The 54,053-nt window shown below is 64.8% G+C and carries 58 protein-coding genes and 1 tRNA gene (2 of these 59 cut by a window edge); 33 read left to right on the forward strand and 26 right to left on the reverse strand.

Annotation, left to right across the window (positions count from 1 at the left end):
• The 5 genes from I6F16_RS15540 to I6F16_RS15560 form a co-directional block, all read left to right on the forward strand.
• Positions 1-539 carry the 3' portion of a crotonase/enoyl-CoA hydratase family protein gene (locus I6F16_RS15540; protein ID WP_109142312.1) on the forward strand. It extends 271 nt beyond the left edge of the window, so only the last 539 of its 810 coding nucleotides appear in the window; its start codon lies off the left edge, out of view; it ends in the stop codon at positions 537-539.
• Positions 540-549: 10 nt separating this feature from the next.
• Positions 550-2,433 carry a feruloyl-CoA synthase gene (locus I6F16_RS15545; protein ID WP_225173840.1) on the forward strand — a complete coding sequence of 628 codons (1,884 nt, stop codon included), beginning with the start codon at positions 550-552 and terminating at the stop codon, positions 2,431-2,433.
• 25 nt (positions 2,434-2,458) lie between these two features.
• Positions 2,459-3,220 (forward strand): SDR family NAD(P)-dependent oxidoreductase, encoded by a 762-nt coding sequence (locus I6F16_RS15550; protein WP_036021029.1) that lies wholly within the window; start codon positions 2,459-2,461, stop codon positions 3,218-3,220.
• Between the two features lie 23 nt (positions 3,221-3,243).
• A complete protein-coding gene (locus I6F16_RS15555) occupies positions 3,244-3,663 on the forward strand; it encodes a thioesterase family protein (RefSeq protein WP_225173841.1) in 420 nt (139 codons plus the stop codon).
• Positions 3,664-3,753: 90 nt separating this feature from the next.
• Complete coding sequence (locus I6F16_RS15560; RefSeq protein ID WP_225173842.1) at positions 3,754-4,905, forward strand: ABC transporter substrate-binding protein; 1,152 nt, start codon at positions 3,754-3,756, stop codon at positions 4,903-4,905.
• A gap of 261 nt (positions 4,906-5,166) precedes the next feature.
• Here the strand turns inward: I6F16_RS15560 and I6F16_RS15565 are convergent, their stop codons facing one another.
• Positions 5,167-5,895, reverse strand: a complete 729-nt coding sequence (locus I6F16_RS15565) for a glutathione S-transferase family protein (RefSeq protein WP_036021027.1) — start codon at positions 5,893-5,895, stop codon at positions 5,167-5,169.
• Between the two features lie 38 nt (positions 5,896-5,933).
• Complete coding sequence (locus I6F16_RS15570) at positions 5,934-6,209, reverse strand: hypothetical protein (protein WP_225126601.1); 276 nt, start codon at positions 6,207-6,209, stop codon at positions 5,934-5,936.
• Positions 6,210-6,322: 113 nt separating this feature from the next.
• Between I6F16_RS15570 and I6F16_RS15575 the strand changes: the two genes are divergently transcribed.
• Both I6F16_RS15575 and I6F16_RS15580 read left to right on the forward strand, forming a co-directional pair.
• Complete coding sequence (locus I6F16_RS15575; protein WP_025033709.1) at positions 6,323-7,021, forward strand: YafY family protein; 699 nt, start codon at positions 6,323-6,325, stop codon at positions 7,019-7,021.
• A gap of 5 nt (positions 7,022-7,026) precedes the next feature.
• Complete coding sequence (locus I6F16_RS15580; RefSeq protein WP_225146281.1) at positions 7,027-7,341, forward strand: YkgJ family cysteine cluster protein; 315 nt, start codon at positions 7,027-7,029, stop codon at positions 7,339-7,341.
• Here I6F16_RS15580 and I6F16_RS15585 read toward each other — a convergent pair.
• Together I6F16_RS15585 and I6F16_RS15590 are read right to left on the reverse strand one after the other, a co-directional pair.
• Positions 7,338-7,736, reverse strand: coding sequence for a hypothetical protein (locus I6F16_RS15585; protein ID WP_035997226.1), 399 nt, complete (start codon positions 7,734-7,736; stop codon positions 7,338-7,340). The two genes, I6F16_RS15580 and I6F16_RS15585, sit on opposite strands and share 4 nt — an antisense overlap.
• Before the next feature lie 281 nt (positions 7,737-8,017).
• A complete protein-coding gene (locus tag I6F16_RS15590; protein ID WP_050995827.1) occupies positions 8,018-8,365 on the reverse strand; it encodes a DUF3307 domain-containing protein in 348 nt (115 codons plus the stop codon).
• Between the two features lie 403 nt (positions 8,366-8,768).
• On the opposite strand from I6F16_RS15590, the gene I6F16_RS15595 reads away from it, so the two are divergent.
• The 3 genes from I6F16_RS15595 (at position 8,769) to I6F16_RS15605 (ending at position 11,585) form a co-directional block, all read left to right on the forward strand.
• Positions 8,769-10,214 carry a TAXI family TRAP transporter solute-binding subunit gene (locus I6F16_RS15595; RefSeq protein WP_225173843.1) on the forward strand — a complete coding sequence of 482 codons (1,446 nt, stop codon included), beginning with the start codon at positions 8,769-8,771 and terminating at the stop codon, positions 10,212-10,214.
• Positions 10,215-10,457: 243 nt separating this feature from the next.
• Entirely contained in the window at positions 10,458-10,676 is a 219-nt protein-coding gene (locus I6F16_RS15600; protein WP_035997220.1) for a hypothetical protein, read from the forward strand.
• A gap of 123 nt (positions 10,677-10,799) precedes the next feature.
• On the forward strand, positions 10,800-11,585 hold the full coding sequence (locus I6F16_RS15605; RefSeq protein WP_036036286.1) for an enoyl-CoA hydratase/isomerase family protein: 786 nt from the start codon (positions 10,800-10,802) through the stop codon (positions 11,583-11,585).
• A gap of 7 nt (positions 11,586-11,592) precedes the next feature.
• Here I6F16_RS15605 and I6F16_RS15610 read toward each other — a convergent pair whose 3' ends face one another.
• Entirely contained in the window at positions 11,593-12,237 is a 645-nt protein-coding gene (locus tag I6F16_RS15610; protein WP_225146277.1) for a glutathione S-transferase family protein, read from the reverse strand.
• Positions 12,238-12,323: 86 nt separating this feature from the next.
• Here I6F16_RS15610 and I6F16_RS15615 point away from each other — a divergent pair, with 86 nt between their 5' ends.
• Together I6F16_RS15615 and I6F16_RS15620 are read left to right on the forward strand one after the other, a co-directional pair.
• Complete coding sequence (locus I6F16_RS15615; RefSeq protein WP_225173844.1) at positions 12,324-13,304, forward strand: YafY family protein; 981 nt, start codon at positions 12,324-12,326, stop codon at positions 13,302-13,304.
• Positions 13,305-13,441: 137 nt separating this feature from the next.
• Positions 13,442-13,690: a hypothetical protein gene (locus tag I6F16_RS15620; RefSeq protein ID WP_035997328.1), complete on the forward strand. Its 249-nt coding sequence runs from the start codon at positions 13,442-13,444 to the stop codon at positions 13,688-13,690.
• 56 nt (positions 13,691-13,746) lie between these two features.
• On the opposite strand, the gene I6F16_RS15625 is transcribed toward I6F16_RS15620, so the two are convergent.
• From I6F16_RS15625 to I6F16_RS15635, 3 genes are all read right to left on the reverse strand, one after another.
• Positions 13,747-14,694, reverse strand: a complete 948-nt coding sequence (locus tag I6F16_RS15625) for a fatty acid desaturase (protein WP_225173845.1) — start codon at positions 14,692-14,694, stop codon at positions 13,747-13,749.
• Between the two features lie 15 nt (positions 14,695-14,709).
• Positions 14,710-15,726, reverse strand: coding sequence for an alpha/beta fold hydrolase (locus I6F16_RS15630; protein ID WP_225173846.1), 1,017 nt, complete (start codon positions 15,724-15,726; stop codon positions 14,710-14,712).
• Between the two features lie 160 nt (positions 15,727-15,886).
• Positions 15,887-16,690, reverse strand: a complete 804-nt coding sequence (locus tag I6F16_RS15635) for an MBL fold metallo-hydrolase (protein WP_225173847.1) — start codon at positions 16,688-16,690, stop codon at positions 15,887-15,889.
• A gap of 186 nt (positions 16,691-16,876) precedes the next feature.
• Here I6F16_RS15635 and I6F16_RS15640 point away from each other — a divergent pair, with 186 nt between their 5' ends.
• On the forward strand, positions 16,877-18,076 hold the full coding sequence (locus I6F16_RS15640; RefSeq protein ID WP_225173848.1) for an MFS transporter: 1,200 nt from the start codon (positions 16,877-16,879) through the stop codon (positions 18,074-18,076).
• A 197-nt stretch (positions 18,077-18,273) separates the two neighbouring features.
• The gene (locus I6F16_RS15645; protein ID WP_225111537.1) at positions 18,274-19,224 is read left to right on the forward strand and encodes an AraC family transcriptional regulator; all 951 of its coding nucleotides are present in this window, start codon (positions 18,274-18,276) and stop codon (positions 19,222-19,224) included.
• 35 nt (positions 19,225-19,259) lie between these two features.
• Here I6F16_RS15645 and I6F16_RS15650 read toward each other — a convergent pair whose 3' ends face one another.
• The 3 genes from I6F16_RS15650 to I6F16_RS15660 all read right to left on the reverse strand — a co-directional run bounded on the left by I6F16_RS15650 (position 19,260) and on the right by I6F16_RS15660 (position 23,412).
• A complete protein-coding gene (locus I6F16_RS15650) occupies positions 19,260-20,873 on the reverse strand; it encodes an acyl-CoA synthetase (protein ID WP_225111536.1) in 1,614 nt (537 codons plus the stop codon).
• A gap of 553 nt (positions 20,874-21,426) precedes the next feature.
• Positions 21,427-22,653, reverse strand: coding sequence for an ABC transporter substrate-binding protein (locus I6F16_RS15655; protein WP_225173849.1), 1,227 nt, complete (start codon positions 22,651-22,653; stop codon positions 21,427-21,429).
• Positions 22,654-22,707: 54 nt separating this feature from the next.
• Entirely contained in the window at positions 22,708-23,412 is a 705-nt protein-coding gene (locus tag I6F16_RS15660; RefSeq protein ID WP_225111534.1) for a DJ-1/PfpI family protein, read from the reverse strand.
• A gap of 107 nt (positions 23,413-23,519) precedes the next feature.
• On the opposite strand from I6F16_RS15660, the gene I6F16_RS15665 reads away from it, so the two are divergent.
• Entirely contained in the window at positions 23,520-24,497 is a 978-nt protein-coding gene (locus tag I6F16_RS15665; RefSeq protein ID WP_225111533.1) for a GlxA family transcriptional regulator, read from the forward strand.
• Positions 24,498-24,563: 66 nt separating this feature from the next.
• Here the strand turns inward: I6F16_RS15665 and I6F16_RS15670 are convergent, their stop codons facing one another.
• Positions 24,564-25,340: a cyclase family protein gene (locus tag I6F16_RS15670; RefSeq protein WP_225111532.1), complete on the reverse strand. Its 777-nt coding sequence runs from the start codon at positions 25,338-25,340 to the stop codon at positions 24,564-24,566.
• A gap of 72 nt (positions 25,341-25,412) precedes the next feature.
• Positions 25,413-26,402, reverse strand: coding sequence for a fumarylacetoacetate hydrolase family protein (locus tag I6F16_RS15675; protein ID WP_225111705.1), 990 nt, complete (start codon positions 26,400-26,402; stop codon positions 25,413-25,415).
• 109 nt (positions 26,403-26,511) lie between these two features.
• Between I6F16_RS15675 and I6F16_RS15680 the strand changes: the two genes are divergently transcribed.
• From I6F16_RS15680 to I6F16_RS15700, 5 genes are read left to right on the forward strand one after another with little or no spacing between them, the layout of a single operon-like run.
• Positions 26,512-27,432, forward strand: a complete 921-nt coding sequence (locus tag I6F16_RS15680; protein WP_225111531.1) for an ABC transporter substrate-binding protein — start codon at positions 26,512-26,514, stop codon at positions 27,430-27,432.
• A 12-nt stretch (positions 27,433-27,444) separates the two neighbouring features.
• Complete coding sequence (locus I6F16_RS15685) at positions 27,445-28,149, forward strand: FCD domain-containing protein (RefSeq protein WP_225111530.1); 705 nt, start codon at positions 27,445-27,447, stop codon at positions 28,147-28,149.
• Entirely contained in the window at positions 28,146-28,952 is an 807-nt protein-coding gene (locus tag I6F16_RS15690; protein WP_225111529.1) for an ABC transporter ATP-binding protein, read from the forward strand. Before I6F16_RS15685 ends, I6F16_RS15690 begins: the two co-directional genes overlap by 4 nt.
• Positions 28,949-29,713: an ABC transporter permease subunit gene (locus I6F16_RS15695; protein ID WP_225140835.1), complete on the forward strand. Its 765-nt coding sequence runs from the start codon at positions 28,949-28,951 to the stop codon at positions 29,711-29,713. The genes I6F16_RS15690 and I6F16_RS15695 overlap by 4 nt, the downstream gene beginning before the upstream one ends.
• Positions 29,710-30,477 (forward strand): ABC transporter permease, encoded by a 768-nt coding sequence (locus I6F16_RS15700; protein ID WP_225111527.1) that lies wholly within the window; start codon positions 29,710-29,712, stop codon positions 30,475-30,477. The genes I6F16_RS15695 and I6F16_RS15700 overlap by 4 nt, the downstream gene beginning before the upstream one ends.
• A gap of 77 nt (positions 30,478-30,554) precedes the next feature.
• On the opposite strand, the gene I6F16_RS15705 is transcribed toward I6F16_RS15700, so the two are convergent.
• A tRNA-Met gene (locus I6F16_RS15705) sits at positions 30,555-30,631 on the reverse strand.
• Between the two features lie 388 nt (positions 30,632-31,019).
• Between I6F16_RS15705 and I6F16_RS15710 the strand changes: the two genes are divergently transcribed.
• A complete protein-coding gene (locus tag I6F16_RS15710; protein WP_225111526.1) occupies positions 31,020-32,612 on the forward strand; it encodes a choline dehydrogenase in 1,593 nt (530 codons plus the stop codon).
• A 205-nt stretch (positions 32,613-32,817) separates the two neighbouring features.
• Here I6F16_RS15710 and I6F16_RS15715 read toward each other — a convergent pair whose 3' ends face one another.
• Positions 32,818-33,579: an SDR family oxidoreductase gene (locus I6F16_RS15715; protein ID WP_036020969.1), complete on the reverse strand. Its 762-nt coding sequence runs from the start codon at positions 33,577-33,579 to the stop codon at positions 32,818-32,820.
• 121 nt (positions 33,580-33,700) lie between these two features.
• On the opposite strand from I6F16_RS15715, the gene I6F16_RS15720 reads away from it, so the two are divergent.
• Entirely contained in the window at positions 33,701-34,213 is a 513-nt protein-coding gene (locus tag I6F16_RS15720; protein ID WP_035997319.1) for a CvpA family protein, read from the forward strand.
• 139 nt (positions 34,214-34,352) lie between these two features.
• Entirely contained in the window at positions 34,353-35,135 is a 783-nt protein-coding gene (locus I6F16_RS15725) for an SDR family oxidoreductase (protein WP_035997153.1), read from the forward strand.
• A gap of 160 nt (positions 35,136-35,295) precedes the next feature.
• Here I6F16_RS15725 and I6F16_RS15730 read toward each other — a convergent pair whose 3' ends face one another.
• The gene (locus I6F16_RS15730; RefSeq protein ID WP_035997316.1) at positions 35,296-35,772 is read right to left on the reverse strand and encodes a DUF3775 domain-containing protein; all 477 of its coding nucleotides are present in this window, start codon (positions 35,770-35,772) and stop codon (positions 35,296-35,298) included.
• Positions 35,773-35,897: 125 nt separating this feature from the next.
• Between I6F16_RS15730 and I6F16_RS15735 the strand changes: the two genes are divergently transcribed.
• The 6 genes from I6F16_RS15735 to I6F16_RS15760 all read left to right on the forward strand — a co-directional run bounded on the left by I6F16_RS15735 (position 35,898) and on the right by I6F16_RS15760 (position 42,233).
• Positions 35,898-36,746 (forward strand): MBL fold metallo-hydrolase, encoded by an 849-nt coding sequence (locus tag I6F16_RS15735; protein WP_225111525.1) that lies wholly within the window; start codon positions 35,898-35,900, stop codon positions 36,744-36,746.
• 84 nt (positions 36,747-36,830) lie between these two features.
• Positions 36,831-37,673, forward strand: coding sequence for a fumarylacetoacetate hydrolase family protein (locus I6F16_RS15740; protein ID WP_225111524.1), 843 nt, complete (start codon positions 36,831-36,833; stop codon positions 37,671-37,673).
• A gap of 133 nt (positions 37,674-37,806) precedes the next feature.
• Entirely contained in the window at positions 37,807-38,418 is a 612-nt protein-coding gene (locus I6F16_RS15745; protein WP_225111523.1) for a glutathione S-transferase family protein, read from the forward strand.
• A 15-nt stretch (positions 38,419-38,433) separates the two neighbouring features.
• The gene (locus I6F16_RS15750; protein ID WP_225111522.1) at positions 38,434-39,300 is read left to right on the forward strand and encodes an MBL fold metallo-hydrolase; all 867 of its coding nucleotides are present in this window, start codon (positions 38,434-38,436) and stop codon (positions 39,298-39,300) included.
• A 167-nt stretch (positions 39,301-39,467) separates the two neighbouring features.
• A complete protein-coding gene (locus I6F16_RS15755) occupies positions 39,468-40,616 on the forward strand; it encodes an alpha/beta hydrolase (RefSeq protein ID WP_276573557.1) in 1,149 nt (382 codons plus the stop codon).
• Positions 40,617-40,760: 144 nt separating this feature from the next.
• The gene (locus I6F16_RS15760; RefSeq protein ID WP_225111521.1) at positions 40,761-42,233 is read left to right on the forward strand and encodes an amidase; all 1,473 of its coding nucleotides are present in this window, start codon (positions 40,761-40,763) and stop codon (positions 42,231-42,233) included.
• A gap of 144 nt (positions 42,234-42,377) precedes the next feature.
• Here I6F16_RS15760 and I6F16_RS15765 read toward each other — a convergent pair whose 3' ends face one another.
• The 3 genes from I6F16_RS15765 to I6F16_RS15775 are packed head-to-tail and all read right to left on the reverse strand — an operon-like array spanning position 42,378 to position 45,482.
• Entirely contained in the window at positions 42,378-43,466 is a 1,089-nt protein-coding gene (locus tag I6F16_RS15765) for a Zn-dependent alcohol dehydrogenase (RefSeq protein WP_035997137.1), read from the reverse strand.
• A 44-nt stretch (positions 43,467-43,510) separates the two neighbouring features.
• Positions 43,511-45,295 carry an acyl-CoA dehydrogenase family protein gene (locus tag I6F16_RS15770; protein WP_225173850.1) on the reverse strand — a complete coding sequence of 595 codons (1,785 nt, stop codon included), beginning with the start codon at positions 45,293-45,295 and terminating at the stop codon, positions 43,511-43,513.
• Positions 45,279-45,482, reverse strand: a complete 204-nt coding sequence (locus tag I6F16_RS15775) for a hypothetical protein (RefSeq protein WP_035997131.1) — start codon at positions 45,480-45,482, stop codon at positions 45,279-45,281. Before I6F16_RS15775 ends, I6F16_RS15770 begins: the two co-directional genes overlap by 17 nt.
• A gap of 34 nt (positions 45,483-45,516) precedes the next feature.
• Between I6F16_RS15775 and I6F16_RS15780 the strand changes: the two genes are divergently transcribed.
• Positions 45,517-46,218 carry an SDR family NAD(P)-dependent oxidoreductase gene (locus tag I6F16_RS15780; protein ID WP_057028331.1) on the forward strand — a complete coding sequence of 234 codons (702 nt, stop codon included), beginning with the start codon at positions 45,517-45,519 and terminating at the stop codon, positions 46,216-46,218.
• Between the two features lie 122 nt (positions 46,219-46,340).
• Positions 46,341-47,171 (forward strand): enoyl-CoA hydratase, encoded by an 831-nt coding sequence (locus I6F16_RS15785; protein ID WP_225173851.1) that lies wholly within the window; start codon positions 46,341-46,343, stop codon positions 47,169-47,171.
• A gap of 182 nt (positions 47,172-47,353) precedes the next feature.
• On the opposite strand, the gene I6F16_RS15790 is transcribed toward I6F16_RS15785, so the two are convergent.
• Positions 47,354-47,977: a GNAT family N-acetyltransferase gene (locus tag I6F16_RS15790; RefSeq protein ID WP_225173852.1), complete on the reverse strand. Its 624-nt coding sequence runs from the start codon at positions 47,975-47,977 to the stop codon at positions 47,354-47,356.
• Positions 47,978-48,045: 68 nt separating this feature from the next.
• Entirely contained in the window at positions 48,046-48,249 is a 204-nt protein-coding gene (locus I6F16_RS15795) for a DUF1127 domain-containing protein (RefSeq protein WP_128266734.1), read from the reverse strand.
• Between the two features lie 110 nt (positions 48,250-48,359).
• Here I6F16_RS15795 and I6F16_RS15800 point away from each other — a divergent pair, with 110 nt between their 5' ends.
• Entirely contained in the window at positions 48,360-49,259 is a 900-nt protein-coding gene (locus I6F16_RS15800; RefSeq protein WP_036040512.1) for a transcriptional regulator GcvA, read from the forward strand.
• A 134-nt stretch (positions 49,260-49,393) separates the two neighbouring features.
• Here the strand turns inward: I6F16_RS15800 and I6F16_RS15805 are convergent, their stop codons facing one another.
• Genes I6F16_RS15805 through I6F16_RS15815 form a run of 3 tightly spaced genes read right to left on the reverse strand, consistent with a single transcriptional unit; the run spans position 49,394 to position 52,055 of the window.
• Complete coding sequence (locus I6F16_RS15805; protein ID WP_036040510.1) at positions 49,394-49,807, reverse strand: Rieske (2Fe-2S) protein; 414 nt, start codon at positions 49,805-49,807, stop codon at positions 49,394-49,396.
• 51 nt (positions 49,808-49,858) lie between these two features.
• Positions 49,859-50,971, reverse strand: a complete 1,113-nt coding sequence (locus I6F16_RS15810; protein ID WP_035997110.1) for an amidohydrolase family protein — start codon at positions 50,969-50,971, stop codon at positions 49,859-49,861.
• A 25-nt stretch (positions 50,972-50,996) separates the two neighbouring features.
• Entirely contained in the window at positions 50,997-52,055 is a 1,059-nt protein-coding gene (locus I6F16_RS15815; protein WP_225173853.1) for an amidohydrolase family protein, read from the reverse strand.
• Between the two features lie 145 nt (positions 52,056-52,200).
• On the opposite strand from I6F16_RS15815, the gene I6F16_RS15820 reads away from it, so the two are divergent.
• The gene (locus I6F16_RS15820) at positions 52,201-52,683 is read left to right on the forward strand and encodes a CinA family protein (RefSeq protein ID WP_225173854.1); all 483 of its coding nucleotides are present in this window, start codon (positions 52,201-52,203) and stop codon (positions 52,681-52,683) included.
• Positions 52,684-52,699: 16 nt separating this feature from the next.
• Here the strand turns inward: I6F16_RS15820 and I6F16_RS15825 are convergent, their stop codons facing one another.
• On the reverse strand, positions 52,700-52,975 hold the full coding sequence (locus I6F16_RS15825; RefSeq protein WP_036040528.1) for a DUF1488 family protein: 276 nt from the start codon (positions 52,973-52,975) through the stop codon (positions 52,700-52,702).
• 79 nt (positions 52,976-53,054) lie between these two features.
• Positions 53,055-54,053, reverse strand: partial view of an AMP nucleosidase gene (locus tag I6F16_RS15830; protein WP_225173855.1) — the 3' portion only. It continues 471 nt past the right edge of the window; 999 of the gene's 1,470 nt are visible here — the last part of the coding sequence; the start codon falls outside the window, past its right edge; it ends in the stop codon at positions 53,055-53,057.

The following is a 54,053-nucleotide window of genomic DNA, read 5'->3' on the forward strand; positions in this document are numbered from 1 at the left end:
CCCAGATGTGGCACCGGGTGTTCGACCGCATCCAGTACAGCCGCGTGCCCGTGATCGCAGCGCTCCGGGGCGCCGTGATCGGCGGCGGGCTGGAGCTTGCCTGCGCCGCGCATATTCGGGTCGCCGAGCCCTCGACCTATTTCGCGCTGCCGGAGGGACAGCGCGGCATTTTCGTCGGCGGCGGCGGCTCGGTGCGGCTGCCGCGGCTGATCGGCGTTGCCCGGATGATGGACATGATGCTGACCGGACGCGTCTACAGCGCGACCGAGGGCGCGTCCTACGGCTTCGCGCAATATCTGACGGAGGCCGGCAACGGGCTCGGCAAGGCGCTGGAGCTTGCGACCAAGGTGGCGTCCAACGCCCCGCTGACGAATTTCGCTGTGCTCCAGGCGCTGCCGATGATCGCGGAGGCCAATCCGCAGACCGGCCTGTTGATGGAGTCGCTGATGGCCACCGTCGCGCAGAGCGACAAGGAGGCCAAGCGGCGGATCCGCGAATTCCTCGAGCACAAGACCGCGAAGGTGAAGCCCAAGCCATGAGCGTAAAGTCATGAGCGCGCAGCCGTCCTCTTCCGGCATGGAGCGCGGCGCGAGTAATTTCCCGCTGCGGCCCATCTCGTTCGGCGATCCCGTCGTCAACATCGAGCGGCGCGACGACGGCACGATTTACCTGCGGCCAAAGCAGCCGCTCGGCGACTATCCGGTCCGCATCACCGACCGCCTGCATCATTGGGCAACGACGACGCCGGACCGCCTCTTCATGGCCGAGCGCGAGGGCGGCCGCGGCTGGCGCAAGATCACCTATGCCGAGTTGCTCACCGCGAGCCGTCACATCGCCTCCGCATTGATCCAGCGCGGCCTGTCGGCGGAGCGGCCGGTCGTCATCCTCTCCGGCAATTCGATCGACCACGCGCTGTTGGCGTTTGGCGCGTTCTACGCAGGCGTTCCGTTCTGCCCGGTGTCGCCGGCCTATTCCCTGGTGTCGAAGGATTACGGCAAGCTGTCCTATCTGATGAAGCTGCTGACGCCGGGCCTCGTCTTCGCCGACGATGCCGACAAGTTCGCCGATGCGCTCGCCGCCAACGTCTCGCTCGGCACCGAGATCGCCGCGTCCTATGGCCACGTGCCGGGCCGCGACGTCACCCTGCTGGCCGATCTGATGGCGACGCCGATCCGTGGCGATCTCGACGACGTTCACGGCAGGATCGGCCCCGACACGATCGCAAAATTCCTGCTGACCTCGGGCTCGACCGGCAATCCCAAGGCCGTCATCAACACCCAGCGCATGATCTGCGCCAATCAGGTGATGCTGCGCGAGACGCTCGCCTTCCTGAAGGACGAGCCGCCGGTCATCATCGATTGGCTGCCGTGGAATCACACCTTCGGCGGCAATCACAACATCGGCCTGACGCTCTACAACGGCGGCTCGATGTATCTGGACGCCGGTAAGCCGGTGCCTGGGGGCATCGAGGAGACCGTGCGCAATCTCCGGGAGATTTCACCGACGGTCTATTTCAACGTGCCCAAGGGTTATGAATCGCTGCTGCCCTATCTGCGCGACGACCAGGGCTTGCGCGCCAAGTTCTTCGACCGGCTGCATGCGATGTTCTTCTCCGGCGCGGCGCTGTCGCCGTTCGTCTGGGACAGCCTCGATGAGCTCGCGGCGAAGGAGAAGGGCTATCGCGTGCCGATGCTGACCGGCCTCGGCGCGACCGAGACCGCGCCGTTCTTCATGTCGGTCAATCCGCACACCAGCCGCTCCGGCCATGTCGGCCTGCCCGTCTCCGGCAACGACGCCAAGCTGGTGCCGAACAACGGCAAGCTGGAAGTGCGCGCCAAGGGGCCGAACGTGATGCCCGGCTACTGGCGCCAACCCGACATCACGGCAAAATCCTTCGACGAGGAAGGATTCTACAAGATGGGCGATGCGCTCAAGCCCGCCGATCCCGATGATTTCAACGCCGGCTTCGATTTCGACGGCCGCGTCAGCGAGGACTTCAAGCTCGCGAGCGGCACCTGGGTCAGCGTCGGTCCCCTGCGCGCGCGCCTCACCGCGGCCTGCGCGCCCCTGGTGCGCGACGTCGTCATCGCCGGCATCAACCGCGACGAGATCTCCGCGCTGGTCGTGCTCGATCTCGACGGCTGCCGGCTGATCAACCCGACGCTGCCGCCCGACGATCTCGTCGCCGCGACGCGCGACCGCCTGGTGCGCGAGGCTTTCCGCGAGCGCCTGACCCGTTTCCTCGGCCAGGCCACGGGATCCTCGACACGGATCACGCGCGCGATCCTGATGGACACGCCACTCTCGATCGACAAGGGCGAAGTCACCGACAAGGGCTCGATCAACCAGCGCGCAGTGCTGGAGCATCGCGGCGAGCTGATCGAGGAGCTCTACGCTGCCAATCCGTCGAACCGTGTGATATCGGTCACCTAGAAAAATATCGCCAAAGGAGAACGCCATGTTGTTGAAGGATCAGGCAGCCATCGTCACCGGCGGCGCATCGGGACTGGGCGCGGCCACCGCGCGAAAACTGGCGGCGCAGGGCGCAAAGGTCGCGGTGTGCGACCTCAACACCAAGCTGGCCGAAACGGTCGCGGCGGAGATCAAGGGCATTGCCGTGACCTGCGACGTCTCCGATGCCGCCTCCGCTGAAGCTGCGATCGCGCAGGCCACCAAGGCCCACGGCCCGGCCCGCGTGCTGGTCAATTGCGCCGGCATCGGCGTCGCCAAGCGCGTGGTCGGCCGCGACGGCCCGATGGCGCTCGCCGATTTCGACAAGGTGATCAAGGTCAATTTGATCGGCACCTTCAACATGCTGCGCCTTGCCGCGGCCGAGATGTCCAAGCTCGAGCCGCAGGCGACCGGCGAGCGCGGCGTCATCATCAACACCGCCTCCGTTGCCGCCTATGACGGCCAGATCGGCCAATCCGCCTATTCGGCCTCCAAGGGCGGCATCGTGGGCATGACGCTGCCGATCGCGCGCGAGCTCGCGCAGTTCGGCGTCCGCGTGCTGACGATCGCCCCCGGCCTGTTCCTGACGCCGCTGCTGGCGAACCTGCCGCAGGAGGCCCAAGACTCGCTCGCCGCCGCCATCCCCTTCCCGCGCCGGCTCGGCCAGGCCGACGAGTTCGCCGCGCTCGCGCTGCACATGGTCGAGAATGCCTACCTGAACGGCGAGGTGGTGCGCCTCGACGGCTCGCTGCGCATGGCGCCCAAGTAAATTCGCGAAGTAAGGCATCGCTCATGTTCGTGAACCGGCGCGAGGTCCAGATCCAGTGGGGCGATTGCGACCCCGCGAACATCGTCTACTACCCGCGCTATTTCGCGATGTTCGACGATTCGACCTCGATGCTGTTCGAGGCCGCCGGCTTCTCCAAGCAGGACCTGGTCCGCAAATATGGCCTGGTGGGCATCCCGATGGTCGACACGCGGGCCAAGTTCTACATCCCCTCGGCCTATGGCGACTGGATCACCATCGAGACCAGAATCGAGAGCATCAAGCGCTCGAGCTTCGAGGTGAAGCACAATGTCTACAAGGGCGAGGCGCTCGCGATCGAGGGTTTCGAGACCCGCGTCCTGGTGGGCCGCGACCCTGATAACCACGACAAGCTGAAATCCGCACCATTCCCGGCGGAAATGGTAGCCAAGTTCACGGGGAGTTAAGCGCGGAGCTAAATCGCCGCATCACCAAAAGACGGGGCTGAATTACCCCGCGATTTCTGCTTTCAAATAAACACGTCAAGGGAGGAATAGATGAAACGCTTTTATTTAACCGCTGCCATCACTGCGGCTGCGCTGGCCCTGCCGGCATTGCCCGCGCTAGCCCAGACCAGCGAAGTCACCATCGGCATCACCACGACCACGACCGGCCCCGGTGCGGCCCTCGGCATTCCCGAGCGCAACGCGCTGGAATTCGTGCCGAAGGAGATCGGCGGCGTGCCGTTGAAGGTGATCGTGCTCGACGACGGCGGCGATCCCACCACCGCTACCACCAACGCCCGCCGCTTCGTCACCGAATCCAAGGCCGACATCATCATGGGCTCGGCGCTGACGCCGCCGACCATCGCGGTCTCCAACGTCGCCAACGAGGCCGGTATCCCGCACTTCGGTCTGGCGCCCTTCCCGATCACGCCGGAGCGCATGAAGTGGTCGGTGGCGATGCCGCAGCCGATTCCGATCGTCGGCAAGGTGCTGTACGACCACATGAAGTCCAAAGGCGTGAAGACGCTCGGCTACATCGGCTATTCCGATTCCTACGGCGACCTCTGGTTCAACGACCTGAAGGCGCAGGCCGTGCCGATGGGCATGACCATCGTCGACGAGGAGCGCTTCGCCCGTCCCGACACTTCGGTGACCGGCCAGGTGCTGAAGCTCGTCGCCGCCAATCCCGACGCCATCCTGGTCGGCGCCTCCGGCACCGCGGCGGCGCTGCCGCAGACCGAGCTGCGCGAGCGCGGCTACAAGGGCCTGATCTACCAGACCCACGGCGCGGCCAGCATGGACTTCATCCGCATTGCCGGCAAAGCAGCGGAAGGCGTGCTGATGGCCTCGGGTCCCGTCATGGCCCCCGAGGAACAGCCGGACAGCGCGCTGACCAAGAAGCCGGGCCTCGCGCTGAACTCCGCCTACGAGGCAAAGTACGGCCCCAACAGCCGCAGCCAGTTCGCCGGCCATTCCTTTGATGCGTTCGAGATCCTCAAGCGCGTCATTCCGGCGGCGTTGAAGACGGCCAAGCCCGGCACGCCGGAATTCCGCGAAGCCATCCGCCAGGCGCTGCTGACGGAGAAGGAGCTGGCGGCGAGCCAGGGCGTCTACAACTTCACCGAAAAGGACCGCTACGGCCTCGACGAGCGCTCGCGCATCCTGCTCACGGTGAAGGACGGCAAGTACACGCTGGTGAAGTAGGCGTCGCCAAGATTCGAGACAACGAGAGCCGGCCCGATGGGCCGGCTCTTTTGTTTGGTCAATGGCGTGAGCTGCGGCACCGGCGCAGGTGCGCCCCCTCTCCCGCTTGCGGGAGAGGGTTGGGGAGAGGGTGCCTCCGCGTTGGGACCCTCCGAGACTTACGGAGAAAACCCCCTTGAGGAGAAAACCCTCACCCGGCGCTTCGCGCCGACCTCTCCCGCAAGCGGGAGAGGTTGCACCGAGTCAGCCGATGCACCGCGGCTACGCCGCCTGCCGCAGCGGCGTCCAGGCGAACTCGGGATAATAGTCGTCCATCATGCGGTCGACATAAGCGGTGAGGTTCGGAAATCCCTCGGCCCGCTCGCGCAAAGCGGATTCGAAGAACGGTGAGAGGACGCCGGCGAGCATACCGAACGCAGTGGCATCGACGCCGCAGGGCCTGTTGCCCATCAGGAAGGCTTTGTCGCCGAGCTGCACCGACAGCGCGAACAGCGAACGCACGGCAAGATCGACGTCGTCATCCGGCGCATGGCGGCCGAGGCCAGAGAGCAGATAGTTCTCGGCGACGCGGAATTGAGCGTCCTCGCGCAGCTTCTCGCGATTGTGCTCCGGCGCACCGTCGAAGAAATGCGCGGGCCCCTTGGCGAAATTGACCGGATCGACCCAGCGCGCGCCCACCAGCGCCCAATAGACGTGGTGCTCGATCATGCGCTCGAACGCCCAGGCCTGCGCACGCTCGGCCAAGGTGAGGCCGGCATCGAAATCGAAGCCGTAGCGGCGCTCGATATGGGCCCGGATGAAGGTGGAATCGGCCACCGCCTCGCCGCCATCGTCGATGAAGGGCAGCTGCCCCTTGGGCGAGGCCGGCGGCATCGCCCGCTCTTTCCGATAAGGCAGTCCCGCCATCTTGAGCTGCACCTCGGTCTTGGTGACGAAGGGGCTGATTTCCGGCAGGCCGAAGCCGGCGCCAAAGCCGTAAAGCGTGATCATGCAAGCTCTCCTGAACCTGTCGAACGAGTGGAAGGAACCTAGCGGCCGGCTGCTGCCACCATGGTGGCAGCAGCCGTGATATCTTCTGCGAAGCGGGCCCCGCGCCAGGCGCGGCCCATCAGATGGCGGACCAGCGCATTCGCGGCATGGTTCAGCGAGCGTGTCACCACGCTTGCGAGCGCAAATCGGAGATCAACGGCCATGAGATCGAGCGGAACGAGGCGGCCAAACGCCCAAGCCCGCAACATTTGGCCGTGCCACAGCTGCGCCCGCCACAGTGGACCGGCCTGGCCGAAATGGGTTGGAATGATCATGGACAAATCCTCTTCAGTCGATGTGTTGTCCCGGTATAGAACCCCCCTGCTGCCAACATCCTGTCAGCAGCCGCGCGCCGACTTCTGATCCGTCGTTCGAGAAGAGAACTGTCATGAGACGCGCCGACCGGCTGTTTCAAATCATCCAGGTGCTAAGGCGCACGCGTAAGCCACTGACGGCAGACGCGATCGCGGCCGAGCTCGAGACTTCGAAGCGCACCATCTATCGCGACATCGCAACCCTGATCGGCCAGCGCGTGCCGATCCGCGGCGAAGCCGGCATGGGTTACATCCTGGAAAAGGGTTTCGACCTGCCGCCCCTGATGCTGACGCCGGACGAGATCGAGGCGGCCGTGCTGGGCGCGCAATGGGTCGCAGGCCACGCCGATTCCGCGCTGGCGCGCGCGGCCGAAGACTTGATGGCCAAGATCGCCGATACCGTCCCGGAGCGCCTGCGCCCCTTCGTACTGGAGCCGGCGAGCCGGGCGCGTCCGAGCTGGAACCGGGAACCGGACCGCCTGGACATGGCGCGCACCCGCACCCAAATCCACGAAGGCAAGAAGATCATGCTGCGCTATCGCGACGAACAGGGCCGCCCCAGCGAGCGCATGATCTGGCCGATCTCGGTCGGCTATCTCGAAGCCGTGCGGCTGCTGGCGGCCTGGTGCGAGCTGCGCGGCGACTTCCGCAGCTTCCGCACCGACCGCGTGGTCGAGGCGACCTATCTCGACGAGAAATATCCGGAACGGCGCGACGTGCTGCGCGCGAGATGGCGGCAGAGCCTGGTCTGGGGTCCGCCGAAGGACACGTGAGAACGATGGACGAGACCGAGCTGTCGAGCTGTTGCCAGGGCTGCGGCGCCTGCTGCGGCTATTCGCAAAACTGGCCGCGCTTCTCGATCGAGAGCGACGAGGAGCTTGAGCTGATCCCGGAGGCGCTCGTCAACGACCGGCAATCGGGCATGCGCTGCGAGGGCGATCGCTGCGCGGCATTGCAAGGCGAGATCGGAAGGATGACGGCCTGCGGCATCTATGACGTGCGGCCGGAGGTGTGCCGCACCTGCATGCCTGGTGACGCCGAATGCGCGATGGCGCGGCGGAAGTTCGGCCTGCCCGTTATCGAGGCCGCTTAGGCGGGGACGGCTTCGCCGATCTCGTCGTCGAGCTCGTCATCGAGCGGTGCGAGCACCGAGAGCGGCTTGGTCGACAGCGTGATCGGCTTGCGCCCACCCGTCAGCGACGTCGAAGCTTTCGCGGTGCCTTCGCGCGACAGCGCGAAGAGCGTCGAGCCGACGCGGCCGCCATTCTCGATCAGGTCGCGCTCGCTGCAGCTCGCTGCGATCGCGACCGCCAGCGAGTGCAAATGGCTCCGGCGGTAGCAGAACAGCGCCAGCCTGGCGCGCACGTCAGGGGAAACACTCTCAACCAGCCTCGGCAAGCCACTCTCGCTGGCGCGATACATCTCGCCAAGGAGCTCGTCGCGGACCGGGCAGAAATCGCTTTCAAAGGCGTCGCGGCTTGAAAACATTGCAGTTCTCCCTCGTGTAAGGAAGATGCAGCGCAATTCTCTAACGAAAGGTTAACCACGCTGCCCGGTAGTCACCCGGGGTGGTTGCGCGTCGGCCGCGAATCGGTGGGACGCCTTGGTGGGGTTTTCAAAGTCTTCCGCGGCGTCATGGCCGGGCTTGTCCCGACCCTTCACGGAAAGCCAGGAGGCACGAAGAACGTGGAGGCCCGGGACAAGCCCGGGCATGATGATCCCTCGTGCTGATGGCGATTGCCTCTCCCCGAAAGGCCCAAAGGCGACCTTCAGTTCGCCGCCATGAAGATCGCGAGGCCGAAGCCGGTCAGGTGGTGCAGCGCCTGGTCGACGCCGATCAGGGTCCAGAACCAGGGATGGGCGAGGTCGACGCCGAAATTGGCGGAGACGTATCCCTTGGCGCGGTCGATCGTGATGTGGATCAGGAAGTCGAAGAAGGCCACGAACCAGAATCGCGGCGCCACGATCACAATCAGCGGCAGCGCGACGGCAAGGTGGACCAGGCAGTGCACCAGGAGCGGCAGGGCCCAGCCATGCTTCTGATCCTTGCCGTGCGCCATCCAGGCGGTTTGAAGAACGAAATCGGCGATGACGTGCTTGAAGGTGAGCAGCAACATCCAGCCAATGAGCGCTTCAACCGGAATCGCCGATGACATGGGTGGAAACGACAAAGCTGACGCCCTCATTGACGTGACGAGAAGAATTGGAGCGTTCAGCGCAACTTCTTCTTGGACCGGTCAAATCGCCGGGACGCGCAATTTATGACATCTCCCGCGGCGGAATGCAGCCGGGTGGAACCGGAAAATCGCCAAGTGTGGCTAACCGGTGATAGGATGGCCAATCGCCGCGGACATATCGACTAAGGTTACCTCCGGCTCGAAATTTGCATTCCGCTGCCTCCGCGCTATCATCGGCGATCGGGAATATCGTTCTTTTTTCAGGCGTTTACGAATTACCGGGCCCGCCGCGCTTCCAAGCCACGCGCCGCCGCCAGCCAAACGATAAGGCCAGAGTGCCGCCATGAGTACCGAAGGCCCCATCGCATCGCCGACCATGCCGCCGCCCCGGCGCCCCAAGGTGATCAAGACCAACCAGCAGCAGGTTCTCCTCTACGTCGTGCTGACCCTGCTGCTGTCGTTCGCCACCGTCTGGGCCGGCCGCACGCTGGTGCACAATTCGGAGACGCTGACCTTTGCCGTCGGCGGCCCCAACAGCGATGAGGCGCTGTTCGCGGCCAAGCTCGCCGCCCTCCTGAAGAACAACGCGTCGCGCTTGCGGATCAACATCGTCAACAACGCCGACAATGCCAAGGCGCTCGCGCAGTTCGACCGCAGGCAGGCCGACCTCGCCGTGCTGCGCACCGACGCCAAGGTGCCGCTGCGGGCGCGCACGCTCGCGATCCTCGACCACGACGTCGTGCTCCTGCTCGGTCCCGGCAACAAGAAGATCAAGTCGCTGGCCGAATTGAAGAAGAAGAAGGTCGCGGTCATCGCCGAGAACGAAGCCTCGCTCGCCTTCGTCCGCAACATCCTCGACGTCCCCGATGGCCCTGAGGCTGCGAAGATCCAGATGGCGCCGCAGGGCGCGACGCTCGACAAGCTGTTCGCCCCGGCGAACGGCTTCAGCGCGGTGATCGCGATCGTCCGCGCCTCGAAGGCGATCCGGGACAAATCCTATGAGCAAGCCGCCAAGCGCGGCGGCTTCACGCTGAACACCATCGAAGAAGCCAAGACGCTGGCGCGCAAATTTCCCGGCATTTCCGACGAGACCGTGACAGCCGGCTCGGTGTCGACATCCCCGCAGATTCCCGACGACGATCTCGACACGATCGGTCTCGAATGGCTGCTGGTCGCGCAATCCCGGATGTCCCCAAGCACGGCCGGCGAGCTCGCCCGCATCGTCTACGAGAACAAGTCGGCGCTAGGGCTCGACAACGGCTTTGCCACCAGGATCGAGCCGGCCTCGGTCGAGAAGGACGCCTTCGTGGTCGCGCATCGGGGCGCCGCCGACTACATCAACGACGACACCAAGTCGTTCGTGGATAAGTACAGCGACCTGATGTATCTGGGCGTCGCAGCGCTCAGCGTCATCGGCTCGATCTTCGCCGCGATCTACGCCAAGATCACCCGCATCGCGCCGGAGAAGGCCAGCGAGCTCTCGACCGCCATCCTCGACATCGGCGAGCGGATCGAGCACGCCCATTCGCTGGATCAGCTCGAATGTCTCCAGGATGAGCTCGAGACCATCTTGCGCGGTGCCGTCATCGGCCTCAGGGACGGCACGATCAGTACCGACGGGCTCGACACCTTCAAGCTCGGCTACGAATTCGTCCGTGACGAGATCGGCATGCGCCGCGACTATCTGAAACGTCATGCCGGCGAAGCCGACAAGACGGTACGCGATGCCGGCCCGGCTCCGTCAGACGACAGCAATGTCGTGGTGGTGAAGACCGCCCAGAGCGCCTGACAGCCGCCCCCACCGTTGTCGTGTCCCGGACAAGCTGCAATGCCGAAGGCATCCCAGCGATGAGCCGGACCCAGGAACCGGCACAATATCCGTGACCACATGGACCCCGGTCCTGCGGTGCATCACTTCGTGCTGCGCCGCGTCCGGGGCACGAGACGGAGGCTACCCGTCCGATCGCCAGCCAGTCTGGAACCCCTGCCCACCCGCAACCGTTGGTTTCCGGTTGCAACCGGAGAACGCGGCATGCGTGCACTCCTCATCATCCTCCTTCTGGCAATGCTGGCGGCGGCCGGCTACTTCGCCTATTCCGCAATGGCGGTCGAAGGTGAGCCGATCCCGACGGAAGGCTATGTGGCACTGGCGCTGGGCGCGGGGTTTTCCGTCATCGTCGGCGTCGGGCTGATGGTGCTGCTGTTCTTCAGCAGCCGCCGCGGCTACGACGAGCCGCCACATTTCAGGTAAGGCACCCCGCCAGGGACGGCGGCGTGGACGGCCGGCCCGCTGCAGCGGCGCGGCAAACGACCGGCGCCGTCGTTGACGGCCTCCGCCCGGGCGGGCACTTTGGCGCCGACAACGGAGACGAGAATGTCGGACACAGCCGACGCAGCATCTAGCCCCCTGCTCGAAATCATCGGCGCCCGCGCCACCATCCGCCTCAACCGGCCGAAACATCTCAACCGGCTGCAGGCGGAGGATCTCGACGAGCTGACGAGACTGTTCGACCGGGTCGAGGCCGATCCCGATATTCGCGTGCTGGTGCTGACCGGAACCGGGCGCGCCTTCTCCGCCGGCTACGATCTCAATTCGGTCGCGGAACGCGCGGTCAGCGCGGGCGAGCAGCAGAGCGCGGGCTCGGCCTTCGAGGCCGTCGTCAACCGGCTCGAGGATCTCGGCGTGCCGACCATCTGCCGGCTCAATGGCGGCGTCTATGGCGGCTCGACCGACCTCGCACTCGCCTGCGATTTCCGCGTCGGCGTCGATACCGCGGAAATGTTCATGCCGGCGGCGCGCCTTGGGCTGCATTACTACCCGAGCGGCATCAAGCGCTACGTGACCCGCCTCGGCGTCGACAATGCGAAGAAGCTGTTCCTCACCGCGCAGAAGATCGACGCCCCGGAAATGCTGCGCATCGGCTATCTCACCACGATGGTGCCGGTGGAATTCCTGGACGAGGAGGTCGACACGCTCGCTGCGATCCTCGCCGGCAACGCCCCCCAAGCGATGCGCGGCATGAAGCGCGCGATCAACGAGTTCGCCCGCGGCGAGCTCGATGAAGGCGCCGCCGACCGGCGCCACCGCGACAGCATGCGCGGCGACGAGATCAAGGAAGGCATCAAGGCGTTCGCCGACAAGCGGGCACCGCGATTTTGACGCCCTCTCATCCACCCGCCGCGGCGGCATGCTGCGCCGCCATCTCCGCATCTGCGGCATTGATGCGCTGGAACGCCGGCCGCGCCGTCATGCGCTCCGCATAGCGGACGAAGACATCCTTCTTCGGCACGATGCCGAACATCATGGTCCAGCTGAACGCGACGCCCCACAATACGTCGGCCGCCGTCATGCGCTCGCCGAGCAGATAGGGCCCGTTCGCCAGCTGGGCCTCGAGCGCACCCAGCATCGTATCGTAATCGGCATAGGGCGATTGCGTGATCGGCGCCGGCTCTCGCTGCATGAACTTGTCGATCAAGGCCGGCTCGAACGACGACCCATAATAGGCGATCCAGCGCAGATAAGGCCCGCGCAGCGGATCGTTCAGGGCGGGGGTCAGCCCCGCTTGCGGGAACAGGTCGGCGAGATAGATGGTGATCGCGACCTGCTCGGTCACCAGCGCCTCGCCGTGGCGAATCGCCGGCACCTTGCCGAGCGGGTTGAGGGCGAGATAGGCGGGCTTGCGCTGCTCGCCGGCCTTCATGTTGAGGACATGGAGATCGTAAGGAGCTCGCAGCTCCTCCAGCAGCACCCGCGTGCCGGTGGCCCGCGACTGCGGCGAATAGAACAGGGTGATGCGGTTCGGATCGGTCATGGCAGTCTCCATCTGGCCGGCTGGCGATGGCGCCGCTTGTAGCGGACCATACCTGACATCTTGTGTCAGGTATGGTCTAAGGGATCATGCGCGCGAGCCGGATGCTGTCGATCCTCACCACCCTCCAGGCCAGGGGACACGTCACCGCGCCCGAGCTCGCGGAGGCCTGCGAAGTGTCGGTGCGCACGATCTATCGGGACATCGACGCGCTCGCGGCGTCCGGCGTTCCCGTTTATGCAGACCGCGGCGCAGACGGCGGCTATCGCCTGCTCGACGGCTATCGCGTGCGGCTGAATGGACTGTCGCAGAGCGAGGCGGGCGCGTTGTTCCTGGCGGGATTGCCAGGCCCGGCCGCCGCACTCGGGCTCGATGCTGCGATGATCGCCGCCCAAAACAAGCTGATGGCGGCACTGCCCCCGAATTTGCGTGAGGATGCCGGGCGGATGCAGGAGCGTTTCCACCTGGACGCGCCCGGCTGGTTCGGCGAAGCGGAAGACCCGAAGCACCTGCGCACCATCGCCGGCGCCGTGCTGCGCGGGACGCTGATCAGGATCCGGTACCAGAGCTGGCGATCCGAGAAGCAGCGCCGCGTCGCGCCGCTCGGCCTCGTGCTGAAGGGCGGCAGCTGGTATCTCGCAGGACAAGTCGACGGCAGCGTGCGTACCTATCGCGTCGCACGCGTGCTCGACTGCACAGCCCTCGGCGACCACTTCGATCGTCCCGCCGGCTTCGACCTCGCCGCCCATTGGCGGGCTGCGACGCTGCGGCTCGAAGGCGAGATGCACCCCAATGTTGCGATCGTCCGGCTGTCGCCGTTCGGCGTGAAGCTGCTCGACGCGCTCAGCCAGCCCTATGTCAAGGCACGCACACAGCTCGAGGAGACAACCGATGCAGACGGCTGGCGCATTGCGCGCGTGCCGGTCGGAAAGACATCGTGGCATGCCGCGGCCGAACTGCTGCGGCTCGGCCCGGAAGCCGAAGTCCTTGAACCGGCCGATCTCCGCGACAAGATGGCCGAGCTGACGCAGGCGATGGCCGTGCGCTATCGCGCGGCGCAGAAAGCCTGATTGCGGCGCATTCTGCCGCAGCCGACGAAACATTCCTGAAACACGATTCTTCCCGCTTGCCATGAACGCGATCGCGTCTCGTCTCGACGGAAATGCAGGGACGCAACAATGGCCCTAGCGCCGAATGGAGAATGAAGATGTTTCGTAAGCTTGCACTTGGTCTGATCGCCGCCGGCACGCTCGGCGTTGCCGCTCTCGCCCCCACCGCGGCCTCGGCCGGCGGCTTCCATCACCATCATGGTCATCACCACTGGGGTCCCGGCTGGGGCTTTGGCGGTATCTACCTCAACACCGGCGTCAGCAATTGCTATCAGGAGCGCCTGGTCCGGACCCGTCACGGCCTGCGCGTGCGCGTCGTGAACGTCTGCGCCTACGGGATCTACTGATATCTCGATATCACGACAAAGCTCCGGTCGCATCGCGGCCGGAGTTTTGCGTTGAGCTAGCCGGCCTGCCGCTGCCGGCGAAACCAGGCCCAGGTCTCGCGCGTCGTTCTGATGTAGCCGCGGCCGCGATGGACGATCTCGCCGTCGACGATCGCGTTCAGCTTCGGCAGGGCGTGAAAGGGGATCGAGGGATAAGCGTGGTGCTCGACATGATACGGCATGTTCCACGCGAACCATTTGACGATAGCACCGGTGTAAGTCGTGCGGGTGTTCTGAAAGGCGCTGCGGGTGCGGTCGCAACCGGTATGCTCGGCGTAGAGATAGGGCCGCAGGAAGAACTGCCCGATCACGAGCGGCACGATCCAGACCCAGAGCAGCAGCGCTGAAGGGCACCACAGCGACAGCGCGAGCAGCAGGGCGTAGAGCGCGACATAGGCGCGCGCCTCGGCAACGATGGTGCTGCGCTTGCTCTCGGGAATCCATGGCACGACGACCTTGCCGGTGATCGCGTGGCCGAGCATCAGCCGCAGACGGCCGGCGACCTGGAGCAGGCCGCTATAGGCGAGCGCAAGCTGGGTGTCGGACGTCGGCTTCACGCCCACGATCAGCTCGGGATCCCTTTCCGGGTCCTGCGTGTAGCGATGATGGTCCCAGTGAAACAGACAGTAATATTCGTAAGGCAGCCCGATGATGAACGCCGAGAGATAGCCGACGCCGAGATTGAGGCCCCGGCTCCTGAATGCCGTCTTGTGCGCGGTCTCGTGCACCGCCATGAACAGGAAGGCAACGACATAGCCCTGCACCACCATCAGCGGCAGCGCCCAGAGCGCGCCCCAGCTCGACGAAACCCTCCAGATCAGCACGCCCACCAGCACAATCACGCTGTAATGGCCGAGGCTCTGCACCGCACCTCTGATGTTGGAGCGAACCGACAATTCGCGCAGCGTGGTGGGCGTCAGGGGCTTCAGGCGATGGCCGGCGTCCGGAATGGTTGCGTCGCTCATGGTCGGTTGCGTGCCCTACTTGCGGAGAAGCTCGGCGATCTCGGCCTTGATGAAGGCCTGGTTGCGGGGATTGTTGATGGGATTGCCGGCGCGATGGCCATGCAGCGACGGGATCGGATGCAGCACCGCCGATCTCGCGTTGACGAGCTTGCCGAGCTCGTCCTCGTTGTCGTGCACGTCGAAATAACGGTCGGTCGCGCCCGGCATCAGCAGCATGTGGGCCTTGATCGCGGCCAGCGCGCGATCGAGATCGCCGGCGAATGCTGCACACCGACTGATATCGCCACGCTGCCAGATGCCGATCTGCGCCAGAAGATCGTTGGCATCGCGCCGCGCGAAGGTCGCATCCCAGGCGCGGACGAGATAATCCTCGAGTGAAGTGAAGCCGGCCTCGCGCCAGAGCTCGTCGCGGTAGAAGCCGTGCGACATCGCCCAGCCGGCATAGACGCGTCCCATGGCGCGGTAGCCGGCGACGGGTTTTTCGAGGAAACGACCATCGCGGAAGGCGGGATCGGCCGTGAGCGCGGCCTTCACGCTTTCGAGGAAGACGTAGTTGTACGGTGAGCAGCGGGCGCTGCCGCAGACGATCGCGGCGCGCTCGACCATGTCCGGATGCAGCGCCGACCAGTGATAGGCCTGCATGCCGCCCATCGACCAGCCATAGACCAGCGCAAGCTTCGAGATGCCGAAGCGCTCGGTGAGCAGCCGGTGCTGGACCGCGACGGCATCGTGATAGCTCACTTCCGGGAAAGGCGCGGGCGTGTTCGAGGGCGACGACGACAGGCCGTTGCCGAACAGGTTCGGGATGATGATGAAGTAGTGCGTGGGATCGAGCACGCCGTCGGGCCCGATCAGCCATTCAATGTCGGTGTGCTGGGCGCTGAACGAGGTCGGATAGAGGATGACGTTGTCTTTGGCCGGGCTCAGCGTGCCGTAGGTCTTGTAGGCGAGCTTCAGCGCGGGAAACACGGACCCGGATTGGAGCGTGACGTCGCCAGCCTCGAAGATGTCGTAGTCGCGCTGCGCCGTCATGCACTCAGCTCCCGCTCACGGAGGCCGCTAGACCTCACGGCTTCTTCGATGCATCGATCATGCCGGCTCCCGCCAGATGCGCCGTTTGCGCCCGATCTTATAATGTACTTATAGTACACTAATTAGAGGCCGGCAAGATAAATCCGATCCGCAACCCGGCTCAGGCGATGGCCGCGAGATAGCGCGCGACCGACGCAGCAAACGCCGCCTTGGCACCGCTGGCGATGTTGCGGCCCCACCAGGCGCCATAGATCCGGTCGAAGGCGAACGGCTCGACGGCTGACGCAATCCGCCGCACCGCGGCGGCGTTGAGCGGCATGTAGTTCGGATAGGAATACATGAAGCTGACGAAGCGCCGGTCCATCGTCACCTGCGCGATATCTCCCGTGAGCAGCGCGCCCTTGCCGTCCGCACCACGCGCATAATGCAGCACGGTGGCGCCGGCGAAGTGGCCGCCGGTGCGCAGCAGCAGCACGTCGTCGGAGAGGCGATGGCTTTCGCCGGTCCAGTGCACGATCGCCGGATGAGGCCGCGTGACAAAGGCGCGATCGTCGGCGTGCAGATAGACCGGCACGCCACCGAACCTGTCGCTCCAGGCGGCGACCGCGCCATAGTAATGCGGATGCGAGATCGCAATGGCCTTGAGGCCGCCGAGTGCTGCGACGTGGTGGATGGCCTCGTCGGTCGCGAGCGGAATGCAATCCCACATCACGCAGCCGTCGCCGTCAGGCACCAGCAGCGCTCGCTGCCCGATGGCAAAGCTCGGCTCCATGCCGATCCCGGTCAGGCCGAGATCGTCGCGCCCCACCAGTCGGTGCTTGCGCGCGAGCTCCTCGCGCGTGAGGAAAGCTTGACCATCCCAGCCGACGAACTGGCGCTCGTCCTCGCAGATCGGACAGGCCGCAGGGGGTTTTCCGCTATCCGGGAATTGAGCGCCGCAGGTTGCGCAGGTCCAGAGGGGCATCGCGCTGATCCATCATGATCCAGTCTTGCAAGACATGACGTCGCACTCGCCGGATCGCAAGAGCAACCGGAACCAACGCCATGAGAGCAGGTTAAGGTCTGGTCCGCCCGGGCGCACCCGCAGCGCCCGCCGAGTCCGCCTCATGCGAGATCCGATTCGATCGGCAGCATCAAGTTCAGCGTCTCGATGACATCTCGCCCTTCAACGTCTCGCATCTGGCCCCTGTTCGCGCTCAATTTCTTCATGGCCGACATGCAGTCGGGCATCGGGCCGTTCGTCGGGGTCTTCCTTCAGGAACGCGGCTGGGCGACCGGCCTGATCGGCACGGCAATGACGATCGGCAACGTCGCGGGCATGCTGGTCACGACTCCGATCGGCGGCTTCATCGATTCCAGCCGCAACAAGCGGCTGTGGGTAATCATTCCCGGCATCTGCGTCGTCTCGGCGTCCGCAATCATCCTGATCTCGCAAAACTTCTGGGCGGTGACGTTCTCGCAAGTGGCGCAATCGCTGGCGAGCGCCGCCATCGTGCCGGCCGTCACGGGCATCACGCTCGGCATCGCCAAGCAGAAGGGCTTCAATGCGCTCAATGGCCGCAACCAGGCGTATAACCACGCCGGCAACATGGTGGGCGCGGCGCTGTCGGGCTATCTCGGCTACAAGTTCGGCTATGTCGCCGTGTTCGCGCTGGCCGCCGTATTCGGCGCCATCGCCATCGCCTGCGTCATGATGATTCCAGCCCAAGCGATCGACGACCGCGCCGCGCGCGGCAGCAAGGAGGACGATTCCAAGGCGCCGCCAGATGCGATGACGATGCTGCTGAAGCACAAGGCGCTGCTCGTGCTGGCTCTCGCCCTCGCGCTGTTCCACCTCGGCAATGCCGCGATCGTGCCGCTGTACGGACTTGCCGCGGTCGCCGAGGGACAGGCCAACGGCCCGAGCTTCGTCGCAACCACCGTGGTGATCGCACAGGGCGTGATGATCGTCACGTCGCTGATCGCGATGAAGGCCGCGAGCAAGCGCAATTACTGGCCGGTGATCCTGGTGTCTTTCATGTTCTTGCCGGTCCGCGGCGTGCTCGCCTTCTTCGTCACGGGATGGTGGGGCGTGGTGCCGATGCAGGTGCTTGACGGCATCGGCACCGGGCTTCAGACGGTTGCCGTCCCCGGCATGGTCGCGCGCGCGCTCAACGGCACCGGCCGCATCAATCTCGGCCAAGGCGCCGTGATCACCGTGCAGGGCGTCGGCGCGAGCCTCAGCCCGGCTCTCGGCGGCTGGATCGCGCAATGGATCGGCTATGGGCCGACCTTCCTGCTGCTCGGCGGCTTTGGCCTGGCGTCGATCGCGCTTTGGCTGGCCTTCAGTGCGGCGGTGAAGAAGTATTGAGGTTCTCCGGCGCCTGGCGGTCGCGGCGCAGCGTGCTCGATTTGCCCAATAAGGAGGCTGCGGCACCTCGTCGCTGGCTCAGCGCGTAGGTGCGAGTGGTTTTTCGCGCTATCTGGCGCTTTTCTAGTTGCCGCATCCCCGGCGCGCCGACGAAAGTGCGGATCGCAATGAATCGGCAATAGGCGTTCCGGCGATCGATGACCCAGCCGCAGCTCTCATTCGATGGCGACCCGAACGGTGCGGCCTATGAACAATGGCGCGAGCAGTTTTGCCGTCAGGTAGCGAACGTCGATTTCGTGCCGGTTGGTGAAGGGCGCGTTCACCGAACCATTGCGCCTGCCATTCTTCCCCGCCTCAGACTCTCGGCCTCGTTCGGCACGCCGATGTCCTTCGTGTCATTGGGAACGAACGACGAGTTGGTGATCACGACGTCGCCCAATTCGGCATTGCGTGGGGCCATGGGGAAACGGCCACTGGAGGTCGCCGCCGGCGACATCACGATCGGCGATCCCTCGATCAAGGGGGCCCAAATCACGCAACTGGCGTATGGTAATTTCCAGACCGCGCTGCTGCCGCGAAAGGCCCTGCTGCGCGCCTGCCCGAATGCCGAGGACCTGATCGCGGGGTCGATCTCCGGCGCCAACCCGATCACATCGATGTTCCTGCGATATTACGACCTCGCACACGCGCACGCGGACAAGCTCGCGCCGGCGGAGCTCGATGCGGTCTCGCAGCACCTGTTCGACCTCGCCGTCCTGATGCTCGGCGCACGCGGCGATGCCGCCGAAGAGGCTCAATTGCGCGGCCTTGCGGCGGCGCGCTTCGAAGCGCTCAAGTCCGACATCCTGGCGCAGCTGGACAGCCCCGCATTGTCGCTGTCCGACCTCGCAGCCGCGCACCGCATCAGCCCACGCAGCATCCAATTGCTGTTCGAGCGCGCCGGCATCACCTATAGCGGCTTCGTGCTGGAGCAACGATTGCTGCGCGCCGAACGACTGCTGCGAAATCCTGCGATGCGCAGCCGCAAGATCATCGAGATCGCGCACCTCGCCGGATTTCACGACGTCTCTTACTTCCATCGCGCGTTTCGCCGCCGTTTCGGAGCGACGCCCGACGACGTCAGGAAGCTGGCTGGCGAGGCCGAATAGGCGAGTTCGCCGCGACGGCGCCGGAACGGCGCCTGCTACGTCCCAAAGCTCTTCTGCACCGCCTTGTCGAGCGTCTCGCCGCCGACGAAGCGCTGGCGCAGCTCGCGCTTGAGCAGCTTGCCGCTCGGATTCTTCGGCAGGGCGTCCACGAAGATCACGCGCTTGGGCACCTTGAAGTGGGCCATATGGCCGGCGCAATGTCTGATGACGGTTTCTTCGTCGAGCTTTGCCCCGGTCTTGACCACGACGATGGCGGTCACCGCCTCGATCCAGCGCGGATCGGGCAGGCCGACGACCGCGACTTCGGAGACCTCCGGGATGCGATAGACCATCTCCTCGACCTCGCGGCTCGCGACGTTCTCGCCGCCGGTCTTGATCATATCCTTGACGCGGTCGACCACGGTGATGTGGCCTTCCTCGTCGACCGTGGCGAGATCGCCGGAATGAAACCAGCCGCCGGTGAATGCCGCCGCGGTCTTGACCGGATCGTTGTAATACCCGGAGAGCAGATGCGGCGAGCGATGCACGATCTCGCCGACTTCGCCGACCTTGACATCCTCCATCGCCGTGTTGACGACGCGCGTCTCGACATTGAGCACGGGCTTGCCGGCGGAGCCTGCCTTGCGGAGCTGGTCCTCCGGCCGCAGCACGGTCGCGAGCGGCGCGATCTCGGTCTGGCCGTAGAAATTCCAGAACTTGACGGCCGGCAGCCGGCGCTGCAATTCGAGCAGTACCTCCACCGGCATGATCGAGGCGCCGTAATAGCCCTTCTGCAACGTCGACAGATCGGTCTTGTCGAAGTTCGGCGAGCGCAGCATCGCGATCCAGATCGTCGGCGGCGCGAAGAACGAGGTGATCCTGTGCGCCTGGATCAGCGCCAGGATGTTGTCGGCCGTCGGCTTGCCCGTGATCACGCCGGAGGCGCCGAGATACACCTGCGGGCCCAGGAACACATCCAGCTGCGCGCAATGATAGAGCGGCAAGGCGTGCAGGAACTTGTCGTCCACGCTCATGCCGCCATCGATGATGCAGCTGACATACTGCCACATCACGGCTTCATGGGTCAGCATCGCGCCCTTGGGCAGCGATTCCGTGCCCGAGGTGTAGACGATCTGCGCGAGATCGCGGCTATCGACCGAGGCGTCCAGGAACGACCCGTCGGGATGCAATAGATCATCGAAGGTGGTGAGGTCGGCAGGCGCCGCGGCCGGATCCTCGCCCGGCAGCCAGATCATCTTCTCGACCGCGCAATCCTTCGCGCTCGCCGCGCGTGCCGGCCCGACGAAATCGGGACCGGTCGCGAGCAGCTTGGCGCCGGAGCTCTTCAGGATGAAATTGATCTCGTCCGGATTGAGCATGAAATTGATCGGCACCAGCACCGCGCCGATCCGTGCGGCCGCGAAGCGCAGCGCCGCGAAGGCGTGCGAGTTGCGCGAGAGCACGGCGAGGCGATCGCCCTTCCCGACGCCGAGCCCGAGCAGGCCGCGGCCGAGCCGGTTGCAGATCGCATCCATCTCGGCAAAGCTCCAGCTGACATCGCCGCAGCTCACGGCGAGCTTGCTCGGCTCACGGCCTGCGGAGCGGCGCAGGAGATCGCCGATGGAATGCTCGCGCGCTTTCGAGATGGTGGCTGCGGTGTCGCCGGTCATTTCTTCCCCGTGGAATTTCGCTCGGCTCAACGCTCGCGAGCTTTCGTGTTTCGCGGAACGTAGTCGGCGCTGTCAGCGACGTCAAATTGCACGGGGCACATCAAAACTCGCGAAAACAACCCCATGCACAGTAGACGGGGGCTGCAAGATCAATGGGTTAGGTGTGGAGCCGGATTGGGTGCGGGTCGGGCAGGCTTTCAGGAGCCAAGAGGCCGAGGAATCGTGGTGACTCGCCTGTCCGGCTCGCCCAAGCGAGCCGAGGCGAATTGGCCGCGATCGTTGCCGCCATTCCGAATGGGGTCTCTCGCGATTTGCTTCGTCGGGCAAAACAGGAGCATAGTGGCATCATCGCAGGAGGTCGGGCGGGCCGGGATGTGGCGGCGCCTTTCGGCGAGCGAGTTGCGCGGTTGAGGCTCGTCAGGCCTTTTTGTTTTCTCCAACGTTGGCCGATGCACAGTTGGAGTTGGCGCGGTCCAGCACCGTCACCGTAATGCGCGCCGACCAAGCTCACGATCACGATTATCCATCAGGTCGCGGGATTGGCACTCCAACCTCAATTGCCCCGCTTGACCAGTGGGCATTCACTGTCAGCCAGCGAAGCGTAGACTTCGCCGCTTGGAATTTTCTCGAGCACGTTATAGTACTCCCAGGGTGCCTTGACCTCGGACGGATCCTTCACCTGCACAAGATAGAAGTCGTGCACGAGCTTGCCGTCGTCGCGCAACCTCGCGCCGCGTGCGTAGAAATCGTCGACGGGCGTCGAGCGCATCTTCTCCAGCACTGGATCCGTCGCATCCGTGCCTGCGGCAGCGACTGCTTTCAGATAGTGGCTGACGCCGGAATAGACCGCGGCTTGCGGTGCCGTGGGCATGGCGCTGCGAAGCTTGAAGAAGCGCTGGCCGAACGCCCTGCTCTCGTCATCCAACGCCCAGTACCATGCCGTCAGCGTGGTCAGGCCCTTGGCGGTTTTCGGGCCCATCGCATGAACATCAGTGTCGAACATCAGTTCGGCCACCGGCTTCTGGCTTCCCGTGTTCATGCCGAACTCGTTCCATTGCTTCATCAGGTTGACGAGCTGGTCGCCGGCATTGGCGAAGGCGATCGCCTTGGCGCCGGACGCCTTCGCCTGCAGGATGAAAGAGCTGTAGTCCGCGTTGCCAATCGGGTGATACACCGCGCCGAGCGACTTGCCGCCCGCCGCCGCCAGCACGCGCTGCGATTCCGACACCATGTTCTTGCCGAACGCGTAATCGGCCGCGATGAAGAACCAGGTGTCGTAGCCCTGGCTGACCAGGGTGCGGATCGGTCCCGACACCAGATTGTAGGAATCGTGCAGCCACGCCAGGCCGTTTCGCGAACATTGTTTGCCCGTCAGTTCGGTGGTCGCCACCGCCGAGTAGACCGCAATCTTGTTCTTGTCACGCGCCAGCGACTGGATCGCCAGCCCCACGGCCGAATTGGAGACGTCGGCGACCATGTCGACGCCGTCGACGTCGAACCATTTGCGGACAATGCCGACGCCGATATCGGGCTTGTTCTGGTGATCGGCGGCCAAAATCTCGACATTGATCGACGGCACCAGTTTCTGAAAGTCTTCCGCCGCCATCCTGGCTGCCGCCACGGAGCCCGATGCCGACAGGTCGGACAATGGCCCGGTCTGGTCATTGATGATGCCGATCCGGACCACGCGACCGGAGAGTTCGGCGGCGTGGGTGGGCAGAAAAGATGCGATGAAAGTCCCAACGACGAGAAGCGTAGCGATGCGGCCGTGCCAGTTCATGCGAACACCTTTCCAATAAGGGCGCTTGTACCTTTCCTCCCTGTCTCGAACAGCTTAAGCCGCCGTTGCTCTCGCCTTGAGTTTAGAAACCGCCTTCTGCACCGCGGCTGCGCGCTTTTGCAGCCAAGGTTCGGCCTCGCGGCGCATGCGGGAAATCAGCTCACGCGGCGCATTCTGCACGGTGATGTCGAACGGCGGCTGCGGCTGATATTCCAGCATCAGCTGGAGGTTTTTTGCAACGTCTTCGCCGCAGAGTTCGGCGGCAACCTGAAAACCGAAATCGATACCGGCGGTGACCCCACCGCCGGAAATGCGGTTGCGGTCGACCACGACGCGTTCGTCGACGGCGATGGCGCCAAACGCAGCAAGCTGGTCGCTCATCAGCCAATGGCAGGCTGACCTGTATCCATCGATGAGGCCCGCGGCGCCGAGGATCAGACAGCCGGCGCAAACTGAGGTGATGTAGCGCGCCGATCCACCCTTGTCGCGAACGAAGGCAATCACCTCGTCATCGTCCATGGTGGCGACTTGTCCCGGACCGCCGCCGATGCAGAACACGTCCAGATCCGGGCAGTCGGCAAAGGTCGTGGTTGGCAGCAGCGGCAGACCGACGTCGCTGACGACGGGCTCGATGCGCTTCCACAGCAGGTGCATGCGGACGTTCGGCAGACGGGCAAAAACTTCGAATGGTCCGGTGACGTCCAGTTGCGTCATCCCAGGATAGTACAGAATTCCGATTTCGATCCGCTTGCCGGACATGGAGCCCTCCTAACGTTGGATAACTCATGTTGACAGCGGAGGGCCTTTGCCGAAATGTCATAACACACGCAATTCCTGCCAAGCCTTCCCTGCTCAAGGCGCTGTCAATGGCCCGTTCCGCCCCCCGCCGCGTGGTCTTCGTCCTTTTCGACGACTGTCTGCTGCTCGACTTTGCCGGACCGCTACAGGCCTTCGAACTGGCCTGCGAAACGTCGAAAGCGGGGCGCGCGCCCTATGTCTGGCAGATCTGCTCGTTGAAAGGCGGGTCGGTCAAAACCTCGTCCGGTCTGGAGGTGATGACGACCGCCCTCGCTGACTGCGACCACAAGAACATCGACACCCTCATGGTGGGTGGCGGTCCCGGCGTCCATCGCGCCGCTGCAGAAGCCGCGCTGGTCGATTGGTTTCGCCTGGCAGCGCCGAAGGCAAGGCGCGTCTGCTCGGTCTGCACGGGCACATTCATCCTCGCCGCAGCCGGGCTGCTGCGCGGGCGGCGCGCGGTCACCCATTGGGGTTCCTGTGACCTGCTGCGCGTAAAACATCCCGACGTTTCGGTTCAGGTCGACCCGGTCTTCGTGCATGACGGCGGCATCTGGACATCGGCAGGCGTGACGGCCGGCATCGATCTGGCGCTCACGCTGCTGGAAGATGATCTCGGCCATCGCGAGGCCATGCGCATCGCGCGGCGCCTCGTCGTTTTCCTCAAGCGGCCCGGCGGGCAGGCGCAATTCAGCGTGCCGCTGTCAATGCAGGCCTCGGAAGATCGGGCTCTCGAAAAAATTTCGAGCTGGATGCAAGAAAATCTCGGCCGCGATTTGCGTGTCGAAAGTCTCGCCGAACGAGCGGGCATGAGCCCGCGCACCTTCGCGCGCGTGTTTCGCCAGAAGACCGGCCGCACGCCCGCCAAGGCGGTCGAAGAGCTTCGCGTCGAGGCTGCCCGGCGCGCGCTGGAAGTGTCCGCCTCCCCTATCAAGGAAATCGCCGCGCGCGCAGGCTTTCAGAGCGAGGAGCATCTACGCCGCGCGTTCCGCCGCCGCCTGAACGTGCTGCCGCATGACTACCGGGTTCGATTCCATCAAGGGTAGAGACAACAAGCGACGGGCGGGGTGGCTCGACCTTTTGACGCCATGGGCGCCCAACGGGACAATAAGCTACCCCTCCAAAATCGCGACCGCTCGCGTCCAGCCTGCCGAGGCTCGCTCGATCTTGACGGGGAAGCATGACACCTTGAAGCCGGTTGGCGGCAGCAGTTCGAGATTGTGCAGCTTCTCGAGATGGCAATAGCCGATATGGCGTCCGGCCTTGTGGCCTTCCCAGATCAGGCTGGCGTCTTTCGTCTCGGCATATTTCTTCGCGGTGTGAACGAACGGCGCGTCCCAGCTCCAGCCGTCGGTGCCGGTCAGGCGCACGCCGCGCTCGAGCAGGTACATGGTTGCTTCGTAGCCCATGCCGCAGCCCGAGGTGACGTAGTCCTGCCGGCCATATTTGGCGCCGGCGCTGGTGTTGACCACGACGATCTCGAGCGGCCTCAGCTCGTGGCCGATGCGCTTGAGCTCGGCCTCGACGTCTTTGGCCGTCGCGACATAGCCGTCCGGCAAGTGCCGGAAGTCGAGCTTCACGCCGGGCTGGAAGCACCATTCCAACGGCACCTCGTCGATGGTCCAGGACCGCTCGCCGCGATTCATGGTCGGGTGAAAATGCCAGGGCGCATCGAGATGCGTGCCGTTGTGGGTGGAGAGACTGACCTGCTCCACCGCCCAGCCCTGGCCATCAGGCAGATCCTCGGCCTTCAGTCCATCGAAGAACTGCAGCATGCGCGGCAGGCCCTGCTGATGATTGATGTACTGGATCGTCGGATGATTGCCAGGCGGGTCGGCCGGCACGTCGTTCTGGAGGGGGACAGAGATGTCGATCAGCTTGCTCGTCATGGCGCTTCCTCGTTGATTGTTCTCGTTGGCGGCAGTCAGGCGTCGCTTCAAGCGCGCCTTCAGACGCCCCCTTCAGGTTTCTTGCCGCTCGACGCGATTCTTCAAAATGCCGATCTTCTCGACCTCGAGCTCGATCGTATCGCCATGCTCCAGAAACCAGCCGAGCTCGAGGCCGCAGCCATTGCCGACCGTACCGGAGCCGATGAATTCACCGGGCATCAGCGTCTCGTCCTGGCTGACGTGGGCGATGATCTCCTCGAACGAAAACAGCATGCCCTCGCTCACGCCTTTCGAGCGGGTCTCGCCGTTGACGCGCGCTTCCATCTTCAAATGATAGGGATCGCCGATCTCATCGGGCGTCACGATCCAGGGCCCCATCACGTTGCCGCCGTCGAAGCTCTTGCCCTTGGCAGGGCCGAGCCGTCCCTCCATCTCGATGCGCTGGGCGTCGCGCGCGGAGAAATCATTGAAGATGGTGTAGCCGAAGATGTGATCCTTGGCTTTCGCGGCGGAAATGTTCGCGCCCTTGTTCTTGGTGATGATCCCGAATTCGAGCTCGTAGTCCATCACCTTGCTGTAGCGCGGCCATTTCACTGTGGTGTTGGTGCCGCGGACGCTGAAGCGGTTGGTGATGTAGAAGATCGGCTGCTTGCGATAGACCTCGGGCAATTCGCCGAGCGGCTCGGCGTCGATGCGCGCCAATTCCGCCATGTCGCCCTTGGCACGCGCGGCGAGCTTTTGCTGCCCGCGCGGCGCCTGCAGGATGTGCAGGGGGAACGACATGCCGTCGCGCATTTGCCGGGGCACCGGCACCGGCGCGAGGATGTCGACGGTGGTGACCGCCGCCGACAGCGTCGCGTCCTTTCCGTGCTTGTCGAGCAGCGCCCGGGCCCGATCGAGCGCGCGGGGCCCGGCGTCGATCAGCGCCAGCATCGAGCCGAAGGCCGGATCGGCTCCGCCGTCCCGTGCGGCCGCGGCGGCGAGGTCAAGCACCTGGCTGTCATTGCTATGGACGGCTCCGATCTTCTCCTGGCCGGCCGATCTGAACGTTGCGAGCTTCACCTTGGGCACCCCTTGTCATCGTTTCAAATATATGATCAGATAAAATATCGATAAACAAGACTGAAAAATACAAAACGGGGAGAGCGCAGTGAGGCGAACGAGCAGAACGATGTTGGCGGGCCTCGTGCTCGGGATGTCTGCTGGCCTGACGGCACCCGCGCTGGGCCAAGCTAAGATCCAGATTGGCTGCACCGCGACCTCCGACTGCGCCTCGGCCATGGTCGCGGTCGACGAAGGCATCTTCAAAAAGCACGGGCTGCAAGTCGAGATGACGCCGATCGCGATCAACTCCAACATCCCGGCGGCGATCCTGTCGAATTCGATTCAGGTCGGCGGCCCCACCTCCACCGTCTTCTTGCAAGCCGTGGACGGCGGCCTCGACCTCGTCGCGATCGCCGGCGCCTCGGTCATGAACCCGACCTCCAACACCGCGATCGCGGCCTTCGTCCGCAACGGCATCACCATCAAGGATCCCAAGGATTTCATCGGCAAGAAGGTCGGCGCGCCCGGCCTGAACGCCTTCCTGCACGTGCTCTTCGTGAAATGGCTGGTCGAGAAAGGTGTCGATCCCCGAAGCGTCAATTTCGTCGAAGTCACCTTCCCGACCATGGCCGACATCATCAAATCAGGCGGCGTCGATGCGGTGCTCACGGCCGAACCGTTCGTCACGCGCATGAGCAATGCGGGGCTCGGCTCGGTTGGCGCGCGGTACGGCGCCGAGCTCGGCCGCACCGATCCGATCATCTTCTATGCCGCATCGCGCGACTGGGCGGAGAAGAATGTGGCCACCGTGAAGAAGTTTCGCGAGGCCGTCGCGGAGGCCGCCGCGATCGTCAACAGCGACCGCGAGAAGGCCTCGGCCTCGATCGCCAAGTTCACCAAGCAGCCGCTCGATCTCGTCAAGGCGACGCCGCCGAACCAGTCCGAGCCGAACCTCAAGCCGCAAAACCTCAGCTGGTGGATTGAGGTGATGTCGTCGCAGAAGATGCTGCAATCGAAGCTCGACACCGCGAAACTGGTGCTGAACTAAGGGATATCGACGATGCCAGCTCCCGAGCGCACTCTCGAACGCCTGCCGACGGAAGCCGGCACCTTGAGCGAGCGTGCCGCAAACCTCATCGAGCAGGACATCCTGGCGGGAGATCTCGCACCGGGATCGCGGCTGGGCATCCTCGACCTCGTGCAACGTTACGATATCGGCGCCACGCCCCTGCGCGAAGGCCTTTCGCGGTTGATGTCGCGCGGCCTCATCGTCGGCATCGGCCAGCGCGGCTTCCGCGTCGCCGAGGTCAGCCGCGAGGATCTCGCCGACATCACCTGCATGCGGACGGCGGTCGAGATCGAGGCGGTCAAGCTCGCCATCCTCCACGGCGATGCTGCCTGGGAGGCCGGCATCATCAGCGCGCTGCATCAGATGCGCCGACACATCGAGCGCACCGGCGACGAATTCCGCGAGGGCGCGGTGGAGTTCGACCGGCTGCACAAGGGCTTCCACACCGCGCTGCTCGCCGCCTGCGGCTCGCGGCGCATGCTGGCCGCCCACTCCGACCTCTACGACCAGGCCTACCGCTACCGCCGCGTGATGATGGGCGCCATCGACAGCGGCGAGAGATTCATCCGCAGTCACCAGATGCTCGCCGACCTCGTGCTCGCCCGCGACGTGGCCGCCGCGCAAAAAATGCTGGCGGCGCATCTGCACTCGACCATCGATTTCGTCTATCCGCAGGTGAGCGGGGAACAATCATGAGCGTCGTTGCAAGACTCATTGAGGCGCGCGCCGCGCGGCGGCAGAAACCGCGGATCGCGTTCAATGCCGCGACGCTGCGGCTCGGCGGCAAGACCATCATCGAGAATCTCGACCTTCAGGTGCGGCCGGGCGAATTCCTCTGCATCGTCGGCGCCTCCGGCTGCGGCAAGACCACGGCGCTGCGGCTCGCCGCGGGCCTCTACCGCCCCACCAGCGGCGCGGTAACGTTTGAGGCCGAGCCGATCACCGAGCCGCGGCGTGAGGTCGCGATCGTGTTCCAGGATTACGGCAAGGCGCTGTTGCCGTGGCGGACCGCGGCCGGAAACATCTCGCTGGCGCTGGAAGCATCGCGCGTGCCGGCGCGCGAACGCGGCGCACGCATCGAGGCGCTGCTGCGGAAGGTCGGACTGCCCGGTCATGCCGACAAATATCCGACCGAGATGTCAGGGGGCATGCAGCAGCGCCTGCAGATTGCGCGCTGCCTTGCGCAGGAGCCGACCACCCTGCTGATGGACGAGCCGTTCGGCGCGCTGGATGCGATGACGCGGCAGGGCTTGCAGGACGAGGTCCTGTCGCTGACGCAGGCGAGCGAGACCACCGTGATCTTCGTGACCCACGATCTCGACGAGGCGATCTATCTCGGCGACCGCGTCATCGGCCTCTTGCCGCATCCGGGCCGGATCGGGATCGAGCTCGACGTCGACCTGCCGCGTCCGCGCGACCAGCTCGCCACCCGCGAGCATCCGGAATTCCTGCGGCTGCGCCGGCAATTGTTCGACTTCATCAAGGCGACCGAGCATTGAGCCTCGATCGCACCAAGCCCTTGCTGCTGCCGCTGGCGCTGGTGCTGGCGTTTGAGCTCTGGGCGCGCCTCACCCATCTGCAAAGCGACAGCCTGGCGCCGCCGAGCGCAATCCTCGCGGCGCTGGCCACGGCGCTCGCCGATCTCTCGATCCCGATCGCGACCCGCGACACGCTGTTCGCTGCCTTCGCGGGTCTTTCCATCGGCAGCGCCATCGGGCTTGCGCTCGGCATCGCCTTCGGCATTTCGCGTCCGCTTGACCGGCTGATGGAGGTGACGGTCGAGGCGATCCGCCCGATTCCCTCGATCGCGCTGCTGCCGATTGCGCTGATCGCGCTCGGCTTCGGCTACCGGATGGAGATCGTGATCGTGGCGTTCGCCTGCGTCTGGCCGATGCTGATCATGACCCGGAGCGCGGTGCGCAGCATCGAGCCGCGATTGATGGAAGTGTCGCGGGCCTTGCGTCTGAGTGCGCCGCAACGGATCGCGAAGATCGTGATCCCGGCCGCACTGCCGCGGATCTTCGTCGCCTTCCGCCTGTCGGCCGGCATCGCCCTGATCGTCGCAGTCACCGTCGAGATCGCCATCAACCCGATCGGCTTGGGTGCCGGCATCATGCTGGCGCAGCAGGCGCTGCGCGCCGACCTGATGCTCGCCTATCTCGTCTGGATCGGCGCGATCGGCTACGCGCTGAACATGCTGTTGATCGCCGCCCAGCGCCGTCTGTTCGGCCGCGCCGCGCTCGCCGGAGACCATCCATGAAGCGCACCGCGATCCTCTGGCGTTTGGCAAGCGCCCTCGTCGCAGCCGGCTTCATCGCGGCGTGGCAACTCGTCGCCAATCTGAAGCTAGTGTCGCCGGTGTTCCTGCCCGGTCCGGACCGCGCCTGGGCCGCTTTGGTGCGCGGCTTTTCCAGCGGCGATCTCGCGGCCAAGCTCGTCGGCACGCTGGAGCACATGGCCTATGGCTGGTTCGCCGCCTCGATCGCCGGCATTGCGCTTGGCGCGCTGATCGGTTCGTCCCGGATGATGCGCGCCTATGTCGCGCCGTCGCTGGAATTCTTAAGGCCCCTGCCGGTCTCGGCGATCATCCCGGTCGCAATCGCGATGCTCGGGCTGACGCAAGGCATGGCGCTGTTCGTGATCGCCTTCGGCGCGATCTGGCCGATCATGCTCGCCACCGTTCACGGCTTTGCCGCAGTCGAGCCGCGGCTCTATGAGGTCGCCCGCTCGCTGCAGATGTCGCGCACCGCAATCATCGCCAAGATCGCCCTGCCCTCGGCATTGCCGGATATCCTCGCGGGCATGCGGCTCAGCCTGACCGTCGCGCTGATCCTCTCGGTGGTCTGCGAGATCCTGGCCGGCCTCGACGGCCTTGGTCACTGGGTGCTGCTCTCGGCACGCGCGTTCCGGTCCGCCGACCTCTTCGCCGGCGTCATCCTGCTCGGCGCGACCGGATATTTGACGTCGATTGCGATGTCACTGGTCGAGCAGCGGCTACTCGCCTGGCAGACCGCGGCGAGGTAGCGCGGCGATCCCATGCCAAACAAAAACGGCCCGCTTCGCGCGGGCCGTTGTCGTCTCGGATCCGGTCAATCCGAATTTGGTTGCGGGGATAGGATTTGAACCTATGACCTTCAGGTTATGAGCCTGACGAGCTACCGGGCTGCTCCACCCCGCGTTAAAGCTTTGCGTGCCTTCGGTTAAATCCTGGGGACGGTCGGTTGAGGCCGGCGCTGGTCGCGCTGGCTTTCCACTTCCGTCCCAAAGGCTTCCTTGGAAGGCGACCCGAGGGGCAATGCCCGTCGGGTGCGGGGGGTATGTATCAAGGCGGGCTGCCTTTGGAAAGGGCTGCGGGAACGTTTTTTTCGACTTTATGACAGGGGAATCGACGAGTTTCCGCGCCGTTCCGCGCGCTCTTGCCAGAAGTTCCACAAACGGCCAGCCTGCGGCAACAAGATTAAGGCCGAAAACGCCGGGGTGCCGTTCCGGGAGGCGAAGCGAACCTCGAGATTCCGGGTTCGCGCTTCGCGCGCCCCAGAATGACGGTAAACGGGGGGGAAACAACATTGACCGACACATTCGATTTCGTCGTCGTGGGCGCGGGCTCGGGCGGCTGCACCGTTGCGGGGCGGCTGTCGGAGGATGCGGGCACATCCGTCGCGCTGCTCGATGCAGGGGGACGCAACGACACCTGGCGGATCACGACGCCATTCGGGCTCGCGTTGCCCTATGCCGCGGCCAACTGGGCCTTCGATACGGTGCCGCAGAAGGGCTTGAACGGCCGCATCGGCTATCAGCCGCGCGGCAAGGGCCTCGGCGGGTCCTCGGCGATCAACGCCATGGTCTATATCCGCGGCCACAAATGGGATTACGACCATTGGGCCGCGCTCGGCAATGCCGGCTGGTCGTATGCGGACGTGCTGCCCTATTTCAAACGTTCGGAAGACAACGCCGATTTCGACGGCGAATATCACGGCAAGGGCGGCCCGCTGCATGTCAACCGGCTGCGCTCGGACAATCCGATCCATGACGTCTTCCATCAGGCCGCGCGCGAGGCGCAGTTCCGCATCCGCGAGGACTTCAATGCCGAGGACCATGAAGGGCTCGGCAGCTACCAGGTGACCCAGCGGGGCGGCGAGCGCTGGAGCGCGGCGCGGGCTTATGTGGCTCCTCATCTCGGCAAGCGGCCGAATCTGCGGGTCGAGACGGGAGCGCAGGCAACGAAGATCCTGTTCGAAGCAGGGCGCGCCGTCGGCATCGAATATGTGCAGGGCGGGCAGACAAGGCAGCTGCGCGCCCGCCGCGAGGTGATCCTCGCCGCCGGCGCCTTCCAGTCGCCGCAGCTATTGATGCTGTCGGGCATTGGCGATGGTGATGCGCTTGCTGCCCACGGCATCGACGTCGTGCATCACCTGCCGGGCGTCGGGCGCAATCTGCAGGACCATCCGGACTTCGTGTTCGTCTACGCCTCCGACTATCCGCACTTCGTTCACGCCTCGATCAGTCGGTTGCCATCCCTGCTGCGCGGTATCCAGCGATATCGCCGCGAGCGGCGCGGCGTGATGACCACCAATTTCGCCGAATGCGGCGGCTTCCTGAAAACCCGGCCTGATCTCGACGTGCCTGATATCCAGCTCCACTTCGTCATCGCGATGCTCGACGATCACGGCCGCAAGAAGCACAAGGAGGCGGGCTTCTCATGCCATTTCTGTCTGCTCAGGCCGAAGAGCCGCGGCAGTATTGGGCTGAAGAGCGCCGATCCGCTCGCAGCGCCGATGATCGACCCGAACTTCTTGGGCGAGGCGGAGGATCTCGAGGCGATGGTCGCCGGCTTCAAGACGACGCGGCGACTGATGGAGACGCCTGCGATGCGGGCGCTACAGAAGAAGGACATGTTCACATCCGACGTGAAGACGGACGAGGACATCCGCGCCATTCTGCGCGCGCGTGTCGACACCGTCTATCACCCCGTCGGCACCTGTAAGATGGGCACCGACGCGATGGCCGTGGTCGATCCGGCGTTGAAGGTGCATGGCATCGGAGGATTGCGCGTCGTCGACGCCTCGATCATGCCGACGCTGGTCGGCGGCAACACCAATGCGCCGACCATCATGATCGGCGAGAAGGCGGCGGATATGATCCGTGGAGAGATGCGCTAAGTCGTTTTCCGTCATTGCGAGCGCAGCGAAGCAATCCAGAGTCTTTCCGCGGTGGGATTCTGGATTGCTTCGCTACGCTCGCAATGACGACGCGGATAGAGCGACGCGTGTACTCGCCGTCTCGAATCGCGGAGGCTCGCCCTCGCCCGGAATTTGCTTTCGCAAATTCCGGCCTCTCCGCACGCGGGAAGAGGCGAAGACACGTTCAACTCAGCAAGAACCCGCCGTCCACGGTCACGACGCTGCCCGTCATGTAGCGCGACGCATTCGACGCCAGCAGCAGAATCGCGCCGTCGAGATCGGACTCGGCGCCGACGCGGCGTTGCGGGATGCGCTTGGCGAGGCGCTCGCCTGCCGGCGTCGACCAGAAGGCGTGGTTCATCTCGGTATCGATATAGCCGGGCGCAAGCGCGTTGATGCGGATGTTCTGGCCAGCGAGCTCGAGCGCCATCGCTTTCGTCGCCTGGATGATGCCGGCCTTGGAGATCGCGTAAGGCGAGAGCGCCTTCAAGACGCCAGTGCCGAGCACGGAGGCGATGTTGACGATGTTGCCCGGCTGCTTGCGCGCGATCATGCGCCGCGCCACTTCGGTTGCGAGGAAATAGGCGCCTTTGAGATTGGCACCAATGACGGCGTCCCAATCCGCCTCGGTCTGCTCGGTCGCGAGCTTCTCGATGGCGATGCCGGCATTGTTGATCAGCACGGTGACGGGGCCGAGCGCGGCCTCAGCGGCATCGACCGCCTTGGCGATCGAGGCAGTGTCGGTGACGTCGAGCGCGACCGCCGCGGCGCGGCCGCCCTTGCCGCGGATCTCCTCTTCCAGGCCCTTCAATTTGTCGGTCTGCCGCGCAGCGAGCGCCACGGCCGCACCATGCGCCGCCAGCACCCGGGCAAATTGCCGGCCGAGCCCCTGGCTCGCACCCGTGACGAGGATGGTTTCTTTACTGACGTCGAATAGGTCTGACATGACGCGTTCCTTGGACGGTTCCTTTAAGCTTTGGAGCCACCAATACAGACGATTTTAGCGATCTGAAACCGGAATGATCGGCTCGGCGTTCATTCGTTCCGTCGAGGCAGGGCTTTCGCGCATGAACAGTTTCGATCTCGCCGTCTATGCCGCGCTGGCAGTCGCGGTCGGCTTGGGGTTCAGGACCGGGCTGCTACGCAGCGCCATGACCATCCTCGCCTATCTGCTCGCCGCCCCGATTGCGGTGGCGCTGATGCCGCTGATCGCACCGCAGATCGCCGGCAATCCGAACTCGCCGCTGCTGCAGAACTGGATCTGGTTCTTCGCCATCTTCGTGGTCGTCGGCATGCTGTTCGGCCATATCGGCCGCATCGCGCTGAACGACACGATCGGCGAGGCCGGCATCGGCGACCGGCTCGGCGGCGCGGCGCTCGGCGCCGTCAGGGTCGGCCTCGTCGCCACTACTTTGGTGCTGGTGTTTGATCAGATCGTGCCGACGAACCGCCAGCCGCCCTTCCTCGCCGGCTCGCATCTGCGGCCGCTGTTCTCGACCGCGGGCCAGATGGGCTTCAAGTCGCTGCCGCCGGAGGCTGCCGCCGCAATCGACCGCCTCAAGCAGGAGCGGCGGATCTAGTCCAGATCATGCCCGCGCATTTGCATCGCCGCAGCGCACGCCATGCATTTTGGTGCGGGCCGATCCCTTATCAGCGGCATCACAGTTGGCTAATGTAGCCGCCGTCCAAAACCTGCCTGACATTTACGGGAGTGAAACAGTGGATCTTGGGATCAAAGGTCGCCGCGCCATCGTCTGTGCATCCAGCAAGGGCCTCGGGCGCGCCTGCGCCTTCTCGCTGGCGGAGGCCGGCGTTGACGTCACGCTGACCGCGCGCGGCGCTGATGCGCTGAAGAAGACCGCCGACGAGATCCGCAAGGCCTATCCCGACGTGACGGTCACCGAGATCGTCGGCGACATCACGACGCCGGCGGGCCGCGAGGCGGTGCTGAAGGCCTGCCCCGAGCCCGACATCCTGATCAACAATGCCGGCGGCCCGCCGCCCGGCGATTTCCGCAACTGGACCCGCGACGACTGGATCAAGGCGATCGACGCCAACATGCTGACCCCGATCGAGCTGATCAAGGCGACCGTGGACGGCATGATGGCGCGCAAGTTCGGCCGCATCGTCAACATCACTTCGGCCGCGGTGAAGGCGCCGATCGACATTCTCGGCCTCTCCAATGGCGCGCGCGCCGGCCTCACCGGCTTCATCGCCGGCCTGTCGCGCAAGACGGTGATCAACAACGTCACCATCAACGGCTTGCTGCCGGGCCCGTTCGAGACCGATCGCCTGACCAGCACCGCGAAGGGCGAAGCCGACAAGCGCGGTGTCACACCGCAGCAGATCCTGGCCGAGCGCGCCAAGCTCAACCCCGCGGGGCGCTTCGGTCAGCCCGACGAATTCGGCTATGCCTGCGCCTTCCTGTGCGGCGCCAAGGCCGGCTTCATCACCGGACAGAACATTCTGCTGGATGGTGGCGCGTTCCCGGGGACGCTGTAGTCGCGTTTGCAGATGTACTCCCTCGCCCCGTTCTTACGGGGGAGAGGGTTGGGGTGAGGGGCTCTCTCCGCAAGCACGGTGACAGTCGGACTCGCGGAGACTCCCCCTCACCCGGCGCTTCGCGCCCACCTCTCCCCGCAAGCGGGGCGAGGTAAAATCATCACCGCTGCTTGGTCGGCTCGTCCTCATCCTGCTGGCTCGGAGCGGAGGAATCGGCGGTGGTGCGCTCATCGGTCCAGTCGATGCCGAATTCGTCGAGCCCGTTCGCGAGCAGATCGCCCAGCATGGGCTCGCCGAGCAGATAGTGCACCGTTTCGCGGCGTGGGCTGCCATATTCACGGCGCGCCTCCGACGCGCGGGCGCGCAGATCGTCCCAGTCATCGATCGTGCCATCGCCGCGTCCGAGCCAGGTCAGCGCGACGAGATCGAGCTGCTCGTCCTCGTTCAGGGCGATCATGAAGCTTCCGAGCTCCTGGACGACAGGATCGGAGCCATCGTCGTCGAGGACGTCCATCATATCGTCGTCGGCCGCGTTCGAGCCGGAGTCCGGATCAGAAGCCCCCTCCTTGACGTCGAATTCGCGCGCCTTCTCGATGATAAAGGCGACCTTTTCCGCGGAAATCGCAAGCTCTGGCATGGCGTCCTCTTCGGCTAGCATCCAGTTCCCCGCGATAACGCCACATCACCTCAGATGATCCATTGCGCCCGATGGCAGAAAACGTGCATGTTCCAGCGCAAGAGCAAGAAAATGGGAGGCGGCGGATGCAGTGGAAGGTCGGCAAGGTCAGGATCACGAAATTCGTCGAAATGGAGACGGTCGGCTCGACCCGCTTCATCCTGCCGGCAGCCACCCATAACGAGATCCAGAAGCTGCCCTGGCTGATCCCGCATTTCGCCACCGACGAAGGCCGGCTGAAAATGTCGATCCACTCGCTGGTGGTGGAGACGCCGACGCGCCGGATCGTGGTGGACACCGGCCTTGGCAACGACAAGCAGGGCCGCGGCGTCCCCACCTGGAACAACCGCAGCACACCCTTTCTGGAGACCATGACAGCAGCGGGGTTTCCGCCTGAGAGCATCGACACCGTGCTGTGCACGCATCTTCACGTCGACCACGTCGGCTGGAATACGCGGCTGGTTGACGGCCGATGGGTGCCGACCTTCCCGAAGGCGCGCTATGTTTTCGGCAGGACCGAATATGATCATTGGCGTGATTACACGGCCGAGCCGGACAAGGTCGCGGTGTTCAACGACTCCGTGAAGCCAGTGGTCGATGCCGGCCAGGCCGATCTGGTTCCGAGTGACCATCGGCTTTGCGAGGAGATCGAAATGATCCCAACTCCCGGTCACAGCCCGGGGCACATGAGCGTCCTGATCGAGTCCGACGGCGAGCAGGCGCTTCTGACCGGCGACGTTGCCCATCATCCCTGCCAGATGGCCCATCTCGACTGGTGCTCGACTGTGGATACTGATCCCGCGCGTTCGGCGGCAAGCCGGCATGCGGTGTTCTCGCGCTTTGCCGACACACCCACACTGGTGATCGGCGGTCATTATTCCGCCGGACATATCAAGCGAGACGGCGACGCATTCAGGTTCGTGGCGCTGGGGTGATGCCCGTTTTGGGCGGTTGAATTTCCCGCCGCCCTGTTCCATGAAGCAGTTAACCGATCGGTCCATTCCCAGGGAGAAACGAGAATGAAGCTTGTTCGTTATGGCGAGAAGGGTGCGGAAAAGCCCGGCCTGATCGACAGATCCGGCCAGTTGCGCGACCTGTCGGCGCATCTGAAGGACCTCACCGGCGAGGCCTATTCGCCTGAATCCCTGAAGAAGCTGGCCGCGCTCGATCCCGCCTCGCTGCCCGCCGTCTCCGGCAAGCCCCGGTTCGGCGCCCCCGTCACCAGTATCTCGAAATTCGTCGCGATCGGCCTCAACTATTCCGACCATGCCAAGGAGACCGGCGCCGAGATCCCGAGCGAGCCGATCATCTTCATGAAGGCCAATACCTCGCTGTCGGGCCCGAATGATCCCGTCGAGAAGCCGCGCGGCTCGACCAAGCTCGACTGGGAGGTCGAGATCGCCGCCATCATCGGCACCCGCGCCAAGTACGTCTCGGAAGCCGACGCGCTGAATCACGTCGCCGGCTATTGCGTCTGCAACGACGTCTCCGAGCGCGCCTTCCAGATCGAGCGCCTGGGCCAATGGACCAAGGGCAAGTCGCACGACACGTTCGGCCCGCTCGGGCCGTGGCTCGCCACCAAGGACGAGATCAAGGACGTGCAGAACCTGTCGATGTGGCTCGACGTCAACGGCCAGCGCCGACAGACCGGCTCGACCAAGACCATGATCTTCTCAATGGCGAAGTGCATCTCCTACGTCTCGCAGTTCATGACGCTCCTGCCCGGCGACGTCATCACCACGGGCACCCCGCCCGGCGTTGGCCTCGGCATGAAGCCGCCGACGTTCCTCAATGTCGGCGACGTCGTCACGCTCGGCATCGAGGGCCTCGGCGAGCAGCGCCAGGAGATCGTGGCGGCGTAAGCCTCCGCCCTCTCGCCGTCATTGCGAGCGAAGCGAAGCAATCCAGAATCCCTCCGCGGCAACACTCTGGATTGCTTCGTCGCTTCGCTCCTCGCAATGACGAAACAAAACGTTCATTTGTGGGATACTCTCCATGAAGCTCACCTTCTCCCCCGCCTCGCCCTTTGCCCGCAAGGTGCGCATCGCTGCGATCGAGCTCGGGCTGATCGACAAGATCGAGCTCGTGCCCGCGAGCGTCACGCCGGGCACCGCCAACGAGGATTATTCGAAGATCACGCCGCTGAAGAAGCTGCCGGTGCTGATCACCAATGACGGCGACGTGATCCTGGATTCCTATGTCATCGTCGAATATCTCAACGAGATCGCCGGCGGCAGCCTGATCCCGGATTACGGCCCGCGGCGCTGGAAAGCCAAGACCAATCACTCGCTGATCAACGGCATGCTCGATTCCATGCTGCTGTGCCGCTACGAGAAGATGGTGCGGCCGCAGGGCCTGCAATGGCAGGCTTGGTCGGACGACCACTGGAACAGGGCCTGGACCGGCATGGCGCGCTTCGAGAACATGCCTGACGTGCTGAACGGCCCGTTCGACATCCCGCAGATCGGCCTCGTTTGCGTGCTCGGCTATGCCGACTTCCGCTTCGCCGATTGCGGCTGGCGCAAGGCCTATCCGAAGCTCGACGCCTTCCACCAGAAGATGCTGGAGCGGCCCTCGGTGAAGATCTCGGTGCCGCCACCTGCATAGAGTTCAGGAGTTCTCATGAGCCTCAGATTCTCGGTCGGCGATCTCACCATCCATCGCGTCATCGAGCAGGAGACCTCGTTCGTCCCGGCGCTTGAGATGCTGCCGGGGCTGACGGCCGAGGTGCTGGCCGAGAACCGGGCGTGGATGCGCGAGGCGAAGGCGCTGGACGAAGAGGACGTGCTGCTGCTGTGCTTCCAATCCTACGTGGTGAAGACGCCGCACCACACCATCCTGGTCGACAGCTGCATCGGCAACGACAAGCCGCGGCCGCGGCCGAAATGGAACATGAAGACCGACGACACCTATTTGCGCGGCCTCGGCGCCGCGGGGTTTTCGGTCGACGACATCGACTTCGTGATGTGCACGCATCTGCATGTCGACCATGTCGGCTGGAATACGCGGTTGGAGAACGGCCGCTGGGTGCCGACCTTCCCCAAGGCGCGCTATTTGTTCGCCAAGCAGGAATTCGATCACTGGTCCGCGCAGAACGAGAAGACGGAGATCCCGCCCTTCGTCGACAGCGTGTTGCCGGTGGTCGAGGCCAACAGGCACGAGCTCGTCGGCAACGACCACGAGATCGGCGACCACGTCCGCATCCTGCCGACACCTGGCCATACGCCGGGCCATATCGCCATCACGATGGGCCGCGGCAAGGACGATGCGGTGTTCTCGGGCGATCTCATCCACTCACCGCTGCAGACGCTCTATCCGGAGCTGTCGATCAAGTTCGACGTCGATCCGGCCGAAGCCGCGAAAACGCGCCGCAGCTTCCTGGAACGCTATTGCGACACCGACACGCTGTGCTGCACCGCGCATTTCCCCTCGCCGTCGGTCGGGAAGATCAGGCGCAAGGGCAACGCGTTCGAATGTGTGGCGGTTTAGTCTGGCTGTCGTAGGGTGGGTTAGCTCTGCGGCTACGCGAAGCGCAGACGCCGAGCGTAACCCACCACTTCTGCCTCCATAAAGAGGTGGGTTACGCCGCGCGGCTTGCGCTTCGCGCAATCCCCGGGGCTAACCCACCCTACGATACTGCCCGTGTGGAGAATACCATGACCGCGCTCCCCGACATCCCCCTGCCCGCCGGCATCCGCTCGCGTCACGTCGAGGGCATCAACGGCTTGCGGATGCATGTGCTGGAGGCCGGATTCGAGACCAAAGGACGGCCTTGCATCCTGCTGCTGCACGGCTTTCCCGAGCTCGCCTTCTCCTGGCGCAAGGTGATGCCGGCGCTCAGCGCGGCCGGCTACCACGTGATCGCACCGGACCAGCGCGGCTACGGGCGCACTACGGGCTGGAGCGCGGACTACGACGGCCCTCTCGCGCCGTTCTCGCTGTTCAATCTCGTGCGCGATGCGCTCGCCCTGGTGTCGGCGTTCGGCTACAGGCAGGTCGACGTGGTCGGGCATGATTTCGGCAGCCCGGTCGCGGCCTGGTGCGCCTTGATCCGGCCCGACGTGTTTCGTTCGGTGACGATGATGAGCGCGCCGTTCGGCGGACCGCCGCCGCTGCCGTTCGGCACGGTCGACAATCCGGCGAAGCCCGCGGTGGAGGACCCCGTGCATCGCGAGCTCGCCGCGCTGCCGCGGCCACGCAAGCACTATCAATGGTATTATTCGACACGGGAAGCCAATGCCGACATGCAGCAGGCACCGCAGGGCGTGCATGATTTCCTGCGCGCCTATTATCATCACAAGAGCGCGGACTGGACCGACAACAAGCCCTATCCGCTGCAAGCATGGTCGGCGCAGGAGCTGGCGAAGCTGCCGACCTATTACGTGATGGACTTGCATGAGACCATGGCCGAGACGGTCGCGAAGGAGATGCCCTCGCCGGCCGCGATCGCCGCGAACCAATGGCTGCCGGATAGCGACCTTGCCTATTACAGCGCCGAATACAGCCGCACCGGATTTCAGGGCGGGCTGCAATGGTACCGCTACGGCACGTCGGGCATGCTCAACAACGAGATGCAATTGTTTGCCGGCCGCAGCATCGACGTGCCCTCCTGCTTCATTTCGGGCAAGCAGGATTGGGGCACCTATCAACGGCCCGGCGTATTCGAGACGATGCAGCGCAGCGCGTGCACGAAGATGCTCGGTTGCCATCTCGTCGACGGCGCCGGCCATTGGGTCCAGCAGGAGCAGCCGGCCGCGGTGAGCAGGTTGTTGCTCGACTTCCTCGCCAAGGCGGGCGCGGCCTGATCTGGACGGGGGAACCACGGCTGGGGGCAGCGTAGCTCGTATCACATTCGCTGTTTACGGCTAGCAGCACATCAATCTCCATCAAACAGCCATTGCGAGATTCGGCCAGACTGCGCATCATCATCCAAGAGCGGGAGAAGCGCCGTGGCCGGATCGGAATGGAGTTTCAAGAGTGCGGTCGAACTGTCGGCCGCGTTGCGTGCGAAGAAGGTCTCGGCGGTCGAGCTCACGCAGGATGCGATTGCGCGGATCGAACGGCACGACGGCAGGATCAACGCGGTGTGCGTGCGCGATTTCGATCGCGCGCTCGTTGCGGCGCGCGAGGCGGATGCGGCGCTGGCGCGCGGCGAGCACAAGCCGCTGCTCGGCCTGCCCACGACGATCAAGGAATCCTTCAACATCGCAGGCCTGCCGACGACCTGGGGATTCGTGCCGCAGAAGGGCTTCAAGCCCGTGGAAGACGCGCTGGCGGTGACCCGCATCAAGCAGGCCGGCGGCGTGATCCTCGGCAAGACCAACGTGCCGGTCGGCCTCGGCGACTGGCAGAGCTACAACGACATCTACGGCACCACCAACAACCCCTACGATCTCGGCCGCACGCCGGGCGGTTCGTCCGGGGGATCGGCGGCAGCCCTCGCCGCAGGCTATTGCGCGCTCGCCACCGGCTCGGACATCGGTGGCTCCCTGCGTGTGCCGGCATTTCATTGCGGCGTGTTCGCGCACAAGCCGACCCTCAATCTCTGCGCGGCGCGCGGCGAGACCCCGCCGCCGTTTCCAGCCATTCCGCGCGAGGGCGACCTCGCCGTCATCGGGCCGATGGCGCGCAAGGCGGCGGATCTGTCCTTGCTGCTCGACGTCATGGCGGGGCCCGATCCGCTCGATTCCGGTATCGCCTACAAGCTCGATTTGCCGGCCGCGCGGCATCAGTCGCTGCGGGATTTTCGTGTGTTGGTGATCGACAGCCATCCCCTGCTGCCGAGCGACCGGGATGTCGGGGGCGCGATCGACAAGCTCGCAGCCGATCTTGCGAAGGCCGGCGTCACCGTCGCACGCGAGAGCGCGCTGCTCCCGGACTTCGCGGAGACGTCGCGGCTTTACATGCGCATGCTGCTGGGCTTCCTCGGCGCGTTCCTGCCTCCCGACGAGCTGGCGGATGCGCATGCGCGGGCAAGTCAGCTCTCGCCGGAGGACACGAGCCTCGGCGCGGAGCGGCTGCGCGGCATCACCGCGAGCCACCGCGCCTGGGTGCTCGACGCAGGAACCCGCGCCGTCCTGCGCGCGCAATGGCGCGCGTTGTTCAAGAGCTTCGACGCGGTGATCTGCCCGATCATGCCGACGCCGGCCTTTCCGCACGATCATTCGCCGGAACAACGCCTGCGAACGATCAGCATCGACGGCAAGGATTACCCCTATTCCGACCAGCTCGCCTGGCCGGGCATCGCAACGCTTCCGGGCCTGCCGGCAACGGCCGTTCCGCTCGGCCTGTCGAAACACGGTCTGCCTGTCGGTGTGCAGATCGTCGGTCCCTTCCTCGAGGACAGGACGCCGCTCAAGCTCGCCGAGCTGATCGAGCGCGAGTTCGGCGGCTTCGTGCCGCCGAAGATGTTCGATGATTGATGCTTCGAAGTCCTGTAGCCCGGATGGAGCGAAGCGAAATCCGGGACAGCCGATCCGCGACAAAGATCCCGGATTGCGCTTCGCTCCATCCGGGCTACGAACTGTCATGCCCGGCTTGACCGGGCGATGACACCGTAACGGCCGCTAGCTATCGAACACGATCACGCTGCGTAGCGTCTTGCCCGCTTTCATGTTGGCAAAACCCTCGTTGATCTCGGAGAGCTTCAGCTTGGCCGAGATCCAGTCTTCCAGATGCAGCCGGCCGCGCAAATAGAAGTCGACCAGGCGCGGCATGTCGACCCGAAAGTGGTTCGAGCCCATCGAGGAGCCCTGGATCTTGCGCTCGCGCAGAAAGTCGAAGCCGTGCAGCTCGATCTTCTGCCCGAACGGGATCATGCCGACGATGGTGGCGGTGCCGCCGGAGGCGAGCATCGCAAAAGCCTGCTCGGCCGTCTCCTTGCGGCCGAGCACCTCGAAGGAATGATGCACGCCGCCATTGGTGAGGTCGCGGACCTGCTTCACGACATCGCCGTCGGCCGGGTTGATGATGTCGGTCGCGCCAAGCTTGGTCGCGAGCTGGAGTTTTGCGGGATTGGTATCGATGGCGATGATACGGCCGGCGCCGGCGATCTGCGCGCCGTTGATCGCGGCCATGCCGACGCCGCCGCAGCCGATCACCGCCACGGTCTCGCCGGCCGTCACCTTCGCCGTGTTCACCACCGCGCCATAGCCGGTGATGACGCCGCAACCGATCAGCGCGGCGAGATCGAGCGGCATGTCCTTGCGGATCTTCACAATGGCATTCTCGTGCACCAGCATCTGCTCGGCGAAGGAGGAGAGATTGAGGAACTGGTGCAGCTTCTCCGGCTTCGACCATTGCATCCGGTTGGAGACGCCCGGCAGCATCTTCACCGTCGCGTCGGTGCAGAGCACGGTGCGGCCGGTGGTGCAATTGTCGCAGGTGCCGCAGAAGACGGAGAGACATGTGACGACATGGTCGCCGGGCTTCACATAGGTGACATCGGAGCCGACCTGCTCGACCACGCCGGCGGATTCGTGCCCGAGCACCGCCGGCAGCGGATGCGGATAGAGCCCTTCCATGAAATGCAGGTCGGAGTGGCAGAGCCCGGCAACCGCGGTGCGGATCAGCACCTCGCGCGGTCCCGGCTTCGGCAGGCTGATGTCCTCGATGACGAGCGGCTGGTTGACTTCATAGAGGACGGCGGCCTTCATCGAACACTCCCTATCGCGCTTTTTGTTTGATCGCAGCGCGCAGCCTACGCCGCCAGAACCAGTTCGCCAACCTCGCTCATGCCGGCTGCGCGATCGCCGAGCAGCAGTTCGGCCATCTTCGCCTGCGCGGCATTTTCCGTCAGCCGGAACGGATCGTTCGGCGCCACGCGGTGGTCGATCACGAGGCGCGACAGCAGCAGCCGGCGTGCATCGCCGCGCATCTCGTGAATGCGGTGTGCTTCCCAGGCGAGCGCCACCGCGCTGGCGACGTGATAGAGCGCGCTGGTGGCGCGGCGCGCATCGGCTTCGTTCTCGGACTTGGCCGCAACTTCGCGTGCGAAGTCGACGGCGCGGTCGGTGAGGCCACGCAGATGATCGCGCCAAGCCTGCGGCACCGAGGCGCTGTCGCCGAGCCGGGCGTGCAGATCGGCTGCGAGCGCGGATTCCGCGCCGTGGCGGCCGACTGCCCGCCGCAGCGCATCGATCGCGACGATGTTACCGGTGCCTTCCCAGACCGAGCCGAGATGCGCATCGCGCAACAGGCGGGCGGTGGCGAATTCCTCGATATAGCCGATGCCGCCGCGCATCTCGAGCGCATCGCCGCAAACCTTGCGCGCATCGCGCGTGGCGCGGAACTTCAGCGTCGGCGTGAGAATGCGCAGCAGCGCCGCGGCATCCTGGCTGCCGGCCTCGGCACGGTCGAGGGCATCAGCAGTGAGGAAGCTCATCGACAGGCCCTGCTCCACCGGCAGCATGATCTTCAGCATTTGTCGCCGCCCCAGCGGCAGATCGATAATGCGCTGGCCGAACACCACGCGGTTGGTCGCCACCGTCATCGCGTCATGATAAGCGCGGCGCATCAGCGCGGTGGACTTGACGCCGTTGGAGAGCCGCGAGGAGTTCACCATCTCGGCCATCTGCACGAAGCCGCGGTCGAGCTTGCCGACGGCATAGGCGATCGCGCCTTCAAGCTTGATCTCGCCCGAGGCCATCGAGCGGGTGCCGAGCTTGTCCTTGAGGCGCACGATCCGGTAGTGGTTCTGCGAACCGTCGTCGAGGAAGCGCGGCATCAAAAACAGGCCGACGCCGCGCGTACCGGGGCCGGCGCCTTCAGGGCGCGCCAACAGCATCACGACCTTGGCGTCGGCATTCGAGCAGAACCATTTCTCGCCATAGAGGCGCCAATGGTCGCCTTCCTGCACGGCTCGCGTGGTCAGCGTGCCGACATCGGAGCCGCCTTCCTTCTCGGTCATGAACTGGCCGCCCTGGGTCAGCTTGCTCATGTCGGTCGAGGTCAGGCCATCCAGATATTTCGCCTTGAGCGCCTCGCTGCCGAAATTCGCCAAGAGCTTGGCGCAGCCATCGGTGACGTTGATCGGGCAGCCCATGCCGAATTCGGTCTGGTTGAACAGGAAGGTGAAGGCGTGCTTGGCCACAACAGGGTATTTGTCCGACCAGCCCATGATGCCTTTGCGGATTGAAAGCGCGTGGATGCCGAACTCGCCGAACGCGGCGTTCTCCAGCTCGCGATAGGCCGGATGATATTCGATCCATTGCACGTCGCGGCCGAACTTGTCGCGCTGGTGCAGGATGGGCGTGTGCCGGTCGGCGAGCCGCGCGCATTCGTCGAGATGGCCGCCGGCGAGCTCACCGAGCCGGTCGAGATGCGGCTCGATGTGTCGGAACAGATTCTCCGGCAGATGGATGCGGAGCAGGTCCGTGAGCGCGGGATCGGCGCGGTAGAAATTCATGCCCGACGTATCGGGCGCCAGCAGGCCGGAGGGTGCGGCCGCGATATCTTTTGGCTGCGCTTTAACCGGTCCGGGCATGATCGTCCTCTTCGTTTCCGTCCGACGGCAATTCTTTGCGCTTGCCGCTTTGGATGATGTCGATCATGCTCCAGTCGCGGACAGCGATAAAGCCGCAAAATGTCAGGGCGGCATGATCGCCGCGAGGGAGCAACTCGCCCTGCGGAATTGTGATCGCGCCGGCTGGTTGTCTGCGCGGACCATGCATAGATCAGCGGCTCCTACCTCCGAGAGATCACGCCATGGAACACCCGAAGTACAAGATCGCCCTCATCGTCGGTGCCGGCGAAGGCCTCAGCGCATCGCTGGCGCGCCTGCTAGCGGCGCAGGGCATCCGCATCGCGCTCGCCGCACGCAAGATCGAGAAGCTTGGCGCGCTCTGCACCGAGACCGGGGCCAAGGCCTATGCCTGCAACGCCACCGAGCCCGACGAGGTGGAGCGGCTGTTCGGCCTCGTCGAGCGCGAGATCGGCACGCCCGACCTCGTCGTCTACAACGCCTCCGGCCGCACGCGCGGGCCGTTCGTCGATCTCGTGCCGGCCGACGTCGCGCAGGCGATTGCGGTCAGCGCCTATGGCGGCTTCCTGGTGGCGCAGCAGGCCGCCAAGCGCATGCTGCCGAACCAGCACGGCGCAATCCTGTTCACCGGCGCCTCCGCCAGCGTCAAGGGCTATGCGCAGTCCGCTCCCTTCGCGATGGGCAAGTTCGCGCTGCGGGGCCTTGCCCAGAGCATGGCGCGCGAACTCTCGCCGCAGGGCATCCATGTCGCGCATTTCGTCATCGACGGCGGCATCAGGAGCGCGACGCGGCCCGACCCGGCGGACAAGCCGGACTCGATGCTCGATCCCGACGCGATCGCACAGAGCTATTGGAACGTGCTGCAGCAGCCGCGCAGCGCCTGGAGCTGGGAGCTGGAGCTGCGGCCCTGGGTGGAGAGGTTTTGAGGGCAAGCTGGCAACAATACCCGTCATTGCGAGGAGCGAAGCGACGAAGCAATCCAGACTGTCTCTACGGAAAGATTCTGGATTGCTTCGCTTCGCTCGCAATGACGAACGAGGGAGGCGACATGACCACCGATACCACCATCGACACCGGCACCAATCAGCTCCTCTGCACGATCCGCGACCGCGTCGCTGTGATCACGCTGAACCGGCCGGAGGCGCGCAATTCGCTGTCGGACGCGCTGACGCCGGCGCTGCGCACGATGATCCGGAGCTGCGGCGAGAATCCCGATGTCGGCGCACTGCTGCTGACCGGCGCGGGCGAAGCCTTCTGCGCCGGCGGCAACGTCAAGGGCATGGGTGCGCATCGCGACAAGGCCAAGCTCGACATGTCCTTTGACGACAAGGTCGCCGACCTGCAGGAGCGGCAGCGGCTGCTCACCGGCGCGCTGGTGTCTGTGCGCAAGCCGACGATCGCTGCGCTGCCCGGCCCCGCGGTCGGCGCCGGGCTCGCCATCGCCATGGCCTGCGACATCCGCATCGCCGCGCAATCGGCCTTCGTTGCCACCGGCTATGCCCGCATCGCGCTGTCCGGCGACTACGGCATTGCCTGGCTGCTCACCCGCCTCGTCGGCACCGCGCGGGCGCGCGAATTGATGTTCACCGGCGACCGCGTCGATGCCGCGCGCGCCGAGGCGATCGGCCTCGTCAACCGCGTCGTGCCCGACGACAAACTGCAGACCGAGGCCTTCGCACTGGCCAAATCGCTCGCCGAAGGCCCGCGCCTCGCGCTGCGCTACATGAAGGACAATCTCGACGAGGCCCTGCTGTTCGACTTCGAAACCGCGCGCGACCACGAGGCCGAAAGGCTGGTCCGCCTCACCACGACCGCCGACCACAAGGAGGCCGTGCAGGCCTTCATCGACAAGCGCAAGGCGGTGTTCACGGGGAAGTAGCTCCGACACAAGCGCCGTCATTCCGGGGCGATGCGCAGCATCGAACCCGGAATCCATTGGGCCGCAAAACGCGCGGTGAAATGGATTCCGGGTTCGCGCTACGCGCGCCCCGGAATGACGAGGGGAGATAGAGCGCGAAAAAACGCCCGGCTCTGGCTTGGCCAGGCCGGGCTGCAGTCATGTCAGGCCGAGGCTGAGGGGCTGTCGGCCTGACGGGAAAGGGCGGCGAGGCGCCAGCTCGCGCAGGGAATGTCTTTCGGTTCGACGCTGATCTCCTTGTCGAAGCGCACCAGCTTCCAATCGTCCGGATGGTTGACGAACGTGAAGCCGGCTTTGCGCGCGAGCGAGACCATGGTCTCGTTGGCGCGCAGCGTGTCGCCGTAGATGTGCTCGGCGCCGAGCGCGGCGGCGCGGCATTCGAGATTCTTCATCAGCGCGGTGGCGATGCCGTGGCCCTGCCAGCGGTCATCGACCGAGAGGCCGAACTCGAGGGTCGCGGTCTCGGCATGGAAGGCATAGCGCGCTTCGGCGACGATGGTCTCGAAGCCGTCGACCATCATGGTCGCCACGATGGTGAAGCGATCGCGCTCGCCGACCTCGAGGAAATCGTGCAGCAGGCCCTTCGGCAATTCGCTGATCGCACCGAAGAAGCGGTTGTAGCGGGAGCGGGTCGAGAGCGCGCGGAAATAGTGCTGCAGCTCGTCGGTGTCGCGCGGCTCGACGAAGCGGACATTGAGCCGCTCATCGTGCCGGGTGCGCAGCACGTCCGAATATTGCTTGAGGTCTTCGAGGCGAAGGGTGCTCATGACACATGCCCTGCGGAAAGGGGACCGCCGGCGCCCCTGTGCTCAGGCGGCGCCGGCCTGGCGGCCTATCAGGCCCGCCAGAAGGGTTTCTCGGCCTCGTAGGCAATGTCGGACCAGGACAGCCCGACGTCCTGGAGATCGCGGGCAGTCCAGTGGGTCAGCTCGCGCCGGGTCCGGTAGCGCTCGTGCCAGACGTGAAGGACCTCGCCGATCTGGTAGAGGACGCCCTGTGCATGATGATTTGTCATCGAATTGTCGGTCAATGTAGACATTTTCAGCTCCTGGAGCTAGGTTGACCGCTAATATCTGCCTTCTGCTGCGCCGCGACAAACGACAATTTGTACCTTTTCGCATGAAATAACGTCATGCATCCTGCTGCCAAATGACTGCCAGATTGCCCTCCCTGAACGGATTGCGGGCGTTCGAGGCCGCCGCGCGCCATCTCAGCTTCACGCTCGCAGCCAGCGAGCTGAACGTGACCCAGACCGCGATCAGCCATCAGATCCGCAGGCTGGAGGAGGAGCTCGGCATCCGCCTGTTCATCCGGCAGAACCGCGCGCTGGCGCTGACGCCGGAGGCGCGCGACTATTTGCCGGGCGTCCGCGCCGCCTTCAACGATTTGCGCCTCGCCACGGACCGTCTCCTGCGCAAGGACGACGACAAGGTGCTGACAGTGTCGACGCTGGCCTCGCTCGCCGCCAAATGGCTGCTGCCGCGGCTGACCGATTTCCAGGAGCAGCACCCCGGCATCGATGTGCGCATCACCACCTCGACCAGCCTCGTCGACTTCCAGCGCGACAATGTCGATGCCGCGATCCGCTATGGTCGCGGCCAATGGCCCGGCCTGCGCGCCGACTGGCTGATGGCGGACGAGCTGTTTCCGGTGTGCAGCCCGTCGCTGCTGCGCGGCGACAAGCCGCTGCGCCGCCCCGAGGATCTGCGCAACCATCCGCTGCTGCACACGTCGAGCACCAACAGCGACGACTGGCGGCTGTGGCTGACCGCGGCGGGCCTGCCGGCCGATATCGCAAGGCACCCCGGCATCACCTTCGACATGATCTTCATGACCATCCAGGCCGCCATCGACGGCATCGGCGTCGCCATGGGACGGACCTCCTACGTGCAGGACGACATCGCCAAAGGCCGGCTCGTGGTCCCCTTCAAGATCGCGCTGCCGGCGGACGCCGGCTTCTACCTGGTCGCGCCGGACGGCCGTCGGGAGGCGCCGAAGCTGGCTGCGTTCCGGCAATGGGTGCTCGCGGCGGCGCAGAATAAGGCGTGAAAATGCAGCGGCTTCCCTCGGTTGTCATTCCGGGGCGCGCGTAGCGCGAGCCCGGAATCCATTTCTCACAGGATCTGTTGCCCGATGGATTCCGGGTTCGGTCCTGCGGACCGCCCCGGAATGACAGCGGAGACCTACAGCTCGACCACCACGTAGTCGCTCTCGACTTTCACCGGGATGGTCTCGGCGACATAGGGCCCCTTCACCACGCTGGCGCCCGGCTCGACATGGGCGGGATAGGCCTTCACGCGGAAACGGCGGGGGTCGCAATAGGATTGGCCGGTGCGGATATCGAACTCCCAGCCGTGCCAGGGGCAGCGGATGATTTCACCTAACTTGGTGTATTCGATCTCGCCGGGATTGCTCGACTGTGCGAGACCGATCAGCGGACCCTCGCACAGCGCCGCACCCTGATGCGGGCAGCGGTTCATCAGGCCGAAATATTCGCCCTTGATGTTGAAGACTGCGATCGGCCGCCCGTCGATCTCCAGGAATTTTCGCGTGCCGGGCGGAAGCTCGTCGACCGCGGCAATCACATGCCGCGCCATGCTATGTTTTCCGCATGATCTGACCGAAAAACCGCTTCACACTTTTTCGGATCATGCGGTTATCCCGTACAGCTTCTTTGCGTTGCCGAGATAGAACGCCTCGCGATTGTCCTCGCTGACTCCCGCCGGCAGCACGCGCGACGGCTCGTCATAGTCCCAATGCGGATAATCGGTGGCGAACAAGAGACGATCCCAGCCGATCCATTTGATGACATCGAACAGATCCTCGCGCCTTTCAGGATCTTCCATCGGCTGCGTCGTCCACCACACCTGCTCGCGGATATATTCCGACGGCGGCCGTTTTACATGCGGCACCTCGCTCCTGAGCCGCTGCCAGGCCTTGTCCAGCCGCCACGCCAGTGACGGCGCCCAGCCGAAGCCGGCCTCGATCATCACCATCTTCAATTTCGGGAAGCGCTCGAACACGCCCTCCAAAACCAGGCTCGCAAGCGCCGATTGCTGGCACTGCGAATGCCCGACCATCTCCTCGATGTAATAGGATGGCCAGCCTGAGGGTGTGATCGGATTGCCGCCGAAGCCGAAGGCGTGGACGCCGACGGGAAGGCCAGCCTCTTCCGCCGCCTGATAGATCGGCCAATATCGGCGCTGGCCGAGCGGCTCGACATTGCGGCTGAGCAGCAGCACCTGGACGAAGTTCTTGTCGCCGGCGCGCTCGCGGATCTCGGCGGCGGCCGAAAGCCCGTCCTCATTGCCGACCACGATCGAGGCCTTCAACCGCTTGTCCTTGCTTGTCCATTTGTCGATCTGCCAATCGTTGATGGCCGAGCACAGAGCGGCCGAGAGTTCGTGATTGCGGATGCCCTGCCCGGTGTTGAGCGGGTTGAGCACGCCCAGCTGCACGTTGTTGGGATCGAGCAATTGCTTCTGCATGAAGGCGAGTGAAGAGCCCTGCGGGCCGCCTTCCGGCGGATAGGCATCGCGGCGCGAGGCGTTGGGCTGGGCCTTTGGATAGGGCGGGCCTTCCATCATGCCCTGATAGGCATGGACGCCGTAGACTTCGAGGTGATGCTGCCAGCGTTTGGCGAGGTAGGGGTAGAGCTCGGTGTGGGTCGTACGCGCCGGATGGATGTCGCAGTCCGCGATTGCGGTTTTGACGTTCAGTGGGGAAGCGGCTTCTTGGTTCTCGCGGAACTGGATATTCATCGCCTTGCCTCCTTTGGCAGCGGGCTCATTTCAGGCGGGGATAGGTTGCATGCGGATTGTCGATCATGATCTTGCGCACGAGATCGGGGGACAGACCTTCGGGCAGCGCGTCCTGGCCGTCGAACTGCCAGTGCGGATAGTCCGTGGAGAATAGGACCAATTCGTCGGACTGCATATGATCAAACAGGCGAATTAATGTCTGAGGTTCCGGCGGCGCATCAAATGGCTGTAACGAGAAACGGATGTTGCTGCGCACAATCTCCAGCGGCGCGCGATCGACCCACGGCGTCTCCATCCGTACCCCGCGCCAGAACTTGTGCAGGCGCCACAGATAGGGCGCGATCCAGGACACGCCGGACTCCAGCATCACCATTTTCAGCCGCGGATATTTGGCGAATACGCCCTCCACGATCAGGCTGGTGAGCTGGGTCTGGAACGCCTGGGCCTGCCCGACATAATCCTCGATGTGATAGGACCCCCAACCCACGGCGGTCGGCGGATTGTGATAGGCGGACCCGGCGTGGATGCCGACCGGGAGTTCCAGACGTTCCGCGGCCTCGTAGATCGGCCACAGCGCGCGCTTGCCGAGCGGCGTATCGCCCATCACCAGCATCAGCACCTGCACGAAGCGCTTGTCCGGTGCACAGCGCTCGATCTCGGCAACCGCTTTCTCGACGCTTTGCGTGGGGATCACGATCGAGCCGCGCAGCCGCGGGTCGCGATCGAGCCATTCCTTCGCCAGCCAATCGTTCAGCGCGCGGCAGAAGGCCGCCTGCATGTCTTCCGAAAACACCATCTGAACGCCGTAGAGCGGATTGCAGATCGCATGCTTGAGCTGGAAGGGATCGAGCACGTGACGCTGCATGGCCTCCAGACTCTCGCCGGGCTTGCCGGTCTCGGGGCGCCAGTCCGGCCGCGCGGTGATCGGCGAGTTCTGCGGATAGGATTGCGAGACAAGGTCGACCATGCCGCGCGTCGTGACCTGATCGCGCCAATAATCGTTCAGGTACGGCAGCAGGCTGGTCAGATGCGGCACGGCCGGATGCACGTCGCAGTCGATGCCGCCGGCGATCAGGGACGCCATCACGTCTCCCTTCTCACGTTTCCTCGCATGTCTCTTCTTGTCCCCGCCATTCAAGCAGGCCTGCCCGCCGCCCGCAACTCGGCCAAGCGTCCTGTCATATGCTAGGAAGGCTGAGCTCGGTTGCGAAGGAATGAGGGGTTACGACATGAAAGAGCTCGTCGGCATTGCGGAACAGGTCGCCGCCAAACTGATCGCGCGCAAACAGACCATTGCGGTTGCCGAATCCTCCGCCGGCGGCCTGATCGCGGCCAGCCTGCTCGCGGTGCCCGGCGCATCCGCCTATTTCCTCGGCGGCGCGGTGGTCTATACGCGCGATGCCAGGCGCGTGCTGATGGATATTTCGGACGAAGGAATGAAGGGCTTTCGGTCCTCGTCAGAGCCCTACGCGCAATTGCTGGCCGAGCAGATGCGAACGCGCTTCGACAGCGACTGGGGCCTGTCCGAGACCGGCGCCGCCGGCCCCACCGGCAACCGCTACGGCGATTCGGCGGGCCATAGCTGCATGGCGGTTGCAGGGCCCGCGTCAGGGGTGATGACGCTGGAGACGGGGAGCAATGACCGGTTCGGCAACATGCAGATGTTCGCAGCGGCGGCGCTGCGGTTGCTGCTGAGGAAGCTGGAGGGGTGAGAAAGAGGAGCGACAGCTACCGTCCTAAATGCCGCATGAAAATCCGCACCACATAGCCCGGGAATCGCGGTGCCTCGTCGTAGAGATCCGACGCGATCCGCTCGATGGTCTCGCGCAGCGACAGGAATTGCGCCTGACGTGCGCTGCTTTCGGTGCCCTGCATGCCCGCGAGCTCGTCCATCGCGGCGTCGCTGATCTGGCACTGCACGACCTCGCCGTCGTTCAACATGGTGAAGCGAAAGGCCAGCCGTTCCAGATCATGGCCAATGATCTTGTGGCGCATGAGCGGCATCAAGTCGTCCCGGTCGAGCCCCGCGTCGGACAATGCTGAAAATCGCTGCGCTTGTCAGCAGCAAAGTGCGGCTTCGGCCCTACTGGAACGCCACTTCGGCAAAGCTGCGGAGCTTGCGCGAATGCAGCCGTTCCGATTCCTGCTGCTTGAGCCGCTCCAGCGCCTTCAGGCCGATCTCGAGGTGCTGGCCGACGCGGCGGCGGTAGAATTCGCTGGCCATGCCCGCGAGCTTGATCTCGCCATGCAGCGGCTTGTCGGAGACACACAGCAGCGTGCCGTAGGGAACGCGGAAGCGGTAGCCATTGGCGGCGATGGCGGCCGATTCCATGTCGAGCGCGACCGCGCGCGATTGCGACAGCCGGCGGATCACCTCAGGCCCGGAAATTTCCCAATTGCGGTTGTCGACGCTCGCGACCGTGCCGGTGCGCATCAGGCGCTTGAGCTCGAAGCCTTCAAGCCCGGTGACGTCCTCGACCGCCTCCTCGAGCGCGACCTGCATCTCGGCCAGCGCCGGGATCGGCACCCACAGCGGCAGCTCGCGATCGAGCACGTGATCCTCGCGCACATAGCCGTGCGCGAGCACGTAATCGCCGAGCCGCTGCGTGTTGCGCAGGCCGGCGCAATGGCCGAGCATCAGCCAGGCATGCGGCCGCAGCACCGCGACGTGGTCGGTGACGTTGCGTGCATTGGACGGACCGGTGCCGATGTTGATCAACGTGATGCCGCGATAGCCAGGTGCGACCAGATGGAAGGCCGGCATCTGCGGTGCGCGAGCCGGCGCGGTGCCGCTGATCGCGCCGCCGCTGTTCGTGATCACGTTGCCGGGCGCGACGAAAGCTTCGAGCCCGGCTTCGCCGGACTGCAGCCGCTGCTGGCACGCTTGCGCGAAGGCATCGACATAGAACTGGTAGTTGGTGAAGATCACGAAGTTCTGGAAATATTCGGGATCGGTGCCGGTGTAGTGATAAAGCCGGCGCAACGAGTAATCGACGCGGGCGGCGCGGAACAGGGACAGCGGCTCCGGCGCGCCCGGCTGGAGCTCGAAAGTGCCGTCGGCGATCGAATCGTCCATGGTCGC

This window comes from Bradyrhizobium sp. IC4060 (genome assembly GCF_020193715.1).
Lineage (GTDB): Bacteria > Pseudomonadota > Alphaproteobacteria > Rhizobiales > Xanthobacteraceae > Bradyrhizobium > Bradyrhizobium yuanmingense.

What these genes read in the sequence shown, in the direction of transcription:
- I6F16_RS15630 (WP_225173846.1), bottom strand. Translation starts at nt 15,726, where the DNA reads ATGACGGCGCAGCGCGACTACGACATCTTCGAGGCTGGCGACGTCACG.
- I6F16_RS15590 (WP_050995827.1), bottom strand. Translation starts at nt 8,365, where the DNA reads ATGTTGCTGCTCACCTTCAAGCACGTCATCGCCGATTTCGTTCTTCAA.
- I6F16_RS15680 (WP_225111531.1), top strand. Translation starts at nt 26,512, where the DNA reads ATGTTGGCGGGCCTCGTGCTCGGGATGTCTGCTGGCCTGACGGCACCC.
- I6F16_RS15660 (WP_225111534.1), bottom strand. Translation starts at nt 23,412, where the DNA reads ATGTCCGGCAAGCGGATCGAAATCGGAATTCTGTACTATCCTGGGATG.
- I6F16_RS15795 (WP_128266734.1), bottom strand. Translation starts at nt 48,249, where the DNA reads ATGTCTACATTGACCGACAATTCGATGACAAATCATCATGCACAGGGC.
- I6F16_RS15545 (WP_225173840.1), top strand. Translation starts at nt 550, where the DNA reads ATGAGCGCGCAGCCGTCCTCTTCCGGCATGGAGCGCGGCGCGAGTAAT.
- I6F16_RS15595 (WP_225173843.1), top strand. Translation starts at nt 8,769, where the DNA reads ATGAGTACCGAAGGCCCCATCGCATCGCCGACCATGCCGCCGCCCCGG.
- I6F16_RS15820 (WP_225173854.1), top strand. Translation starts at nt 52,201, where the DNA reads ATGAAAGAGCTCGTCGGCATTGCGGAACAGGTCGCCGCCAAACTGATC.
- I6F16_RS15570 (WP_225126601.1), bottom strand. Translation starts at nt 6,209, where the DNA reads ATGATCATTCCAACCCATTTCGGCCAGGCCGGTCCACTGTGGCGGGCG.
- I6F16_RS15815 (WP_225173853.1), bottom strand. Translation starts at nt 52,055, where the DNA reads ATGGCGTCCCTGATCGCCGGCGGCATCGACTGCGACGTGCATCCGGCC.
- I6F16_RS15765 (WP_035997137.1), bottom strand. Translation starts at nt 43,466, where the DNA reads ATGAAGGCCGCCGTCCTCTATGAAGTCAACCAGCCGCTCGTCATCGAG.
- I6F16_RS15575 (WP_025033709.1), top strand. Translation starts at nt 6,323, where the DNA reads ATGAGACGCGCCGACCGGCTGTTTCAAATCATCCAGGTGCTAAGGCGC.
- I6F16_RS15800 (WP_036040512.1), top strand. Translation starts at nt 48,360, where the DNA reads ATGACTGCCAGATTGCCCTCCCTGAACGGATTGCGGGCGTTCGAGGCC.
- I6F16_RS15650 (WP_225111536.1), bottom strand. Translation starts at nt 20,873, where the DNA reads ATGACCGGCGACACCGCAGCCACCATCTCGAAAGCGCGCGAGCATTCC.
- I6F16_RS15740 (WP_225111524.1), top strand. Translation starts at nt 36,831, where the DNA reads ATGAAGCTTGTTCGTTATGGCGAGAAGGGTGCGGAAAAGCCCGGCCTG.
- I6F16_RS15735 (WP_225111525.1), top strand. Translation starts at nt 35,898, where the DNA reads ATGCAGTGGAAGGTCGGCAAGGTCAGGATCACGAAATTCGTCGAAATG.
- I6F16_RS15805 (WP_036040510.1), bottom strand. Translation starts at nt 49,807, where the DNA reads ATGGCGCGGCATGTGATTGCCGCGGTCGACGAGCTTCCGCCCGGCACG.
- I6F16_RS15755 (WP_276573557.1), top strand. Translation starts at nt 39,468, where the DNA reads ATGACCGCGCTCCCCGACATCCCCCTGCCCGCCGGCATCCGCTCGCGT.
- I6F16_RS15670 (WP_225111532.1), bottom strand. Translation starts at nt 25,340, where the DNA reads ATGACGAGCAAGCTGATCGACATCTCTGTCCCCCTCCAGAACGACGTG.
- I6F16_RS15750 (WP_225111522.1), top strand. Translation starts at nt 38,434, where the DNA reads ATGAGCCTCAGATTCTCGGTCGGCGATCTCACCATCCATCGCGTCATC.
- I6F16_RS15550 (WP_036021029.1), top strand. Translation starts at nt 2,459, where the DNA reads ATGTTGTTGAAGGATCAGGCAGCCATCGTCACCGGCGGCGCATCGGGA.
- I6F16_RS15790 (WP_225173852.1), bottom strand. Translation starts at nt 47,977, where the DNA reads ATGAGCACCCTTCGCCTCGAAGACCTCAAGCAATATTCGGACGTGCTG.
- I6F16_RS15605 (WP_036036286.1), top strand. Translation starts at nt 10,800, where the DNA reads ATGTCGGACACAGCCGACGCAGCATCTAGCCCCCTGCTCGAAATCATC.
- I6F16_RS15685 (WP_225111530.1), top strand. Translation starts at nt 27,445, where the DNA reads ATGCCAGCTCCCGAGCGCACTCTCGAACGCCTGCCGACGGAAGCCGGC.
- I6F16_RS15825 (WP_036040528.1), bottom strand. Translation starts at nt 52,975, where the DNA reads ATGCCGCTCATGCGCCACAAGATCATTGGCCATGATCTGGAACGGCTG.
- I6F16_RS15745 (WP_225111523.1), top strand. Translation starts at nt 37,807, where the DNA reads ATGAAGCTCACCTTCTCCCCCGCCTCGCCCTTTGCCCGCAAGGTGCGC.
- I6F16_RS15635 (WP_225173847.1), bottom strand. Translation starts at nt 16,690, where the DNA reads ATGCCCCTCTGGACCTGCGCAACCTGCGGCGCTCAATTCCCGGATAGC.
- I6F16_RS15700 (WP_225111527.1), top strand. Translation starts at nt 29,710, where the DNA reads ATGAAGCGCACCGCGATCCTCTGGCGTTTGGCAAGCGCCCTCGTCGCA.
- I6F16_RS15730 (WP_035997316.1), bottom strand. Translation starts at nt 35,772, where the DNA reads ATGCCAGAGCTTGCGATTTCCGCGGAAAAGGTCGCCTTTATCATCGAG.
- I6F16_RS15720 (WP_035997319.1), top strand. Translation starts at nt 33,701, where the DNA reads ATGAACAGTTTCGATCTCGCCGTCTATGCCGCGCTGGCAGTCGCGGTC.
- I6F16_RS15715 (WP_036020969.1), bottom strand. Translation starts at nt 33,579, where the DNA reads ATGTCAGACCTATTCGACGTCAGTAAAGAAACCATCCTCGTCACGGGT.
- I6F16_RS15645 (WP_225111537.1), top strand. Translation starts at nt 18,274, where the DNA reads ATGACCCAGCCGCAGCTCTCATTCGATGGCGACCCGAACGGTGCGGCC.
- I6F16_RS15775 (WP_035997131.1), bottom strand. Translation starts at nt 45,482, where the DNA reads ATGCATGGTCCGCGCAGACAACCAGCCGGCGCGATCACAATTCCGCAG.
- I6F16_RS15770 (WP_225173850.1), bottom strand. Translation starts at nt 45,295, where the DNA reads ATGCCCGGACCGGTTAAAGCGCAGCCAAAAGATATCGCGGCCGCACCC.
- I6F16_RS15780 (WP_057028331.1), top strand. Translation starts at nt 45,517, where the DNA reads ATGGAACACCCGAAGTACAAGATCGCCCTCATCGTCGGTGCCGGCGAA.
- I6F16_RS15580 (WP_225146281.1), top strand. Translation starts at nt 7,027, where the DNA reads ATGGACGAGACCGAGCTGTCGAGCTGTTGCCAGGGCTGCGGCGCCTGC.
- I6F16_RS15665 (WP_225111533.1), top strand. Translation starts at nt 23,520, where the DNA reads ATGGCCCGTTCCGCCCCCCGCCGCGTGGTCTTCGTCCTTTTCGACGAC.
- I6F16_RS15585 (WP_035997226.1), bottom strand. Translation starts at nt 7,736, where the DNA reads ATGTTTTCAAGCCGCGACGCCTTTGAAAGCGATTTCTGCCCGGTCCGC.
- I6F16_RS15640 (WP_225173848.1), top strand. Translation starts at nt 16,877, where the DNA reads ATGACATCTCGCCCTTCAACGTCTCGCATCTGGCCCCTGTTCGCGCTC.
- I6F16_RS15620 (WP_035997328.1), top strand. Translation starts at nt 13,442, where the DNA reads ATGTTTCGTAAGCTTGCACTTGGTCTGATCGCCGCCGGCACGCTCGGC.
- I6F16_RS15615 (WP_225173844.1), top strand. Translation starts at nt 12,324, where the DNA reads ATGCGCGCGAGCCGGATGCTGTCGATCCTCACCACCCTCCAGGCCAGG.
- I6F16_RS15600 (WP_035997220.1), top strand. Translation starts at nt 10,458, where the DNA reads ATGCGTGCACTCCTCATCATCCTCCTTCTGGCAATGCTGGCGGCGGCC.
- I6F16_RS15610 (WP_225146277.1), bottom strand. Translation starts at nt 12,237, where the DNA reads ATGACCGATCCGAACCGCATCACCCTGTTCTATTCGCCGCAGTCGCGG.
- I6F16_RS15785 (WP_225173851.1), top strand. Translation starts at nt 46,341, where the DNA reads ATGACCACCGATACCACCATCGACACCGGCACCAATCAGCTCCTCTGC.
- I6F16_RS15690 (WP_225111529.1), top strand. Translation starts at nt 28,146, where the DNA reads ATGAGCGTCGTTGCAAGACTCATTGAGGCGCGCGCCGCGCGGCGGCAG.
- I6F16_RS15555 (WP_225173841.1), top strand. Translation starts at nt 3,244, where the DNA reads ATGTTCGTGAACCGGCGCGAGGTCCAGATCCAGTGGGGCGATTGCGAC.
- I6F16_RS15655 (WP_225173849.1), bottom strand. Translation starts at nt 22,653, where the DNA reads ATGAACTGGCACGGCCGCATCGCTACGCTTCTCGTCGTTGGGACTTTC.
- I6F16_RS15565 (WP_036021027.1), bottom strand. Translation starts at nt 5,895, where the DNA reads ATGATCACGCTTTACGGCTTTGGCGCCGGCTTCGGCCTGCCGGAAATC.
- I6F16_RS15560 (WP_225173842.1), top strand. Translation starts at nt 3,754, where the DNA reads ATGAAACGCTTTTATTTAACCGCTGCCATCACTGCGGCTGCGCTGGCC.
- I6F16_RS15625 (WP_225173845.1), bottom strand. Translation starts at nt 14,694, where the DNA reads ATGAGCGACGCAACCATTCCGGACGCCGGCCATCGCCTGAAGCCCCTG.
- I6F16_RS15810 (WP_035997110.1), bottom strand. Translation starts at nt 50,971, where the DNA reads ATGAATATCCAGTTCCGCGAGAACCAAGAAGCCGCTTCCCCACTGAAC.